Raw genomic sequence first — 55,784 nt, 5'->3', positions numbered from 1 at the left:
CACCGCTGTGGCGCTCACCGCCGCCTAGACATGCCCTACTAAAAGTGGCTTTCAGCCCACTGCGCCGTCTCGGGCCGCGCCATAAGCAGGTATAGGACGAGCCCGGCGCTTGCCAAGGTCACGATGCCTAGCAGCGCTGAGCCGCCGTTAAACATCTGAAAAGCCATGGCGCCCAGGATGAATTCCACCAGCACGATGGCTCCGCGGCCCCAGCGTTTGCCTTTGACGAAGGCCCACGAGCCGACGATGACAAAGCCGAACACGATAAAGATGAAGATGGCAGTGCCCAGGCCCACGAAGCTCGATGCGCCGGAATCGGACACCATGGAGCCGTTCTCAGCTCCAGCAACCTCACGGACGATGAGGAAGATGCCGAAAATGATAACCGCGATGGATTGGACCACGGCGATGCCGGCAGCCGCCATCACCGTACGCGGTGCACGGTTTCCGGCAGCTCGGTCAGGTGTCGTTGAGGGCTGGTTCTTCTTCTTATTCACGGGCGTTTAGTCTACTTCCCTGCCCCATGGTTTAGGCAGTCTCCACGCCAAAGCTTCACCCTCTGCCAATTCGGCCGCCGCGGTACTCGCACGTCCTGTACTCAGCTTCGGCTTTCCTCCTGCTGTGTTTTCGGGGGCAGCGAGGAGGATCTGGATTTGACGCGATCCAGGTCACCACACTCACCCCAATCTCCCCGTCGCCGCAGGTAGAGACGCTACTGACAGGTTTCTTACAGCCGCCCACCCATTAGAAAAGTGCAAATTGGAAGAATTTATTTAGTGACGTTGGACACTTTTCTCCCTTTACCCCTAGCGGACTTTGAGTAAACGTGTCATTATTCTCAGGTAGCAAAAACAACGAGCTGTTAAATCAGTTCTTAACCCGGAGAATCCTTCGAGTTAACAGAAAGTGAACCACGGCGGCGTCGACGCTGGCCCTAACTCGAGACAGGGCCCCACTGACCGCAGACCAGTCCACTTACACCCAGTAGCACTCAGTTCAGTTCACCACCGTGGACTGCCCTTGGTGCGCCTACTTCGCCCACTGCTGTCAAAAATTTGTTAGGAGATTTCAATCATGGATTGGCGCCACGAAGCCGTTTGCCGCGACGAGGACCCGGAGCTCTTCTTCCCTGTCGGTAACTCCGGCCCCGCACTCACCCAGATCGCTAAGGCCAAGCTGGTCTGCAACCGCTGCCCAGTTGCCTCTTCCTGCCTCAAGTGGGCCCTCGAGTCCGGCCAGGATGCCGGCGTGTGGGGCGGCCTTTCTGAGGAGGAGCGCCGCGCTATCAAGCGCCGCAACCGCAGCCGCGGCCGTGCCCGCGTATCTGCCTAAACAGACACACCCCCGATTAACACCCAGGCATACCCTGCCGCTACAGTTGAATAAGTTCATTTACCCTTAACAGAAGGAGTACGCGATGAGCAAGCGTGGCCGTAAGCGCAAGGATCGCCGCAAGAAGTCCGCTAACCGCGGCAAGCGTCCTAACGCATAACGTCAGCATTCAGGGCTCGTTCCTCACCCCACCACCGTGGGCGGGAACGAGTCCTTTGCTTATCCCCAGGTAATTTCAGTCCTCGTAATCTGCACGCTAATGCGCTGGCGCAGCGACTGCGGCGCGGCCTGTCCCCCACAGCACTTGCGTACGAGTGCCCGAACTACTTCCTCGCTCTCAAGGCGTTGCTGGCAGGCATCGCACTGCGCAAGATGCTCGCGGATTGCCATAGCTCGCGCGTAGCTCGTCGATTCATCGAACAGCTCCCTAAAGAGCGCTTCAACCTCCGGAGAGTTACACGCACCGCAATTGCGTCCTGTTGCGCGTTCCATTACTTCTCCTCCATCTCTGGGTGGTTGCGACCAATGCCTTTTTCTCGTGCTACGTCCTTCAACGCCTCGCGAAGCAGTTTTCTTCCGCGGTGGAGGCGGCTCATCACCGTTCCCAACGGTGTACCCATCACATCCGCGATTTCCTTATAGGCCAGGCCCACTACATCCGCGTAGTACACCACCATGCGGTAGTCCTCCGGTAGGTCATTCATGGCCTCGGAAATCTCCGAATCCGGCATCTGCTTGAGGGCCTCGACCTCCGCCGATTCCAAGCCCGTGGAGTCATGCCCGGCCGTGGTATACAGCTGAAAGTCGCTCAGCTCATCCGCTGAGGATTCCAGCGGACGGCGCTTGGCCTTCCGGTAGGAGTTGATGTAGGTATTCGTCATGATGCGATACAGCCAGGCCTTGAGATTCGTCCCCTGTTTGAAGGAATCAAAGTTGCTATAGGCCTTGAGGTAGGTCTCCTGGATGAGATCCTCTGCATCCTGGGGGTTGCGCGTTAGGCGCATCGCTCCGCCGTACAGTTGGTCCAGCAAGGGCAAGGCTTGCTCCTCAAACAATCGCTGTTTCTGAAGCGTCTCGCTCGTCGTTTCGGTGGCCATGCTCACCATCCTAGCGCTCCGGACTAGGGTGGATTCTATGGCCAAGAAGACCCCGCACGCCGCTACCCCCGCTCTCAAAATCCTCGAAGAGGCAGGAATCGACCACAGTGTCTCCACCTTCGACGGTGGCCGCGAGCACTTCGGCGACGCGGCCGCGGCGGCGCTCGACGTCGAGCCTGAGCGCATCTTCAAAACCCTCGTCATCGACCTGAGCGCCGGCAAAGGCCCCAAGCGCCAGCTCGCCGTGTGCGTCCTTCCGGTTACCTACCAGCTCAGCCTCAAGAAGGCCGCCGCTGCCTTCGGCGCTTCTAAGGCCACGATGGCCGCGCCTGCCGACGCCTCCAAATCCTCCGGCTACATCCCCGGCGGCATCTCCCCGCTGGGACACAAGCACATCCTCCCGACAGTGGTTGATGAAACGGCACTGCTTTTCGACACCATCTTTTTCTCCGGCGGCAAACGGGGACTCGACATCGAGATGAACCCGGAGGATCTCCCTCGTGTACTCGACCTTTCCTTCGCTGACGTGCTCGCCGCCTAAACCTCACGCGCTAGAACTGTGATGTCTAGTGGCTTTTTGGACGTTTACGGCGGTGGAATAGCCGTACTAGTCAAAAATCTTGACATCACGGGGACGTGCCACCTATAGTCAGAGTCAGAAAGCAAGGACATGGTCCCTTGCTATGACTAAAAAGGGTCTTCTGGACGTATGCGCCAGATGGCTCTTTTTTATTGACCAGGACGCTTATTAAATACCTTTGATACCTGGCTTCGGGACGACACCCACGTTGCAATTTGATGATCCATCGAATCAATCAATTCAAACGCTCTCCGCGATTCGACAATCACGTTCACATTCAGAAGACTGTCCATGTGAGCGACTTTATTACGCAAATCGTTACAGTGCGATACGTTCCAATACGTAATCGATCCGTCGGGGTCGGTCACGTTAGGGAACGCAGACTTAATAGCCTGATTCCATAAAACTTGTCGTCCTACATTCTCGGGTGCAGCATGATTAGCATTAGGGTGATGATTCGGTAGTAGCGTACGCCAAAGACCGAAAGTCGTATGGGAAAGCACATCATCATGAGTGATAGCACAACCGTGACGAGGATGAGATGAAGGACGGCAATCTACCGCTGCTTGTGCACGCTTAATCGCCCTTTCCCTCTGGGAGCCGACAATCGAACGCAAGGGGCGAGGAGGCGGATCAAGTAGCCAGCTTTGAGGACCATTATTACGGGCGTTCCAAGCAAGCAATTCCTTGTCAATTGCGTTTCTCAGAAAGATTTCTGTTAACGCCAAAACATCTTTAACAGCAGACGATAACTCTGCATGCCATCCATATAACGCCAGCGCGCGCTTACAGTTCCCGCCACACTCATCCAAAAACGGTTGCATGCGAGCATCCGACAATCGGTCGACAATATGCCTTCTGTCCATACCAGTATCCAACCACATGTCTGGCAGATTCCACCGGCGTTAGCCGGTCGCCGGGCGAGTTAGAACAAGGTGGTCGACGGTGGTTCGTCGATAAGCTCTGCGTAGTCGTTGCACACATTGCCCACCGCCGGGTCCGCGGGGCGTGCCTGAAAGCCCCGCACGGTGCTCGGCTCCAGAAGCGCCTCCCCCGCCAGCCAGGGCGCGATTTCCTCCGTGGTCAAAAACTTGGGCAGCCGGTGGTGCAGCCATGCCATCTCCTCCGTGGCAACCGTGGTCACCATCGTGGCCGACAGCCTATCCATGCCCGTGGCCCATAGCCCTGCTGCCCACAGCAGGCCATCAGGGCCGGTGACGTAATAAGGCTGCTTCTTGGATTTCTTGTCCTCCCCAGCCTTCCACTCGTAATAGCCGTCCAGCGGGATGACGCAGCGCTGTGCCTTGAAGGCATCGCGGAAGGAGGGTTTCTTCGCCACGGTCTCCGCGCGTGCATTGAATAGCGGCGGGCCGTCCAGATCTTTCTTCCAGTGCGGAATAAGCCCCCAACGCGCAGGTTCCACGCGAGCGGTATGCTCCTCAACTCGGACGATGGCGATGGTCTGGGTTGGGGCGATGTTATACCGCGCCGGTGGCAGACCTTCCGGTGCGTGGACCTCCGTGATGGACTCCCACGCGCCTACTTGTTCCAGTAGGGACTCGGTGAACAGAACAAATCTTCCGCACATGCCCTTTATTATGGACTACATGTCTGAATTCTGGAGCGCACCCCAACCGTCTGGGCCATTGTCCTGGGCGCAAAACCTCCCCGGGTCAAAATCGATGACCAACCGCGCCCTCATCCTTGCTGCGCTGGCTGACTCCCCGTCTATCGTCTATCACCCGCTGGTCTCCCGCGATACCAACCTGATGAAGGAGGCCTTGCAGGCCATGGGCGTGGGTATCTCCGAACAAGGCTCGCATCTTCATGTGACTCCCGGAAAGCTGCATGGAGCGAAGGTAGATTGCGGCCTAGCCGGCACAATTATGCGCTTTTTACCACCGGTGGCAGCGCTAGCGGATGGCCCCGTTGTCATCGACGGTGACCCTTATGCCCGCAATCGCCCCATGTCCACGATGACCGCGGCTCTGCGTGAGCTGGGCGTGGACATTGTGGGCGACAGCCTGCCGCTGACCATCACCCCCCACGGCGTTCCGGAGGGCGGCGAGGTCACCATCGATGCGTCCGCCTCCTCCCAGTTCGTCTCCGGTCTGCTCCTAGCCGGCGCACACTACCGCAATGGACTGATCGTGCGCCACGAAGGCGGCACAGTGCCCTCCCAGCCACACATCCTGATGACCGTCGGTATGCTGCGCGAAGCCGGTGTCCACGTCGAGGTGGGCGAGGACACCTGGGACGTGCGCCATGGTGAGATTGAAGGCCGCGAGTGGCGCATTGAACCGGATCTTTCCAACGCCACTCCGTTCCTTGCCGCTGCCGCCGTCTCTGGCGGCAGCGTGAGCATTCCGAACTGGCCGGAGGAAACCCACCAGCCGGGTGATGCCTTCCGAGGCATCCTGGAGCAGATGGGCGCGAAGGTCGAGTATGTCCCCCAGGCTCCCGGCGAAGAGTCTTACCTAAAGGTGACCGGCCCGCAGGAAGGCTTGCGCAGCCTGCGCGGCATCGATCTCGACATGGGCGATATCGGTGAGCTCACCCCCACTGTGGCTGCGCTCTGCGCGCTAGCTTCCACCCCGTCGACGCTGACTGGCATCGCACACCTGCGTGGCCACGAGACGGACCGCCTGGCGGCTCTCGCTGCGGAGATCAACGCCCTTGGTGGCAACGTCACCGAACTTGACGACGGCCTCCGCATCACCCCTGCCCCACTCCACGGCGGGGTATGGCATTCCTATGCGGATCACCGCATGGCGACAGCCGGAGCCATTATCGGGTTGGCCGTTGACGGCGTCCAGGTCGAGGATATTGACACCACGTCCAAGACTCTGCCTGGCTTTGCTGATATGTGGGAGGCCATGATCCGTGGCTAGGCGCGCAAGTAGCTACGACGAATCCGACGTCCGCATCCGGCCCGGAAAGGGGTCGCGACCGCGCACGAAGGACCGCCCGAAGCACAAGGATGCCAAGTTTGGCATGGTCATCACCAAAGACCGCGGGCGCTGGGGTGTCGCGCTTGATAACGACGGCCCCGTGGTTACCGCTATGCGCGCCCGCGAAATGGGCCGCACTCCGGTCGAGGTTGGTGATCGGGTCGGCGTCGTAGGCGATACCTCGGGTAAGAAAGACACCCTCGCACGCATCGTGAAGCTCGAGGAGCGCCGCTCCGTCCTCCGGCGCACCGCAGATGACACCGACCCTTATGAGCGCATCGTGGTAGCAAACGCCGACCGCCTACTCATCGTGAGCGCCGTGGCCGATCCGCCGCCGCGCTCCGGGTTCGTGGAGCGTGCTTTGATCGCTGCCTTTGCCGGAAATATCCAGCCGGTGCTGTGTCTGACGAAGACAGACCTCACTGATCCCACCCCGTTTGCACAGGAGTTTGCGGATCTGGATGTCACCGTGGTGGAGGCTGGCGTCGACGACGGGCTAGAGCAAGTCTGTGCGGCAATCGACGGCCACGTCACCGCCCTCATCGGCCACTCGGGCGTGGGAAAGTCCACCCTGGTGAACCGGCTTGTTCCGGATGCCAACCGGGAGACCGGCGAGGTTTCCGCCGTGGGCAAGGGCCGGCACACGTCGACGCAGTCGGTAGCGTTGCGTTTGCCCGCTGAAGGAAGCACACCACACGGCGGCTGGATCATTGACACCCCCGGCATCCGCTCCTTCGGCTTAGCCCACATTGACGCGGAAAACGTTATTGAGGTCTTCGACGATCTTGCCGAAGCCATCGAGGACTGCCCGCGTGGCTGCACGCATGCCGGGCCACCCGCGGACCCCGAATGCGGGCTCGACCTACGCATCGAAGAGGGCACGGCTTCTGCGCGCCGTCGCGATGCAGTGCGCACCCTGCTGGCGTCCCTGCGCACCAATGTTGACTGGGCTTAAGGCCTATAGGGCCTTAAGCCCGAAGCTTCCTATAGGAAGGGGCTTGCGCGTTCTTAAGGCACCGAGGCTTTAGATCGGGAGCATTGCCGTCAGCTGCGGCGGCAGGACGGTCTTCAGGTAGGGGCCTGCCGCGCGAAGAGCCATGAGGATCACGGCCAAGCCACCGGAAACCCCGAGGATGACAGCGCCGCCCGTGTCAATGTTGGAGGAGGTGTTGCCACCGCCTTCTTGTTCCTTATTGAGCTCTTCTTTCTTCGCACAGGCGTTGAGAGCTTTAACGTAGTCGGGTGCAATCTTGCGGAAGGTCTCCGCCACCGCAATGTTGTTCTTGGCGCGCTTGGCGGATTCCTCACCACCGAGTTCAGCATCTACCTCATAGCCAGCTAGGGCACGGTAGAGCTCTTCCGACTGATTCTCCACGTCACGTGCACGCTTTTCGGCGTCCTTGGGAAGAATCTTAAGGCCATCCTTCAGCAGGCTGCTATCGACATCGTTGTCCTTCGACTCCGCATTCTTAAGATCGCTCGCCTCCTCCTCGCTCAAGGTAATGGTGCACTTTTCATCCTTGATGGAAGTGGTCACGGCTCCGGCCGTGGGGGCAACGACACCGCTGGCTAGGACAGCAACAGACACGGTAGAGACGGCAACTACCCGGCGAAGACGAGAGGAAGACATGCTGAGGGGACCTTTCGATCAGGCTGACTATTACCCCTGCAGGCTATCAGCATTTAGCCCAGCTTGGGCAGGTAATCACCGAACTCCTTGTACGCGGCCAGACCGATGCTCACGATGCCGAAAAGGATGGCGATAATAACGCCTGCCGGCCCCTGCGAGGAACCCTCAAGAATTCGCAGCCACGGAGTCTTAGGCATCACGGCCATGTCGGGGTCCGGATTGCTGGGGTCCGGTTTGTTGTTAGCAGTTCCTTGAAGAGAGCTCCCCTGCGCGGTCTGGTTAGTCTGCACTGTCGGCGCTACTGCTTCCTCAGCTCCGGCAGCTGGCGCTGAGACGAGAGATGCGGTGCTCAGGGCCGCAGCGGTGACAAGGCTAGCAAAGCGAGTTGCCTTCATGGTGGTGCTCCTTTTCTGGCGACGACAATAAAGGCTCAGATTAGCACCATGCATGAGCCCACGGCGATGAAAGCCCAGAAAATGCTTAGAGAAGCTCCACGAGGATAGGCAATTCGGTCGGGTCATAGAAGGCCATGAAATTATCCAGGGCATCACCGACGGCGAGCTCAGCATCTTCGTCACCAAGGTCGGCGTTATCGATGGCGTCGATAGCCTTGGCAGTAGTGGCTTCGGACTCTTCGATGTCCACGTGGATGGCCTGAAGATTGTCCTTCGTGATGGTCGCGGGATCCAGCGCCACGACCGGTTCCCCCATGTCCGGCTTCGGGGTCACCACGGACTCGTCCACGTCGACGGAAATGACGACTCGGCGGTGCGGAAACTTCTCCTCATCACCGATAGCCAAGAGCCTCAGCGAAGCCATAGATGCTTCGAGGAAAGCGGAGTATTCGATCTCTTCCTCGTCACCCTCGGTGTAGAACTCGCGCAGCGCGGGGGTTAGCGCAAAACCCCAGCCGCTGCGGGCAGTAAGCTGGCCGGTTTCCTCGAGCTCAGCCAACATGGAAAAGGTTGCCGGCAGGAAGACGCGCACATCCTTCGACACTTAGAACTCACCTTCAATGTCGAAGACTGCCTGAACCTCTACGCTCGTGCGGTCGAAGACGGTGTAGAGCATGCCGACCATGCCGTTTTCCACCGCCGCACGTACGTTAACGATGGAGTCATCCACCATGACACAGTCATTAATCGGCAGATCAATGGCATCCGCTGCGGCTTGGAAAGCAGCGCGCTCCGGCTTCTCAGCGCCGACCTCACCAGAAAGCACAACGGCATCAACGATGCCGCGGTATTCCCACTCACGAATGTGCTCAGCGCCCGGGCCGCCCGGATCGTTGGAAAGGATTGCGGTGGCAACTCCGTTTGATTTCGCGGCGGCGAACAGATCCCGCCAGCGCTTGACGTCTTCTTCGGTGCCGTCAAGAACGCCTACAAAATCGACGATGAGTCCACGCATATTATCTACCCTTCGCATTGAACTGTGTTTATCGTCCGAAAGTATAGCGAACATACCGCCTGCCCGCTCTCACCGGCTTATGCACTGCAGTGCTCTAGCCGCATATAGGCCTACCGTGGCACAATGAACGTGCGTCCACCTTCCTTCACCGCGCCCGCCCCGAACCTAGCCTTCGTGCACTCCTCCGCCCCGCTTATCGCGGAAGAGGACGCGATCCCCATGTACACCCCCATCCCTGGCATGAGCCATTTGCAGCTGTATGTCGCCCCACAACGTATCCGCTACGAGCGTCAACCTACTGCGGGTGACCTCGCTACGCGGAAAGAGATCCACGGGCTTGTAGTCATAGTTCTAGAAGTTGCCGCCGCGCTGCGGCCTTTGAGTCATCTCAACAACCCACGTTTTGCACCGGAAATTGCAAACCATGTCCGTGCTTGGCGGAAGGCCCAGGCGTCTTCGGAGTGGCGCGGAGGGATGGCGCTGCGTAGCTTGCATGCGCGCTCGAATGGCGAGTTCTTCGGCTCGGTGCTGATGGGATCGACGCGACGCGCCTTTACCGGCGCCGCCGTTGGACGGCACCTGAGTTCCTTCCGGTTGCTTTCAGTCGGCATGCATCCCCACGGCAATGGGGAGCCGGAAGTTTAGAAAAGCGACCCCAGCTTGATCAAGATTGGCGTCCAGTCGATGCCCGCGAATGCAGCGGAAGCACTCACCAAAGCCAAACTGATACCGCCGAACATCGTGGCCCCCACTACCGGTGATTTCTTGGTGGATTCTTCCGCACTTTCCGGCGTGGCCACTGCGCCACACTCGGTGGGAACAATGTCCTGGGAGCTGAGTACCGTGTCCTTGGCGGATTCATCTCCCTGCGAGCTCAAGACAGAAGAGAGCTGGCAGTGTTCTTCGGGAGCAAGCTCCACAGCAGATGCAGCCGCGCCGCCACCCAGCAGGGTGGCAGATGCGAACACGGATAGACCTACTCGCACAGACAAGCGGCGCATACTCACTCAACCTCCGAAGAATAATAATTACTAATTTGCCAGTATATACCTAAGTGCCTCCAATAAAAAAGACGCCGCGGGGAGCACTTCCCACACGGCGCCTCGCTGCACCTCAGCGCTCAATAACGCTGTGATGTTGGCATTTACTAGGCTTCCGCCTCGTCCGCGGCGTTCGCCTCTTCCTGAGCCTTGAACTGTTTACGCAACATAAACAGCTGGCGCACAGTTTCTTCCTTCACAGCTTCGTTCATGGCGTTGAACATGTCGCCGCCCTCCTTCTGGTATTCCACCAGAGGATCACGTTGTGCCATTGCACGCAGTCCAATGCCCTCCTTGAGGTAGTCCATCTCATAGAGGTGCTCACGCCACTTCTGATCAATGATCGGCAAGATGATCATGCGTTCTGCATTGCGCATCTGGCTCTCGCCGCCGATGCCGCTGACGGACTCTTCAAGTTTGTCGTACTCGGAGTTGGCATCAGCCACCAGTGCATCGCGCAGCTGCTCGGCGGAGATTTCGCCGGCGGAGCCGTACTCGGTACCGTCGACAAGCTCCTCATGCGTCTTGGTCGGCCCATACAGGGACTCCAAGGCATTCCACAGCTCGTCGAGGTTCCAGTCCTCCACATAGCCGGTGGCCGTAGCACCCGCCACGTAGGCAGACACGGTGTCGTCGATCATCTCGCGGATGTTGTCCTTGATGTCGCTGGCCTCAAGGATGTCGTGGCGGGTAGCGTAAACCACCTTGCGCTGTTCGTTCAGCACCTCGTCGTACTTGAGCACGTTCTTACGCATCTCAAAGTTCTGGTTCTCGACCTGCGCCTGTGCGCCCTTAATAGAGTTGGACACCATCTTGGCCTCAATTGGCACGTCATCCGGCACATTGAGGCGGTTCATCATGTTCTCCATGGACTGGCCCACGAAGCGCACCATGAGCTCATCACGCATGGACAGGTAGAAGCGGGTCTCGCCCGGGTCACCCTGGCGTCCGGTACGGCCGCGCAGCTGGTTATCAATACGACGCGACTCGTGACGCTCGGTGCCCAGCACGTACAGTCCGCCGGCCTCGCGGACCTGGTCACCCAGCTTCTTGGAGTGTTCCTTTTCGCGATCGATTTCGGCGTCCCAGGCCTCCTGGTACTTCTCTTCATCTTCGAAGGGATCGAGGCCGCGATCGCGCAGCTTTTCATCCAGGATGACCTCGGGGTTACCGCCGAGCACGATATCGGTACCACGGCCAGCCATGTTGGTGGCTACGGTAACGGTGCCGGGGCGACCGGCACGGGCGACGATCTGGCCCTCTTCCTCGTGGTGCTTGGCGTTAAGCACCGAGTGCTTGATCCCGCGCTTGCTCAACAACTGGGAGAGGTATTCGGAGCGCTCCACCGAGGTTGTACCCACCAGCACCGGCTGGCCTTCGGCGACGTGTTCCTCAATGTCATCAACCACCGCGGCGAACTTCGCCTCTTGGGTCTTGTAGATACGGTCGGAGTGGTCGATACGTTGGTTCGGCTTGTTCGTCGGAATCGGAACCACATCCAGACCATAGATGGAGTGCAGCTCGGCTGCCTCGGTCTCTGCGGTACCGGTCATGCCGGAAATCTTCTCGTACAGGCGGAAGTAGTTCTGGAGCGTAACGGTGGCCAGAGTCTGGTTCTCGTTCTTAATCTCCACATCTTCCTTAGCCTCAATGGCCTGGTGCATGCCCTCGTTATAGCGACGGCCAGCAAGCACGCGACCGGTGAAGCTATCCACGATGAGAACCTCGCCGTTGCGGACGATGTAGTCCTTATCACGGGTGAAAAGCTCCTTGGCCTTCAGGGCGTTGTTGAGGTAGGACACCAGCTGGGAATGCTCTGGGGCGTAGAGGTTCTCAATGCCCAGCTGGTCCTCAACGAATTCCACGCCTTCCTCCAGCACACCGATGGTGCGCTTCTTGTGGTCCACCTCGTAGTGGATGCCTTCGCGCATCTTCGGCGCCAGCTGGGAGAAGACGCCGTAGAACTGGGAGGAGCCGTCAACCGGACCGGAAATGATGAGCGGGGTACGGGCCTCATCGATAAGGATGGAGTCAACCTCATCCACGATGCAGAAATTATGGCCGCGCTGGACCGTGTCATTGAGCGAGCGGACCATGTTGTCGCGGAGGTAGTCAAAGCCCAGCTCGTTGTTGGTGCCGTACGTAATATCGCACGCATATGCTTCCTTGCGATCCGCAGGGCGCATCTCAGAAAGGATGACGCCCACGGTAAGCCCCAGCCAGCGGTGGACACGGCCCATCATCTCGGCGTCACGCTTGGCCAGGTAATCGTTGACCGTCACGATGTGCACGCCCTTGCCCTCCAGCGCATTGAGGTAGGCCGGCAGCAAGGAGGTCAGGGTCTTGCCCTCACCGGTGCGCATCTCGGCGACGTTGCCGAAGTGCAGGGCTGCACCGCCCATGATCTGCACCTTGTAGTGCTTCTGGTCGAGCACTCGCCAGGCTGCCTCACGCACGGTGGCAAAGGCTTCGAGAAGAATGTCATTCATCTTCTCGCCGTCCGCCAGGCGCTTCTTAAACTCGTCGGTCTTAGCCTTTAGCTCATCATCCGACAGCGCCGCGAATTTATCTTCTAGGGCAATAACATCATCTGCAATTTTAGCCAGGCGCTTGACGGTGCGTCCCTCACCGGCACGGAGCAGCTTGGAAAGTCCAAACACGTCTAGATAATCCTTCTTGTCGCGACAAATAAGTTAACTCGTCGCCATTGTACTCACTAGCTTTTCTGTAATGATTCGCCACCCAACCCAAAGTGCGAATCCGGCCACTGCCCCGCGCCCCTCTTGCGGCCTCCTCCCCACGCAAAGCTCAGCAGACAGGGATTAATAGATGTTAATAGAGGCATAAGAAGGCTCCCTGCCCTGCTGCGCGCGTGCGCTGCGGGGCAGGGAGCCTGTGGGTTGGGGCGCTAGGCCCTTGAAGGCTTAGGCCTTAAGCATCAGCATCCGTCAGGGAGATGAGACCGTAGTCGAATGCGTGGCGGCGGTAGACCACGGAAGGCTTGTTGTTCTCTTCGTTGATGAAGAGGTAGAAGTCGTGACCAACCAGCTCCATCTCGCTGAGTGCATCATCAACAGACATCGGGGTAGCTGGGTGCTCCTTGAAGCGCACAACCTGGCCCGGGCGAACGTCCTCGACGGTCTCTGCGTAGGGGTCGATGTAGCGCTCTTCCTTGGCCGGCTTGGCTGCTTCAGCCTCTGCGACCAGCTCAGCAGCAATCTCACCAGTACCCTTCTGAGCGCGGTGGCCGGACTTCACGTTCTCGCGACGTACCTTGACCTTGCGCAGGGAGCGCTCCATCTTGCCCAGGGCGGTTTCGAGCGCCGCGTAGAAGGAATCTTCCTTGGCCTCGGCGCGTGCGATGTGGCCCTTACCGGTGGCGGTGATCTGCAGGCGCTCAGCCTCGGACTCGCGGCGCGGGTTCGGCTCGTGCTGCAGCTCCACGTGGAAGAACGTCAGGGTCGGATCAAGACGCTCGATCTTGGCCAGCTTTTCAGTGACGCGATCCTGGAAGTGCTCCGGAACCTCCACGTTGCGGCCGGTGATGGTGACCTGAGCGTTGGTCTGCTGGGACATTAAATGCCTCCCTATTCTCGTGGGGACTGAATGACTGCACATTCTGCGGACGCTCACAGCCCTGTGATGAGGGGCTTGATGCCCGCTTCCCTGTGACACCCCTCATGCTACCACTGGTCATAACCAACCCGGTCAGTGGCCCCCTCTGCGCATGCTTGGCGACGCCCCTCCCTACGCATCTGCCAGCACAATCGCACCGGCCACGTCACCCCCGATGGCCCACACGCGAGCGGCGCTGGCGCGAAGAGTTGCTCCGGTCGTGATGACGTCGTCGACAAGCAGCACACTGCGTCCCACCAGCTCGCGGGCACAAGGCCGCAAGAGCACTGCCCTGCGCATATTGTCGGCGCGTTCCACCGCGCCGAGCTGCGACTGGTCCGCACTACCTTCGGCCGTGCTCAAGGCATTGACCACGTCCCAGCCCGGAAGCCGGGCGGACGCCGCCTGGCACAGCGCAGCGACGGGATCACCACCGCGCTGGCGGGCCGACGACGCGCGTGTGGGCGCCGGCACGAGCAGCGCGGTCTCCGGAATATCGCCGCGTGCGCGCAGGTACTCGATTCCGGCAGCCAACACCGCACCGAGGTGAGCTCGCACCGCCTGGTGCCCGCGCTCCTTCATTGCGATGATGACCCCACGGCGAGTATCGGAATAGGGGCCAAGGGCCCAGGCCGGAAAACCTAGAGGCTGCGGACGTTCCACGCGGCGTGGCACCTGTCGAAGGTGTTCCTGGCAGGCCGTGCACAGCACCCCGCCTGCAGTGGTCTCACCGCCACACCCCGCGCACGGGCGCGGCAGGAACAGCTCCAGAAATGCGGCGGCGGCCTCCCCTATCCCCCGGTTTTTCGGCATGCGCCCCACTCTAGCGCGACTCTAGCGCGCGATGATGGGTGAGGAGCGCACGCCCTGCAGACCTTCGACCTCACGCCAATAGGAGCGCTCGGACCCGCCCGCAGGAAGCTGCAACAGGGCGTGCGCATCGGTGACGTAGTGCGTCGACGGTGAGGACGCCACCGCCACCACGGGCGCGGTGATGTTTCCGGTAGGCAGTGTTGTTGCCGAAGAACCATCCTGCTCGATGCGCCACACCGGAGAATTCGAAGCGGAGGTACCCACGAGCAGGGAGCCGTCCGTCTGCCACTCCACCGACAGCGCCGAACCGGTCAGCTCCGGGCCCACCTGGTGGACGTTGACAATGCGGCGCTCTCCCGACGTCGCGCGGGCAACCACACCGGTGTACACGCTGCCGTCGATAATCATGGCTATACGCGCTCCCGTGAGTGACAGACGGATGACCGAAATCTCTCCCTCCACGTTCTCCAACGCAGAGGTGTCAACCTCGGCGGTGCTCAGCTCTCCGGTGGCCGGAGAACGCGTCACGCGGACCACGTGTTTGCCGTCGACGACGGTCCACGCCACCTGGCCGCCCACCTCAAAAGTGGGGCGGGCCAAAGTCTCGCCCTTGATCGAATTCTCGAGCTCGTGGCCCAGCTCGCCCATCGTTAGCTGCGACTCCTTCTCGGAGCGCTTGCGCACGGCGGCCACCATCCCCTCATCGGAGATATCGGCGGACTGAATGTCATGAATCTGCCCGGCCATGCCCGGCACCTCGGCGCTGCCTTCACCCTTAACCTCAAGCAGCGAACCATCGTTGACTGCATAAAGCTTGGGCACCGATTGGGCGGCTACCTCGGGGTTAAACTCCGCGAAATCATCAATGGTCATCTCCTCCATGCCATCCACAAGCGGGCTGCCATCGATGGTGGCGCGGACGGAGTTCGTGATCTCGGCGTTGTTGAGGGTCCACACCAGCTGGGCGGCGAACTTAAGGCGCTCCTCCTGAGTCATCGAAGCCATGCCGCTGAACTCATAGACTCCATCATTGATTCCCAAAAAGGTGGCGTCCTTGGGGATCAGGCTGGAAGTTGCCGGCGCGATATCGGAGGATGGTCCCTGCAGCAACAGCGTGACCAGCTCCGAGGCAATCGAATCCTTTCCCGAATAAAGCCAGCGACGATCCGCCACAAGCAGGCGTTGAGTCGTATCGAAAAAGTACAGCGACTGCGGGCGATAGCGATTGCGCAATTCGGTGCGCTCAATCACGGCACCGGTAGGCAGATCCGTAATGCGCCATTGCCCATTGAATTGGCGCAGCCGAACGGTCGCCTCAAGACGCGAGTTATCGGGGACATAGGCCCCGCCGTTGGCCAGACGGCCGATGATATTGCCGCGCACCGAATACTCCAGGGCACCGTCCTCCATGTTCGAGGTCACCAGATCGATGGAGTCCACCACGAGAACGGTGTCAGTAGGGTCCCAAGAATTGGCTATCTCAGAGGAAAGGAAGGTGCGTGCGGCAGCGTAGTTTCCGGTGGGAATCGCCACGGCCGAATAGAAGTCACGGACAAGCAAGTCAGGTTCGCTATCGGCGCGCGGCTCGACGACGGCATCGTCGGCCCGGTCATGCGGTTCGAAGGTACTAATCACCTGCGGATCGGTGTTATGTGGCAACGTCGAACAACCAACGAGAGCGGTGAGTGCGACGCAACTGAGTACTGCGAGCGGGCGGCGGGCTGGAATCATCGCTGAGCCTCCTCCTCGAAGTCGGACACGCTGTCTTGGTTAAAAGGCGGCTCCACGGCGCGGGCCTCACGCTCGGAGGGCCACACAATCCCGTTGTCCGTTTCTGCTTTAACCGCAGGAGCCTCCGGATCAGCGCTCAGCTCAAGAGCGGATTGTTCCTCTGCTTCTATGGGCTTCGGTGCCCCCGGCTCTTCCAGAGCAATGGGCTCGGACTCCACCTGCTGCCCCGGGGTGCGTGGAAGGATCAATCGGAAGCGCGAGCCTATACCGTAGTAGCCGATGGCGTCGAGCGTGCCCCCATGGAGCACGGCATCCTCGCGAGCGATGGCAAGGCCCAAGCCGGTTCCACCAGAATGGCGCTTGCGCGAAGAATCCGCGCGCCAGAAGCGGTTGAACACCAGCTCTTCTTGGCCTTCCTTGAGCCCCACACCGGAGTCGGTGACGGCGATGCCGACGGCGTCCTCAGTCGCGCCGACGTCCACGATGATGGGATTGCCCTCAGAGTGGTCGATGGCGTTCGCGAGCAGGTTGCGCAGGATGCGCTCGACGCGACGCGAATCGCATTCCACGGCGACGGGTTCCTCCGGCACATGAACGACGACCTCCACTCCGAGCTCCGAGGCGAGGTGCTCCACTTGGCTCAGCGCGGAGTCCACGCAGGAGCGAATGTCGATGGAGGCCGTGGAGAGGTCAGCCACGCCGGCATCGTGGCGAGAGATCTCCAACAGGTCCGCGAGCAAGTCCTCGAAGCGATCCAGCTCCTTGATGAGCAGCTCCGCCGAGCGCTTGGTGTAAGGGTTGAATTCATCCGCATCTTCCGCGATGACATCCGCCGCCATGCGCACCGTTGTCAATGGCGTGCGCAGCTCGTGGGACACGTCAGAAGTGAACTGCCGCTGGAGATCGCCATACTCCTCCAGTTGGGTGATCTGCTTAGACAGCTTATCTGCCATGTCGTTAAAGGAGGAGGCGAGGCGGCCCATTTCATCGTCTGAGTTGACCACCATGCGCTCACGCAGGTGGCCGGCAGCAAAGCGCTGCGCAATGCGGGAGGCGGAGCGAATCGGGACGATCACCTGCTGGGTGGCCAGCCAGGCGATGCCAACGAGGAGGACAACCACCACCACTCCGGCAGCCGAGAGCAAACCACGCATGAGCGCCATCGTGGATTCCTCAGATTCCATTGACAATACGAGGTAGACCTGGGTATTCGGGATGTCGCTTTCAATGGGCGTGCCCACCATCAGCGCGTTGTAGGTTGCTCCCGATTGCTGGTCCACCGTGGCGTATTGCTGCACGACTTGGCCCCGGCCAACGAGCTCGCGCATCCCGTCGGGGATGCGGTAGCCCTCCGGGGACGTCGTGGCCGTGCCGTCGGAATTCTCCACGACGATGACCGGTTCATACACGGCCTGGGCGTCGGGTTGTTGCGCCGATAATTGGCCCAAGGCGGCGCGTGCAGAATTGATGCGCACCTGCGTTGAGTTTGCCGTACCGGTGGCATCGATCTGCTGTTCCACGGCCACGCGGGCGCGATCGAGCTCCTGTAGCGCCGTGTCCTCCTTCTGGCTCACCAGCTGCTGCGTCAGCACCGACACCAGCGCGTAGGCCAGGATGATCATGACCACCGTGGAGGCCACCAACATCATGCCCAGGACACGTGTCTGCAGGGAGGTGCGCCAGCGCTCGACGACGCCATCCCGGACTCGCCTTAACCAACCAAAAATAGCGGCAGTCCTTTACTCGGCGGTTTTCCCGGTCTTATACCCCACGCCGCGCACGGTGAGGACGATGTGTGGATCCTCGGGGTCGTGCTCAATCTTCGCGCGCAGGCGCTGGACGTGCACGTTGACAAGGCGCGTATCGGACGCGTGGCGGTAACCCCAGACAGATTCAAGCAGCGCCTCGCGAGTATGCACCTGGCCGGGCTTGCGCGCCATCTCCAGAAGAAGGTCGAACTCCAGCGGAGTCAGCGAGATCTCCTCGCCGCCCTTGCGGGTAACGGTGTGCTCGGGGACGTCGATAAGCAGGTCCCCCACCTCAATAATTTCTCCCGTGCCTCCATCGATTCGACGCAGGCGCGCGCGGATACGAGCGATGAGCTCCTTCGGTTTGAAGGGCTTGGTGATGTAATCATCCGCCCCCGATTCGAGGCCGAGAACCACATCAACGGTGTCTGTCTTCGCCGTCAGCATGACGATGGGCACCGAGGACTCAGTACGAATGGCGCGGCAAATATCCACGCCATTCATGCCCGGAAGCATGAGATCCAACAGGATCAGATCCGGGTCATGCTCGCGGAAGGCCGGGATCGCCTCATTTCCATCGTTAACGGCAATAGGCTCCAGTCCTTCTGCCTCGAGCACGATGGTGAGCATTTCGGCGATTGCCGGGTCATCATCCACGACCAAGATTTTCGGTGCCACTTTATTGTTCTCCTACAAGCTCCTTGACAGCTTGGATAATCATATCGGCATCCGCGGTGGCGATCCACCGCCCTGCCCACTGCTGATCTGCTAGGCGACGGTAGGCGGCCGCCGTGCGTGACTGCAACGCGGCATCGCGCTCATAGCGGTCGCGATTGCGCCCTTCATCCTCTGCTGCACGGGCCACGGCACGCTGACCGGCAAGGGCGACGTCGGTATCCAAAAAGATCTGCAGCTGCGGCACCGGCAGGCCGAAGCGTTCAAACTCGAGCTCATAGATCCAATCGACGATGAGCTCACCGCCGACCCGCGCGGCGGAATACGCGGCGTTGGACGCCACATATCGATCCAAGATGAGCAGGCTATCCGTGGACTCAGCGGCGGCAAGGAGCTGTTCCTTGGCACCGCGCCGATCCAACGCGAAAAGTGTAGCCATTCCATAGGCCGAATCGGTCAGATCTCCCATACGCCCATACAGGGCTTCCTGCGCGAGCTGCGCATGGATGGACTCTTCGTAGCGGGGAAAGCTCAAGACTTCGACATCGCAGGCTAGTTCTTCCCGCAGGCGCTGGGTAATGGTGTTTTTACCCGCGCCATCGATTCCTTCAATACTGATCAGCATGCTGTTATGTCTAGCGTGTACCTAGCGCTGCCGTTAGGACAGGGCCTCAATAAAGGGCTCGAGGTCGTAGTCTTCCTCCACCTCTTCGAGCAACTCCAGGGCATGCTCGTTGAGGTTTTCACTGCCGGATCCGGCGAGATCCCGGATGAAGGGATAGTCTTCGACGACTTCTCCGGCGCTGAACGGGGCGCCTGCCCAGATCGCGGCTATCGTGGCCGCCGCCAAGGCGTTACGCTGCTCCTCTTCAGTCTGTTCTTCGCCCGAGACCGCAAGCGCGCAGGCATCATCTACCGCGGCAACGATTTCTTCATCCTCGAGGTCTGCCAGTTCATCCAGGAAGTCGACGTTGACCTCGTCGGCGAAGATGTCCTCATCCCATGAGCTCATTGCTTTCTCCTTCATCCTTAAGTGAATTAGGGGTCTGTGTTTTTATCCGCGTTCCTGTATCCACGGTGGGCCGGTGCAGCTTCGCGGGCGGGCGCTCCGCGCAGCCGGTATCTAATCCAATTTCTACCATTCTTTAGATGCCCTCATGCAAGGCTTCGGTCAAGAGCGCGGTTTTATTACGGTCACATCGCTCCGTGCCGTCTTCCGACTGCCCCTCCTCCTGCCCTCCTCCATATGTTGCATTTCACCCACTGCCCTATACCACGCCTGAACGGGGAATTTTGCCCAGGCCATTTACTATCTCCAGATTCGTGTTATCGTTGTTACCGACTTGTGACATTTACGCAGGCTTTTGTGCAGGAAGGAGAGCGCCCCGCATGACGAGCAGTTCACGCCGCATCTTGGTCTTTGTCGCGGCCGGCCTCCTCTGTGCCGTCGCCGTAGGCGTCGCAGTGTGGCGCATCAGCGCGCCCGAATCCGTCGTGTCTAAGCCCTCCGCTGCCACCGCTGTGTCGAGCACCGCATCTTCCGCTCCCTCGACAACGCATTCCTATACGACCACGGCTACCCCGACGTCCACGCAGTCGAAGCAATCGAAAACTAATGTCGCCGCGCCGGCAGAGGATCCCTACCTGGCGCCGAATGCCGTGGTGAACCGCACGGAGCCGGTTGGCCCCACGGCCGTCTACCGCCCAGACAATGTTTCCTCACTGCAGAACCAGCAGCCGCAGGCAACTCCGAACAATCCGTACCCGCAGGCGCCGGTCAGCATGGCCCCTGCCGTGCCGCCAACGGACGGCTCTACTCCGGCCTCCGAAACACCGATTCCGGGTACTCCTCAGCAAAGCTCCGAGCCCACTCAGCCGTCGGCCACGCCGGAATCTCAGACCGCCGTGCCGCAAGAGGGCCCAGTGGAGGACCAGGACGGCAGCCAGCCCGCTGAGCAGCCGCAACCCAAGGAACCTACGCCCTCGCAGAACACTGGAGTTCCTGAACCGCTTGGCTCCTTCATCCCGCACCCCGCCGGGTTCACTCAGAACGCGCCCGCGCCTGATGCGGAGCCGAAAGCGCAACAGGGCGAGCCTATCGATGTCGCTCCACAGGGCGGCGAGGTACAAGGCGCCGATGTAGTGGAAGCAGTGGAGCGCGAATCCGCGGCTTACCGCACCAACGAGGCCGCCCCGACTCCCGCCGCGCCGACGGATGATGCTCCCGCGGCGGCAGAGCCTTCCGCAGCGACCCCCACCGCTGCTCATTTAGCCGACAACGGCGAAACTACCGCCGCATCAGCATTGACGCAGTCCGCCTAATACCCGCGCCGTTAACTAAACGGCCGCCGACTAAACGCGGGCGATAAACACCTCGGCGTCTTCGCCACCGGTGGAACGAACGATGGCGGCCGGGTCGCTAGCGGGAATCCACGCCGCGTGACCCGCGCCAAGGCTGACGTTTTCTGCCTCGGCATTGCTCAATGCCACCGAGCCGGAGGTGCACAACACAATCATGGGGCCATCGCTGTCGACCTCGACGCTCTCCTCACCAGAAAGCTCGACGCGATCCAGCAGGAACTCCTCAATCGGCACTGGGTAGGACCATGCCTCTGCACCCTTTATGCCTCCTGTCTCGGCTGCGTCTTTCAGGTCCACGCGCGGATCTTCTGCCGCCTGGTAGGTGAGGACTTTAACCAGCTCGGGGACGTCAACAAACTTCGGGGTCAGGCCACCGCGCAGCACGTTATCGGAGTTAGCCATGATCTCTACACCCAGGCCAGAGACATAGGCATGCAGCTGCCCAGCGTCAAGGTAAATCGCCTCCCCCGGCTGCAGGACGATGTGATTGAGCAGCAACGCGCCCAACACGCCGATATCCCCCGGATATTGCTCGTTGAGCTTGGCCACGGTTGCCATCACGGTGGCCATCCACGGCTCGCCCGCCTGGTTGCCGCGCAGGCGCTCGCCCGCCGCTACCACCGCGCTGATCAGCTCCTTGCGCTTGGCACCCGGGATCGTAATCCACGTGGTAAACAGCGCGCGGAGGCTGTCGCCTTCAGCGGCAGGATCGGTGTCGAGCATGCCCTCGTAGTGAGCCAGTTCTTCGCAGTCCAAGGCCGCAAAGAGGCTGCGGGTCTGCGCTAGCGGACGGAAACCCGCCATGGCGTAGAACTCCGTGAGCGCCACGATGAGCTCTGGCTTGTGGTTGTCATCCTTGTAGTTGCGGTTTGACGCCGTGAGGTCGATTCCCGCCGCGTTCTCGCGGGCGAAACCTTCCTCGGCCTGCCGCTTCGAAGGGTGCGCCTGCAGCGACAGCGGCTCTGCAGCCGCCAGAATCTTCAGCAAGAAGGGAAGGCCGGCGCCATACTTGTCAGCCACCCGCTGCCCCAGCTGGCCTTGCGGATCCGCCGCGATGATCTCATCCAGCTTTTCTCCCTCAATCGTTGAGGGATCCGCCGGGTGCGCACCAAACCACAGCTCAGCAACCGGGCTTTGAGCCTCGGGCTCGCCGAGCAGCGTCGGAATCAGCGTGCGCGAGCCCCACGAGTAATTGCGGGCAGCACTGGTGAGCAACTTCATTGACTTCCTCTATTTCACGTCGTAGGCGGTCGCGGCATAACTGCGCGTAATCAACTGCAGCGCGCGGGCCAATTCCCCACAGGAGGTATCGGCGCTCGCCGCTGCGAACGAGTGGGGAAGGTTCGCCTCTTCCTGTCCCCATAAAACAATTTTCAAGGGTACCAAAGGCTCTTCCGATTCAAACGGGTCATAGAAGATGTCCGTCGGATTTGTCTGCAGAATCGGCCCTAAGCCTTCCGCGTCGACGACGGTCCCGCCTAGCCCATGGACTGCCCACAGCGTGCCCGCCATGCGGGCAACGAGAGCGTCGAGGTGCACCCGCGTGCGCTCCTCCGAGAACGCATAGGGATCGGGTCCACAGCTGTGGATGATTCGTCCGCCTTCCACAAATTCACGCAACGCGCGCCCGGGGTTCGTCGTGGAATCGCGCTGCGGTGACAGCGCTTCCAGCTCACGGTCCACGGCATCGGCAACGTCCTCCAACCGGCGGGAGACCAACACCGGGTCTTCGCTTAACACCGCGCTCACCGCATGCACGGCCGTGATGGCGCGCACCGGTGAAATCCCTTCGGCCGTGGGAAGGGTGTCGATGACGACGGTGTCCTCAGGAGCATCCTCGATTTCATTCAGCAGAATCGTCGTCGCCCCTCGGCGCGCGGCGTCGTGCAGCGCGCGCTCTGCCCATGGGCTATCCCCCGCCACCACCACGACGTCGAGGGCACCGGTAAAGAGCGGCAGCGATTCGCTGACCATGATGGGAACCTCAGCGGGCTCGGCTAGGCCCACGGCGACGTGGGCAGCGGCGCGGGAAACCTGGTCAGCGGCAAGGACGACGATGCTGCGCGGGCGCAGCCCACCCAGCACGCGAGCCAGCTCCGGTACGGCGGCGGCCACCACGCGAGCTTGCGCGCCTTCGTGGGCGATGTCAAAGAAGCTCACGGATTCGGGGTCATAGGAAGTCATAGGCCCGAGCATAGCTAGGATGAGTGGCCATGAGCATTCATCCGGTAGTCCTTGTCGGCGGCGGCCCTGGCGCGTGGGATCTCATCACCGTGCGCGGCATGCGGGCGCTGCAGGAAGCCGAGGTCATCGTGGCTGATCACCTCGGCCCCACTGCCCAGCTGGATAAGCTGTGTGATGTTGACGCCAAGGAGCTTATCGACGTCTCCAAGATCCCCTACCGCGCCCAAGTGGCCCAGGAGCGCATCAACGAGGTCCTCATCGAGCACGCCCTGGCAGGCCGCCGCGTGGTGCGTCTGAAGGGCGGCGATCCTTATGTATTTGGTCGCGGCTTCGAAGAGCTCACCGCACTTACCGCCGCGGGTCTCCCGGTGGAGGTCATCCCCGGAGTGACCTCGGCGGTGGCCGTCCCCGCGCTGGCAGGAACGCCGGTGACTCACCGTGGCGTCGTCCATGCCTTCACGGTGGTCTCCGGGCACCTGCCGCCAGGCCACCCCAAGTCCTTGGTGGATTGGGCAGCACTCGCGCGGTCTGGGGCCACGCTTTCGGTCATCATGGGCGTGAAGAACGCGGCGGCCATTGCCACCGCGCTGATCGACGCCTCCCTCTCACCCCACACCCCCGTGCACATCATCCAGGAGGGCTCCCTCGATGGTGAGCGGGCCTTCCACTGCGAGCTCGCCGAACTAGGACCCACAATGGAGGAAAACTCGGTGGCTCCACCAGCGGTCATTGTTATCGGCAAGGTCGCCGGACTCTAGTCAACGCCAATACGGCACGTTCCTAGGATCGCGGCGAGCTCACTCCGACGGGTTCTGATTCCTCCGCAGGAGTGCCGGCAGGAAAGCCATCGCGTCCGGTCGGCTCCGTGGTTTCGACAACGCGGTTGCCGCCCCGCTGGGGCGCGGTGTTGGAACCGCTGCGCTCGTTTTCCTTGCCGCCAGCGCGGCGCGCACGGCGGGCATTTCCCCACACGGTCACCGCCACGCCCAGAACGAACGCGATGGACTGCACGATGAGGGTCTGCGGGTGCTGCAGGGCCCACCCCAGAGCTTTGGGGATGTTGAGCACCACGATGGCCGTTCCGACGAATCCACCGAGGAGCGTGGGATTGATGCGGGAAATGAGCCACGCCGCAACCGGCGCAGTGATCGCCCCGCCGATAAGCAGGGCCACGACCGCGGCAGCGTTGGCCACGATTTCTTCCCAGAGGCCAACGATGAAGCCTGCCGTCGCGCCAAAGGTAACAAGGAATTCTGCGGTGTTGACGGTGCCGACAATGCGCCGCGGTTGTTCGCGGCCGACCGCCAACAGTGTCGAGGTGGAAATCGGGCCCCATCCGCCGCCACCCGAGGCGTCGACGAAGCCTCCCACCACGCCGAGGCCGGCGAGGAAAGGAGTCGAATGCGGCCGGGATTCTCGCGGTGCGGCGCTGCGCGTTCGCGAAAAGCGCCAGACCAGGTTGATGCCCAAGGCGATGAGGATGGCGGAGGTTACGGGCGCGGCTGCTTCCAGTGAGAGGTTGGACAGAACCGTCGCCCCGATGAAGGCAGACAGGCCTCCCGGCACACCGAGCTTGAGCACGGTGGGCCAGTGCACGTTGCCGAAGCGCCAGTGGCTGATTCCGGAGACCAGGGTGGTGCCGAGCTCCGAGGTGTGCACTACCGCAGAGGCTGTTGCCGGCCCCAGACCAGCCAGCAGCAGGATGGTCGTGGAAGTTACGCCAAAGCCCATGCCGATGCCGCCGTCGACAAGCTGCGCGGCAGCACCCGCCAGCGCGATGAGGATGAGGCTACGCATGGGCCACCTCCGCATAGCGATGGGACACAATGCCGGCGAGGGCCTCCCCTAGCGGAGGGAGCACACGCCTGGGCTGCTCACTGGTATGCCTAGAATCCCCTTCGAGGCGATCCAAGAGCAAGCCGGGACTCACGAAGAGCGGCACTACGACCTCCTGGCTCCCCTCCGGCCCCACGGGCCGGCGCTCGCCGCGCGTAGCAAAAGAGACCTCCGCCGCGCAGCCGGTGAGCTCGCCCACGCGCCTTGCTAGGTCAGCTACCGCAGCATTAGCACGCTCATCGGAGGAACCGACGGAGTACACCACGACGGTATCCGTTCCTTCCGGCACCTGCTGCGCGAGCAGCCTGGCCATGTCCTCACCAGTGCCGAGGCCACGTGCTTGGTGGAGGGTGACTCCGGAAGCCGCGGAGGCCTGGGCCAGTGCGGCGGGAACGTCGACGCGCTGGTGGTAGCCCTCTGTAAAAAGCAAGGGCACAACAACCGCCTCGCGCACGCCTTGTTCAGCAAGGTTGCGCGCGGCCTCTTCGAGGGGAGGATCGTTGAACTCGAGGTGCGCGGCGGTGGCTGGCGCACCGGCAAGCTCGCCGGCAGCGCGGGTCAGGGCCGCCACGCTCGCTGCGGCCGCGGGATGGCGCGAGCCGTGCGAGAGGGTCAGCAGTGCGGTGGTGGAATTCGGGGCTGTCATGGCTGGGCGGTGTCCTTTTTCCTAGGCGGTGGCGGTGGAGTGGCCGCGGCGAGCGAGGGAGCGCTGCAAAGCCTCCGTTGAGGACACCGCCGGCGCGGGCGCTACCGGGGCATCGTCTTGGCCGTGGAAGCGTACGGAAAAGATGCGGAGGCACTCTTCGCACTTCCATGCGAAGTCATCTTCTTCATCGGGGAACAGGTTGGTCCCAGCGCAATAGGGGCAGTAGGCGGGATGGTTGCGGTTGGGGTTGGGCTTGCGGCGGAAATTCATTGCAAGTCCTCCTCGTCCGCGCGCAGCACCCAGTGGCGGAACTGCTCGCCGTCTTCGCGCTGCTCCTTATATTTATTGACCAAGCGGATGACGTAGTCGGGCACTTCATCGGCCACCACCTTGTGCCCGCGCAGCTTGCGCCCCCAGTCCGGGGATAGGCCGAGGGCACCGCCGAGGTGGACCTGGAATCCTTCGACGCGATTGCCATCAGCATCGGTCACGATCTGTCCTTTAAGCCCGATGTCAGATACCTGCGAGCGCGCGCAGGCATTGGGGCAGCCGTTGAGGGCGATGGACAGCGGCACATCGAGGTCGCCAAGGGTATCTTCCAGGATGTCGACAAGCTCGATGGCGCGGGCCTTGGTGGTCACGTGGGCGAGCTTACAAAATTCCAGGCCGGTGCAGGAGATGACGCCGCGGCGGAACTCCGAGGGCTGGGAGTACAAGCCCGTCTCATCCAAAGCGCGGGACAGGGCGGGGATATCCTCTTCCGCGACGTCGAGGAAGAGAAGCTCCTTCATCGGGGTGGTACGGATGCGGTTGATTCCGAATTTCTCGGCCACGTCGGCGATGGCGATGAGCTGCTCGCCGGTGGCATGCCCCACAGTGGGCTTGACACCCACGTAGAACTTGCCGTCCCGCTGGCGGTGCACGCCGAGGTGGTCGCGGTTACCGGGGGCGATGGGGAGCGGGAGGCCGTCGAGAAGCGGCGCGTCCAGATACTCCTCTTCTAGGACCCTGCGGAACTTCTCAATGCCCCACTGCGCCACCAAGAATTTCAGGCGCGCGCGGTTGCGGTTTCGGCGGAAGCCATAGTCGCGGAAGATGCGCGCAACACCGGCCCACACCTCAGGGACGCGCTCAAGCGGGATCCACGCGCCAAGGGATTGCGAGAGCATCGGGTTGGTGGACAGGCCTCCGCCCACGAAGCAATCGAAGCCCGGCCCGTACTCGGGGTGCTCGGTGCCAACAAAAGCGATGTCCTGGATTTCGTGCGTCACGTCCTGCCGGGAGTTACCAGAAATGGCGGTCTTAAACTTGCGCGGGAGGTTGTGAAACTCCTCGCGCGGGAGATAGTTGTTCTTAATCTCCTCGATGGCCGGGGTGGCGTCGATAATCTCGTCGGCCGCCACACCCGCTACCGGTGAGCCAAGGATGACGCGGGGCACGTCGCCGCAGCCCAGCAAGGTATCCAAGCCGACGGAGCGCAGTTTCTCCCAAATAGCGGGGACATCTTCAATCTGAATCCAGTGCAGCTGAATGTTCTGGCGGTCCGTAAAGTCCGCGGTGGAACGGGCATAATCGCGGCTAATCTCGCCTACCGCGCGCAGCTTGGCGGGATCCGCGCGGCCCCCGTCGAAGCGCACGCGCATCATGAAGTATTCATCCTGCAGCTCGGCGTTGGTGAGCTTGGAGGTCATCTCACCGCCCAGGTTCTGGTTGCGCTGGGTATACAGGCCCAACCACTTAAAACGCGGGGCAAGATCCTCGGCGGGGATGGAGGAGAAGCCCTGCTTCGAGTAGACATCGATGACGCGCTGGCGCACGGCTAAAGCGTCGTCGGCCTGCTTGATCTCCTCGTCAGCGTTAAGCGGGGCGGTGCCGTCGATCTTCCACTGGCCTTCCGGTTTTTTCGTGCGTGGCTTTCGCTGTGTGGCGGTGGTCATAATCTGCTGCCTTTCGTCGGTTACTGAAAACCTACCGGTCTAGCCAAAACAGACAAAGCAGTCTTTTTTATTTTCGCCCGAATATGCAAAGCACGCTGGGTTTATGCCACAATGTTCTCCGAATGTAATTAGGCCCAGTTGCCCTACAGCAGACAAGCCGGTTCAATGAAACCCACGCTTGTTTAGACCTAAGCTTTCGTTAGTTACTACAACATTCCGAAAGGCCATCATGACCCAGCAGCCCCTGAAAGTAGCCGTCATCGGCGCCGGCCCAGCCGGCATCTACGCCTCCGACATCCTGGTGAAGAAGACCGGCGGCAACGTTCAGATCGATCTCATCGAGCAGATGCCAGCCCCCTTCGGGCTCATCCGCTACGGAGTGGCTCCGGACCACCCGCGCATTAAGGGAATCATTAACTCCCTGCACCGAGTGCTCGACACCGAACAGATCCGCCTTCTGTCCAACATCACTGTGGGCCGCGATGTCACCGTCTCCGAGCTTGAGGAGTACTACGACGCCGTCGTCTTCGCCACCGGCGCCGTTGGTGACCGGGGCATGCAGATCCCGGGCTCCGATCTCGAGGGCGTCCACGGCGCCGGCGAGTTCGTCGGCTTCTACGACGGAAACCCGCGCTTCGAGCGCTCCTGGGACCTGTCCGCCACCGACGTCGCCGTGATCGGCGTGGGCAACGTGGGCCTCGACGTGGCCCGCATCCTGGCCAAGACCGGCGATGAGCTTAAGGAAGCCACCGAGATCCCCGATAACGTCTACGAGTCCCTGGCCAAGAATCAGGCCACCACCGTGCGCGTCTTCGGCCGCCGCGGTCCGGCACAGGCTAAGTTCACGCCGCTGGAGCTCAAGGAGCTCGACCACTCCCCCACCATCAACGTGGTGGTGGACCCGGAGGACATCGACTACGACGAGGCCTCCCTCAAGGCCCGCGAAGAGGCCAAGTCCTGCGATCTGGTGTGCCAGACTCTAGAAGGCTACGCCATCCGTGAGCCCAAGGATGCCCCGCACACCCTGCAGATTCACCTCTTCGAGCAGCCTGTCGAGTTCATCGGTGAGAACGGCAAGGTCACGGCGGTGAAGACCGAGCGCACCGCCCTCAACGGCGATGGCTCCGTCACCGGCACCGGCAAGTTCACCGAGTGGCCGGCACAAGCCGTCTACCTGGCCGTGGGGTACCGCTCCGATGCCATCGAGGGCGTTCCCTTCAACAAGCAGAAGAACGTCATCAACAACGACGGCGGCCACGTTGTCGACCTCGACGGTGACGTCGTGCCGGGCCTCTACACCACCGGCTGGATCAAGCGCGGCCCGGTGGGGCTCATCGGCAACACCAAGTCCGATGCCACGGAGACCATCGGCATGCTGCTTGCCGACGCCGATGCGGGCAACCTCTCCCACTCCCGCGAGGAGGACATCGTGGAACTCTTCAAGTCCAAGGGCTTGGAGCACCTGACCTGGGAGGGCTGGAAGAAGCTCGACGCCGCCGAGCGCGCACTGGGTGAGGCCGAGGGCCGCGAGCGTAAGAAGTTCGTCGAGTGGGAAGAGATGGTCACCCACTCGCGTGACTAAGGCGCACGCGCCGAGCACCTAACCGTGCATGTCTAAGACAAACACAGCGGGCGCGGGGAGGAAGCACACACGCTTCTCCCTGCGCCCGCTGTGCGTTTCGGGAGGCCCGTGCAGCCAATCATTACGATGGTGGCGCACGCGTCCTTAGAATGGAGCCCACCCTCATCCAAGGCAGATAAGATTTGACTTTCGAGATTGCATATAACCAGCCCACAGCGTTTTTCTGGCAAGACCTTGAATCCACCATCGCCACAGTCAAGAGCAACTTTGATCCGCTTTTTCTCAACTTCGTTGAAATTGACAAACCCACTAAGCCACTATCAAATCTCGATCGAGTCTGGATCTTCCAAGAACAAAACGGAGTAACCGCGGTGAGCTATTCGCTCGACGAGTCAGATCGCCTTTTCCAGCTCCTCATTCACGTCCATGAAGAACTCGAACATCCGCCCCTAGGGATGGCGATTACGAAGACCGAGGTTTCCCAGCAATGGGTACTCATTACTTACTCGAATCAGCTAGATGCGATGACGCGTTCCTACTCCCAACATTGGCTCGGGAAAAAGACCACCGAAGATTCAATGGCTCCCGACTTTCCAGTAAAAGCTCAAGATATGAACGAACAGCGCCTTCTCGAATTCCTTGAAGAAAACGGCCTCGACGTTGCCATGTCTTCAGCTTCACCAAGAAATGCCCGATATTTCCTCGTCACAAACCGAGAACCGACTCTAGAGGAGTGGGAGGAATACTATTCCCGCATGGGAAAACTGAGTTACTCTACAACCAACAATGGCACCAGCGACGGAGCAACAATGAGCACAGAACGAGTAATCATCCACCTCCCAACCACTCCAGCCGCGCCAGATGAGATCTACAACCTCGTGATCTCCGCTAGCCAGGCAGAAAACCACTTCTCGCAACAAGCTCTGCAGCTCTACCAATACCTCACCAAAGTATTAGCGCCACACAACATAGCTGTGGAGCTCACCGGATCAAATTGCCTTGCCATCAGCGATTTCGACGACCACATCGCCCAGTTACTCCTATCCGTCAGCCCCGTGCTTTCCTACTTCGCAACGCTCACCGTCCTCGAGAACGAGCAGTTGGTGTGGACATTTGGTGATGAAAACTCAAACTTCACCACCGAGACGATGGAGTACCAAGCGCCTTGGGCTAGTCTCCGCAGCATTCCTTACTGGATTGATTACATCACTACAAATGCTTGGTCACTAGCGAACCTCAATGTGGGAACCGATCCGCGGGATTTCCTGATCATCAGTGACAACACCAAAATTGAGCATTACATCCAGTGTTACTTCAGCCCAGACAGCAACAACTACCGCGTAGAAATGCGCCTCGGCGATGCTCTGCACCACTACTGGTGCGATAAGAACGACGCCGCAAGTGTCATCCAAGAACTCTCCACCTGGATGTCTGCCCCAACCACTCCACCGCTGGGTGGAACAAACTAGATATTTCATAGCTCACCACTCAAGGTTGCGCGTGCGGTGAAAGCAGTTTGAGTAAATTGAGCTGACCCGTGGCCACTCCTAGGCGGTGCAGTGCTACTTGGTGCCCAGCAGTTCCTGGATGCTGACGACCGCCTTCGTCGCCTTGCTCACGTCGCTGCCCTCGACAGAGGAGGGCGGCGGGTACAGGAAAATGCCCTGCGTGAGCGCCAAGGACGCCACATCGTCCTGCCAGCCCGGCCAGCGCAGCCCCTCAAAGACCACATCGAGGCCACCACCCAGCGCAGCAAGAAGGAAAGCCGAGTAGCCGCCACCAAGCCTGTCCCATGTGAGGGTGTCCGGCCCGAAATAGCAGACCTCGCCGGGCGCAACACCCAGCGCACCGCCGTCGATGGCGAATAGGCCGCCGAGGACATCGTGCCCGACAATCAGCTCGCCGGGCGGCGCCGACATGTCGCCTCCCAACCCGTTGGCTTCGGCAATGCTCGGCAAGTGTTCGCTGCCGCCGCCGTACAAACGTATCCAGCCGTGGTCGACGACAATGCCGCCGGTGTGCAAAGCGACAGCTCCCATCGTCGACGCGGCGGTAACCTGCAGCTCCCACAGCGAGCGCCGCCCTCGCTCTGAGTCAATGGGCAGCACGACTGCATCAGATTCGGCCAGCGGCTTCTGCAGGTGGGGCCAGGCCGGTTCGTCGACGGCAATGAGACTTTCGATGTCACGCACGGAGGCTCCTTCGCTTGTCATGTTCATGCCTTCAGCTGGAGGGGCGGCGGCGGTTTTCTAGGCGCGGATGATGCCGAGGACCTCGTCGACGATGGCCTGCACCTCGTCGGCAGTCTTGGCCTCAACGTTGAGGCGCAGCAGCGGCTCAGTGTTGGAGGCGCGGACGTTGAACCACGCGTCGGTGCCCTTCAGCTCTACGGTCACGCCATCGAGTTCGTCGACGGACTCAATCTTGTCCGCCAACTCATCGAGCACGCGCTGCGTCGTAGCCTTCTGGTCCTCCACAGTGGAGTTGATTTCACCCGAGGCCTCGTAGCGCGAGTACTGCGCCATGAGCTCGCTCAGCGGCTTGTCCTGCTCACCCAGAGCAGCCAGCACGTGCATGGCAGCGAGCATGCCGGAGTCCGCATTCCAGAACTCCTGGAAGTAGTAGTGCGCGGAGTGCTCGCCACCAAAGACCGCCTTCTCCTTGGCCATCTGGGCCTTGATGAAGGAGTGACCCACGCGGGTACGCACGGCCTTGCCGCCCTTCTCCGCGATGAGCTCCGGAACGGTCTTGGACGTAATCAGGTTATGGATGACGGTGGCACCAGGGAACTTATCCAGGTAGCGCTCCGCGACCAACGCACAGATGGCGGACGGGGACACCGGCTGGCCCTTCTCATCCACCACGAAGCAGCGATCCGCATCGCCGTCGAAAGCAAGGCCGATATCCGCCTTCTGTTCGACGGTGAACTTCTGCAGGTCCACCAAGTTCTTCGGATCCAGCGGGTTAGCCTCGTGGTTGGGGAAGGTGCCGTCGAGCTCAAAGTAGAGATCCCGAACGTCGAAAGGCAGGCCCTCAAAGACCGCCGGGACGGTGTGGCCACCCATGCCATTCGCGGCGTCGACAGCCACGACCAATGGGCGGGAGTTCTCCAGCGGCACCAGGCCGCGAAGGAATGCCGCGTAGTCCGGAAGAACCTCACGCTCAGTGACGGTGCCCGGCTCACCGTCGAAGGCCGGGGTGCCGTCGATCAGCATGTCCTTGATCTGCTCCAGCCCCGTCTCCTGCCCCACCGGAACAGCGCCCGCGCGGCAGAGCTTGATGCCGTTGTACTTAGCCGGGTTGTGGGAGGCGGTGAACATAGCGCCCGCGCAATTGAGGTGGCCGGCGGCAAAGTACAGCTCATCGGTGGACGTGAGGCCGAGCTGGATAACATCAAGGCCCTGCGCGGCAGCGCCCTCAGCAAAGGCGGCTGCCAGCTGCGGGGAGGACGGACGCATGTCGTGGCCTACTGCCACGGTGGTCTCCCCTTCCCCGCGGAGGATGGCGGCGTAGGCCGCGCCAGTATCGCGCACGAGGGTTTCGTCGATGTCCTCACCCACGACGCCACGGACGTCATAGGCCTTGATCACTGCATTGAGCTGTTCACGAGTTCGCATAACCCACAAGCATACCCCCGTCAGTCGCGGTAATCCGCGTGCGACGAACTAGTCGGCGTCCGGAACCACCGTCAGGTGAGCTCGGCGGCGCTGGCGGGCATCGTGGACGCGGCGGGTTCGGAACACAGGGTGGTTCGAATTCCGCGGATCCGCGCCGTCGAAAGTAGCGGAATAGTCAATGGGATCGGCGCCGGAACCAGCAGTGGAATCATCCACCAAGCCAGTGGTCACGCGCCCGGCCTCACGGACGGCCTCGGCGAGAGCTGTAAGGTCATCATCCTCATCAAGCTCGATGCGGTCAACGCGCACCATTTCCCATCCTTGCGGGGCGGTAATTCGTGCGCTGTGTTTTTCGCACAGATCCCAGGCATGGGGATCGGTTTCTTCGGAGAGCGGGCCCACGACGGCGGTTTGCTGCGCATAGGCGTAGGTCAACGTCGCCACGGCGGGACGGCCGCAGCCGGGGCGGGAGCAATGGCGAGAGCTATTCACGGGCCCAAGTCTAAACCCTAACTTGAGATTTAGATAGTTCAGCGCGGCGCGTCTCGCCGCGAGCCCGCCTCGAAGCGGCTTAGACTAAGCCGCATGACCACGCCCCGCCCGCATATTCGCCCGGCCCGCCACCGCCATGGCCGTGGTGCCCGCGGGCCGCTGTTGCCGCAGAATACGCCGCGCTACCGCAGCAGCGCCGAGCGCTTCGACATGGCCGTACTCGAGGCCTACTCCCCCATTCACAATGCCTTTGCCGAGCAGCTCACCGGGCTCGATCTCGCCGTTGATACCGTGCCCCGCATGCGCCTCTCAGCTGATATGACTGTGTTGCCGGATGAAATCATCGCGGATGGCCCCGTTCCGCTCGGGCGCATTGTCCCGGCGGGCGTGGATTCCGATGGGCAGCCCACGCGCGCCCGGCTAGTCATTTTCCGCATGCCCGTGGAGGAGCGCGTGCACTCCGCGCAGGAGCGTGAAGAGCTACTGTCCACGGTGCTAACCGCTCTGGTGGCCAATTACCTCAACGTCGATCCCGGTGATATCGATCCGCGTTTTACTTGGTAAAGGCTAGGGGTGCGGAGCGACCCTGCCCTAAAACCACTACTCCCCCTCACCGCCGAGACCCGAGCCGAATGACATAGGACTGTGCAGTGAGGGGGAGTACTGGTGCTGGTTAGTAGCTGCTTTGAGCTCTAACCAATCTCACGCTTGAGGCGGCGACGCTCACGGTCCGAAAGCCCGCCCCAGATACCGAAGCGCTCGTCATGCTCCAAGGCATACTCGAGGCATTCATCACGCACCGCGCAGGCCTGGCAGATGCGCTTGGCCTCGCGGGTAGACCCTCCCTTCTCCGGGAAGAATGCTTCTGGATCCGTCTGGGCGCACAGCGCCTGGTCTTGCCACTCCTGCTCGACGGCACCAAAGAGTTCATCGAGCGACATCTCTGCAGCAGCACCGCCACGGAGAATAGCGCTGTTATTCGTTGTATTGTCCACGCCGCTTCCTTTCTCCGAGGTCGTTTCTCTCTTGATTCGATGGCACCGACCCTACACCGAAAAGATTTTTCGGTGCCGTGCCCGCCGTGCCGTTGATTACACTGATGTCATTTCACACCGAATCACTAAATATCGTCAACCTGTCGCGGGAGATTTTTCGGCGGCTCCAGCGAAAACGCTGTACAGCATCCTCAACTTTCACATCCGTCACAGATTACCTATCTAGGGGGCAATCATCGGGGGTACTACATGTAGTGGCCACCCCCAACCCTGTGAACAATTCTAAGGTTGCTTCGGCGTGTCGCCACCCAGTTGGGCAAAACACATGGATCTCATTCGCACCATGAAAACCATGCGTCACGCCCAAAAGATACGGAAAGCACCGAGAAGGTTCCGTCCTCCTCGGTGCTTTTCCTCCTTTTACGGCGCAGCGCTTAGGCGTCGGAGCTGAAACGCACGCCAGCGTCCGGAATGCTCACACCCGGGAAGACGCGCATGCCGCCCTGCAGTTCGCAGCGCGCGCCAATGGTGGCGCCTTCACCAATAACGCAGCCATCAATATGCGCGTTGGCACCGATGTGCGCACCCGAAGCAATGATCGAGTTGTTAATGATGGCACCCGGCTCAATGGTCACGCCGTCGAAGACCACCGTGCCGTCCAAACGCGAACCCGCCCCAATGACAGACCCGCGGCCCACAGCCGTACCCGACAGCAACAGCACGCCACCGGCAATACCCGCGGACTCATCCACCACGGACTCGCCCGTGCGGCCCACCAGCAACGGTGAATGCGCAATGCCGCGCACCAGATCGGAAGAACCGCGGACGAAATCATCCGGGCGGCCCATGTCGCGCCAATAGGAGTTGTCCACGTGCCCAACCACTAGGCGGCCGGACTCCAGCAGCTGCGGGAAGGTCTCGCGCTCCACGGAAACCACACGGCCCTCCGGGATGGTCGCAATAACATCCTTCTTAAACACGTAGCAGCCAGCGTTAATCTGGTTCGTCGGCGGATCCTCGGTCTTCTCCAAGAAAGCGGTCACCCGCCCGTTGGAATCCGTCGGGACGCAGCCAAACGCGCGGGGATCAGCAACGTTGAGCAGGTGCATCGTCACGTCGGCATCCTTCGAGTGGTGAGTATCGAGGATGCCGTTGAGGTCCATACCGGACAAAACGTCACCGTTGAACACCATGACCGTATCCTGGCGCAGCTTGTCGTAGACATTGCGGATACCGCCGCCCGTACCCAGCGCGGTTTCCTCCACGACGTACTCGATCTCCAGACCCAGATCTGAGCCGTCCCCGAAGTACTCCTCAAAAACCTCCGCCTTATACGAGGTGGAGAGCACCACGTGCTCAATCCCCGCGTCCTTGATGCGGGCGAGGAGGTGCTGAAGGAATGGGTAGTTGGCCGTGGACAGCATCGGCTTCGGTGTGCCAATCGTCAGCGGGCGCAGGCGAGTGCCGCGACCTCCCACCAGAATGACGGCATCGGCCGTCGATCCCCACTGGGGTGCTGATTCAGTCATATCGTTCCTTAATCTCTTTTCAGATAAGCCACCGTTAGTGTATAGGCGCACCTAGCTCAGGAGCCGTCGCGGCACGCGCTTAATACCAGCCCACGTACTCGCAGCCCCAGCCACAAGGCCACGCGCAGGGGCGCTTGGTACCAGTGCGGGTGCCTGTCCGCCTGGAAGCGATAGGCCGAATCATGGTGCGCGCGCAGCATTGCGCCGCGGTGCGCCTGCGTCGAATGGCCTTTGGCGTGGGTAATCACCGCCGTGGGGCAGAAGATATTGCGCCAGCCGGCGCGGACGAAGCGGTCACCTAAGTCCACATCCTCCAAATACATGAAGTAGCGCTCATCAAAGCCGCCAATCTGTTCAAAAGACTCCCAGCGCACCAGCAGACAGGAGCCGGATAGCCAGCCGGCGGGGCGCTCGCTGTCCATGTCGGCGTCATCGCGGTAGGCGCGCGACCACGGGTTGGAGGGCCAGATCGTTCCGAACAGCGCATGGCCAATTCCCGTGAGCAACGTGGGCACTGCGCGCGCCGAAGGATAGTTACTGCCATCCGGCTCCACGATGCGCGGCCCCACCGCCGCGGCATCCGGGTGGCGGCGCGCGCACGCAATCAGCTCATCCAGGGAGCCTTCGCTAAAGGTCACGTCCGGGTTGGCGATGAGGAAAAATTCGTCATCGACCCCACGCGCACGCACAAAGCGCGCGCCGGCGTTCATCCCCGCGCCGTAGCCGATGTTGCCGCCGGTATCGAGGAATTCCACGTCCACGTGTTCCCGCGCGGCGGCTTCTGGCACCCCGTCGGTCGAGCCGTTGTCGGCAAGGATGGTGAGGGTAGGGCGGGACGTCGCCAAGCGCAGCGATGCCAAGAAGTCGCTGAGGTAACGGCCGGGAGAAAAGGTCACGGTGACCACGGCCAGGGGTTTCTGTAAATTCTTCACGATGAATCTGAGCGTACCCAACGCCAACGCGCGCACGCGCCCGCGACACTGCTTCACGTTTTTGCAGCGAGCTCACCTAAACTAGTCCCGTGACTTCCCCGAACTCCCCGCGCGCCGCCCGCCATATCCAGGCCGCGCCCTCGCAGTCCGCGCCCACCGCCCAACGAGGATCGACGCCGGTGAAAGCCATCGTCGCTTTCTTGTCCGCCGTCGTCCTCGTGGTCTCCGGCGTGGGTTACTTCACCGTGGGCAAGCTGGGAAATGACATCTCCTCTGCGTCGAACCTGGCGCTGGGCAACCAGGGCGGTTTCAAGGACAGCAGTCTCGATGGCGCGGTCGACATCTTGCTCGTAGGCAAGGACTCCCGCACCGATGCCAAGGGGAATCCGCTTTCAGAACAGGAGCTGGCAGATCTGCATGCCGGCGTGGACGAAGGAGAGGAAAACACGGACACCATCATGGTGATCCGTATTCCGAACGACGGCTCGCGCGCGACTGCGGTGTCCATCCCGCGCGATACCTATGTCCACGACAGCGAGTTCGGAAACACCAAGATCAACGCTGTCTTCGCACTCCACAAGTCCGCCAAGATGGAGGAGCTCCAGCAGGAGAACGCTGAAGCTGAGGCAGCAGGTAAAAAGCCTCCTCACACGGAGAAGGAGATGGAGAAGGAGAGCACGGAGGCCGGCCGTGCTGGTCTCATCTCGATGGTGCGCACGCTCACGGATGTCAGCGTTGATCACTACGCTGAGGTGGGGCTCTTGGGCTTCGTGCTGCTTACCGACGCCGTCGGGGGCGTCGACGTCTGCCTCAACAATGATGTGGATGATCCGATGTCCGGGGCGAAGTTCCCGAAGGGGCGCCAGACCCTCAAGGGCTCCGAGGGCTTGTCCTTCGTGCGCCAGCGCTACGACCTGCCGCGCGGCGACCTCGACCGCATCGTGCGCCAGCAGGCCTACATGGCCTCGCTGACCTCGAAGGTTTTGGATTCGGGAACGCTGACGTCCCCGGGCAAGCTCAACAAGATCGCCGATGCCGTGGAGCGCTCCGTTGTCATCGATGATGGCTGGGACATCATGGGATTCGTCACCCAGCTGGCCGGACTGGCCGGCGGCAACGTGACGTTTACGACGATCCCGGTGACCTCCATTACCGGCGTGGGTGACTATGGCGAATCGGTGGTGACCATCGATACCGCGGAGGTCCACCGCTTCATGGATGATCTGGCCAAGTCCCAAGAGAAGGCTGAGGAAGAAAAGAAGTCTGAGGATGCCCCAACCGACCAGGAAGGCGAAGACGGCGAAAAGCCCGTGGCCGAGGACCTCAACCTCCACGTCCTGAACGCCGGCACCGTCGACGGCATGGCCGGCGGAATCGGCGCGTGGTTGAAGAACGTGGGCTACACCGTTGAGCGCACCGCCAATGCGCAGTCGGGCCTGTATACCGAGTCCCAGATTGTGGCCGCGGATGCCAACGATGAGCGCGCCCAGGCCTTGGCTGAGCAGCTCGGTGGCCTGCCGGTCACGGCCAACGAGGAGCTCGAGCCGGATACCTTCATCGTGGTGGCTACCGATGACTACTCCGGTCCGAAGGACGACTCCGCGCAAGAAGAGGAGGCTACCGCCGAGACGAGCGAAGGCGGCGACACCCAGCAGGTGGGTACTCCGGGCGATGACTTCGGTACCGCCGAGGTGGCACCGGAAATCGACGCCGGCGGCGACGGCCCGCGCTGCGTGAATTAAGAGCGTCGTGGCGGGCTGAGCGCCCGCCACCTACGATGGGCGGACATGGAACTCCTTCAGCATCTCTTGTCCGCCGATGCCTCCGCTCCCCGCCTCAGCGTCTACAACGAAGCTGACGGCACCCGCATGGACTTCTCGGCGCAGACGCTGGAGAACTGGACCTCCAAGATTGCCAACATGCTATTGGAAGAGCTCGACCTTGAGCCCGGCACCGATGCCCGCATCCTCATCGACCTTCCGGTGTCGTGGCAGTCTGCCGTCATTGCGCTTGGGGCACTAGCCGCGGGCATCCCCTTTGACATTACGGATGGTGCGGCTGCCCCAGAGCCGCACGCCGATGATCTCGCCGTAGTTTTCACCTCCCCGGAGGCCTACCTCGAGGCCACCGCCGGCTCGGCTTCTACCCCACTGGTCGACACGGTGCTGGTCACGCAGGATCCTTTTGGCCGCGGCGTGGTTGAAAGCGGCGGCGAGTTGCCTCTCGGCACCATCGACTTCGGCCCCACGGTGCGCTTTTATGGCGATCACTTCTATGGTTCCACCACTCCGCTTCCGGAGCTTTTCCCCACGGATTTGGGCGCTGAGCGCGTGTTGTCTCCTGGGTGGAGCGACACCGCTTCCTTCCAACGTGCTGTGTTAGAGCCACTGGCTGCGGGTGGCTCGGCCGTCATCGTGTCCGGATTGTGCTCGGCGGACCGCTTGGAGGAAATCGCGGCCAACGAGAAGGTCACTGTCCGCACTTGAAGCCTGTCGTGAGATAGTAGACCGATGTTCAGCTGGCTCTACGTCTTCATCGGCCTACTCATCCTTGTGGGCACAATCTGCCAGGGCACCATCGGATTCGGCCTGGGCACCATCGCCACCCCAATCTTGGCGCTGATTAAGCCGGAGCTTGTTCCCACGCTTATCCTCCTGCTGGCCTTCGTCATTTCAACCACGACAATGCTCAAGTCACGCTCAGCGGTGTCGTGGGACATCGTGGCGATTTCCTCCATCGCGCGAATACCCGGCTCCCTGCTCGGCGCGTGGGCCATTGCCTCCCTCTCCCACCGCGGGCTCTCCCTTTTCATCGGCTGCGCCGTCATCTTTGCCATGACCTTGTCCAGCCTCGGCTGGTCGCCGAAGCGAACCACCACCAACATCGCGGTGGCGGGCGTTGCCTCGGGGTTCCTGGGCACGTCGACCTCCATCGGTGGTCCACCCATGGCGTTAGTCATGAAGGGTTACGACCCCGCCCGCATACGCGGCACCCTGTCGGGCACGTTCATCATTGGCTGCGCCATCTCGCTGGCGATCTTGGCCTTAAGCGGGCAAATCACCAGCCTGCAGCTCACCACGGCCGCGGCCTACCTTCCGGTAGCCATCGTCGGCCTCATCGCCGCCGGATACCTCAACCGATTCATCAACGCCACGGTGCTCAACCGCATCGTCATCATCGTGGCCATCAGCGCGGCTGTGGCGCTCATTGTTGAGGGGCTGGTTGCTGCCTAGCGTCCGCGGCCTACTGCCAGGACCACGCTCCACACTGCCCGTTCTGCCAAAGTTCTCGCCTCCGACCCAAGATCTGTCAATAACTTTGTCAACTAGGGCAGTCGGGCGGCTGCGGGACGTCGGGCGGCTCAGGCGGGTCCGGTGGCAGATACCCCAAGTGCTCGCTGTACTCCCAGGGCTTTGGCTTGGGTGGCAACACTCCCTCATGCCAGAAGCCGATGAATTTGAAGTAGCGCTTCTCAAAGTCCGGATTCCTGGCATTGGCTATCTGGTCGATGACATAGTCCAGATGATGTGCCACGCAATGACCTGTGTAGCGCAACGTGAGCCACCCAATCAGCGCACCCTCGTTGTTCTTCCAATGGTCTCGCAGCCATGCCTCTCGCTGGGAATGGAATTTCATCCCGTTGATTTCTACCGCAACCTTGAGCTCTGGGAGCACGATGTCCCAAGTGTAGTGGCCGATAACAACGTTGCACTCAACTTTGATTCCGCGCCTTTTCAGCCCCTTGGCCACCTTGACCTCCGCACCGGAATCCGTGAACAGGGCGGCTTGCTCCAGCATCCGTTGGCTTGCAACAGGGATGACATTGAGTGCTTCGCGGTGGCTGTCCAAGCGAGCACGCCCCACCTTCGAAGAATAGATAGATTCGAAGACGCGAATCCCCAAATCAGGACTAACGGACTTCATAGCGACAAGAGGATTAAGAATCCGGATCCCCGACAAAGTGACAAAACTAGTGACGCTCACCCGCGAGTGCACATAAAAGGTCGATGTCGGCATCCTCTCTGCACTAGCAAGCCTCAGTGGAAAAGTGACAGGCTCGCCAAGGAGGACCTGGGCTGCCGTTGTGCCTGTCGCCTTAAGGTATGGACGGTGCTCCTGCAACAGCTTCAAAAGCTCTAAAGGCTCGGGCCTGCCCCAGACGTAGATTCCCTTGGCGATTCTCGCAATCTCCCCACGGCTCACGCGAGTTGCAAGCGCGCCTTTAGATAGGCCGCGCACAACGCCATGGTTCATGTCATTCCCCCCCGGAAAGTTTGGCCTCCACGCTAACATGGCGCCCCGCCACATGCCGAGCAACTGCCCGTTCTGCCAAAGTTATAGCCTCTGATTCAAGATCTGGCCTGATCTTTGGCAACAACGACAGTTATGCCCACTGCAAACTAAGCAGACCCTAGCGAAGCGACCCCTCAATAAAACTGCGGAACCGCCGAGCAATCTGCGCAATTTCCTGCCCCGCGAAGTGGCCCGGGGACCACGCCGCCACCAGCGGCACACCGCCCAGAGCGCGCTCGCCATCAACGACATCAAAACCCACCAGCCGCGCCGGCTGCAGCTCCGTCATTAATGCTACGGCTCGCCCGGCACGCGCCAAGGCGCATAACGTCGCCGTATCATCGCACTCCACGTGCGAGCCCAGGGCATAGCCAGCCGTGCCCACGAAGGAATCCACCACCCCGCGGGACACGCTGCGCCGCGAGGGCAACGCCACATTTTCCTGCAGCAAGCGCTCGACCTCCACGCTTGTCGAACCCGCACACTCGAGCGCCAGCGGGTGCGTTGGCGGCACCCAGGCGCGCACCGGAATCGTGCCCAGCGGCAAGGAAGCCACGTCATTGCCCGGCGGGATGGTAGCAATCACCACGTCGGCGGTTCCTTCCAGCGCATCAAAGACGTCGTAGTGCGAGACCGGAGTCGTGGTAAGCAGAGGAATCGACGAGCCGGCGGCCTCTATAAACGGAGCGAGAAGCGTCGACATCGTCGTCGGCGTGGCCGCCACGCGCAGCGCCGGAATTCTGCCAGCCCGAAGCGCCTCCACCGCCTGCCCGGCGCGCGCGGATGCAGCGAGGAGGCGGCGGCAGGTGGGAATGAGGGCATGCGCTGCGTCGCTCAGCACAAGCGCAGATCCAGCCCGCACGAAGAGCTCAAGGTCCAGCTCCTTTTCAAAGCGCCGGAGTTGGCGGCTCAGCGCCGGCTGGGTAATTCCGAGGCGTGAGGCGGCAGCGGTCACCGTCCCGACCTCAGCCACCGCGAGGAAATATTTGGCTTTCACCATGTCCATTCCCCTACTTTTACCAGACCCCATGCCCTATATGCATGGCTTTAGAGCTTTAGCAGCATTAGACAACATGACATCACCAAAGAATAATGAGACCACTACCACAACGAAGTCAAGGAGGTTCTCCATGTCACATGTCGGCGCCGCCATTGCCGCATCCCTTGCAGCACACGATGTGCCCCGCGCATTCCTCGTACCCGGCGAAAGCTTCCTTCCCGTGTTGGACGGACTCTACGATTCCCCCGTCGAAGCCATCGTCTGCCGCCACGAAGGCGGCGCCACCTACATGGCCGAAGCCCACGGCAAAGCCACCGGCCAGCCCGGCGTAGCCATGGTCACCCGCGGGCCCGGCGCGGCCAACGCCTACGTCGGCATCCACACCGCTTGGCAGGACGCTACCCCGCTCGTCCTCTTCGTCGGCCTCATCCCCACCTCGGACCGCGACCGCGAATCCTTCCAGGAATTCGACCCCAAAGCCTGGTTCGGAACCCAGGCCAAGCAGGTCTTCGTCCTCGATGATCCGGAGCGCGCCTCTCGCGTCGTGGCCGAAGCATTCTTCCAAGCCCAGCAGGGCCGCCCCGGCCCCGTCATCGTGGGGTTGCCGGAGGATGTTCTCCACCAGGAGTTCACCGACACCATCCACCCGCCCATCCCGGTTGCAGAAGGCGCGCTTTCCGACGATCACCTGGACCTCCTCTCCCGCGAACTGAGCCGCGCAGAACGTCCACTCATTTTTGCCGGCGGTCCGCGCTGGACCCCAGAGACCGCGGAGAAGATCACTCGCTTCGCCGAAGAGCACCGTATCCCAATCATTCAAGACTTCCGCGCGGCCGACCGCGTGCCTTTCGACTCCCCCGCCAACGCCGGCTGGCTCGGCTACGGCCGTGACCCCCGCGCGGCGCAACTTTTGGAAGCCGCCTCCCTCGTCATCGAAGTTGGTGCCGTTCTCGGTGATGTTCCTACCGACGGCTATACCTTGCGCCAGTCACCGCAGGCACGCAACATCGCCATCAACCCCGATACCAGCCTGCGCGGCCACTCGGTGGCGCTGCTAGAACACATCGTGGCAAGCCCTGTGGCCTTCGCTAACACGCTGGACCGCCTAACCGTCGAGGGCACGGAACAGCGCGGCGAGTGGTTTGATTCCGCGCACGCGAACCACCTCGGCTTCGCCACCCTTCCCGAGCCGGCGGACTACCGCCCGGGCAAAGAGGGCACCGCCCACATGGAGGCCATCCTCGCAGCGCTCCACGAGCAGTTGCCCAAGGACTCGATCTACACCTTTGGCGCCGGCAACCACTGCATCTGGGCCCAACAGTTCTTGCGCTCGACGGTCTACCCCTCCCAGTTCAGCGTGCGCAACGGCTCGATGGGCTACTCCATCCCGGCCGCTGTGTCCACCAAGCTGCAGTTCCCGGAGCGCACCGTGGTCACCATTGCTGGCGATGGCGAATACCTCATGAACGGCCAGGAGCTGGCCACCGCGCTGCAATACGGCGCGCCTTTCCTCATCATCGTGATGTCCAATGGCGAGTTCGGAACCATCCGCGACCACCAGAAGAAGCACTTCCCCGACCGCGTATCCGGCACGCAGCTGGTGAACCCGGATTTCGCGGCGGTAGCCCGCGGCTTCGGTGCCCACGGCGAGCTCGTCACCGATGACGCACAAGCACCGGAGGCCGTGGCCCGCGCTTTGCACGCCATCGCCAACGACGGGGTACCGGCACTGATCAACGTCATCACCGACCAAGAGCATTCCCTGCCTATTCCGCCCACCAACTAAAGGAGGCTCATCATGAGCTCTACCCACACTCCCCCAACGACCACGCCACCCACCACTGAGCTGAAGGAGGGCGAACACATTGTGGGCGATGGGGTCGTCGCCAAGCAGCGCCCCGCCGCCTCCACCGCATCGTGGATCATTACGCTCTTCGGTACCGCCGTGGGTGCCGGCATCCTCTTCCTGCCGCTCAACGCCGGTGGTTTCGGGTTCTGGCCGCTGGTCTTCGCCACGATCTTCATCTTCCCGCTGGTGTTTTTCTCCCACCGCACCTACGCGCGCATCGTCGCGGGCGCCCCCAAAGAGGACCACGGCAAGGACATCCTCGAGCTGGTCTCGCAGTACCTGGGCAAGGGCCAAGGAATCGTCTTCGCGGTGCTGTATTGGATCACGGTCTTTTCCACGGTCCTGATTTACGGTGTCTCCATCACTAACGCGGTGGATAGCTTCATCGTCAACCAGCTGGGCGGGCCTTCGCTCGACCGGTGGCTACTGGCCATGCTCTGCGTCGGCGTCATGACCGGTGCCTTCGCCATCGGCCGCAAGCCCATGATTTGGCTGGCCCAGGTGCTGGTGTACCCGCTGATTATTGCGCTGGCCGTCACCTCCATTTACCTCATCCCGCGTTGGGACTTGGAGAGCTTCCTTCACTTTGATGACGGCTCGGATGGCTACGGCGGCATTTTCAAGGGTATTTTCCTCATCCTGCCGGTGCTGGTCTTCTCCTTCTCCCACATGGCAGCGCTGTCGCAATTCGCCCTCGACATGCAGCCGCAGTACGGCGAGAAGACCGAAAAGCGCGTCTCCCGCACGGAGTTCTACACCTCCATCCTGCTCGTGGTCTTCACCATGTTCTTCGTGTGGTCCTGTGTCCTCGCGCTCGGCGCCGACGGCATGAATGAGGCCCTCGAGCAAAACATCCCGGTGCTCTCCTACTTCGCCAACGTCACCGGCACGCCGTTCATGGCCTACATGGCGCCCATCGTGGTCATCTGCGCCATCGTCTCCTCTTACTTCGGCCACATGCTCGGCACAGAAGAAGGCACGGAGTACCTGCTGAAGAACGCCGCGCCGAAGCTGGCGGAGAAGGTCTCGCACCGCACGCTGCTCAACATCATTTATGTCATCGCCTTCGTGTGCACCACGCTCGTGGCGATCTTCAACCCCTCCATTATTTCCATGATTTCCGTGGTCTCCGGTGTCTTCGTGGCGTTCATCGTTTACCTGGTTCCGGTGTACATGTTCAAGAAGTTGGACGTGTACAAGCACTTCCGCAATGACCCGTGGAACTACTTCGTCTTCGGCATGGGCCTGCTGATTATGGCCGTGACCATCTGGGACATGATTTAGAAAGGACGTGATTATGCTTCGCAATGATCTCTCGAGCTTCCCCGAGTACAAGGTGGGCAAGGACTTCCCCAACGCGCTCAAGCTCTCATCCAATGAGGTCCCCTTCCCGCCAGCTGAGGACATCATCGCCGCGGTTGCCGACGCCGCCCGCACCACCAACCGCTACCAACAGCCCGGCAGCCTGGAGCTCACCAATGCACTGTGCAACTACTTGGGCGTGCCAGCGGATAATATCTTCGTCTCCGCGGGCTCCACGCCCATCCTGCAGGCCACCATCTTGGCGTCCTGCCATACAGGCGATGAGGTCATCGTGCCCTGGCGCAGCTTTGAGGCCTATCCCCTCTACGTGCGCATGGCCGGCGCGGAGCCGGTTCTGGTCCCACTCACGGAGGATTACCGCGTCGATCTGGAAGCAGTACTCGAGGCGCTAACGGAGAAGACCAAGCTCATCATCCTGTGCAACCCCAATAACCCGACGGGCACCGTGATTACCCGCGGTGAATTCCGCGCCTTCATGGACCGGGTGCCCAAGGATGTCGTCGTGCTGTTGGATGAAGCCTATTGGGAATACAACGACGCCCCCGATACCCCGGATTCAGTGGAGGAATACCAGCGCTACCCCAACCTGCTCGGCGTGCGCACCTTCTCCAAGGCGTGGGGATTGGCCGGCATGCGCGTGGGCTACGCGGTGGCAGGCGAAGAGATCATCAACGCGTTGCGGCTGCTCTCCCTGCCGCTGACGGTGACAGCCATGGCGGAAACCGCCGCCGTGGAGGTGCTCAAGCGCCACGACGAGCTTGCCGACGCCGTCGAGATCACCAAAGCACAGCGCGACCGCGTCTGCGCGGAGCTGGGTGCTGAGAAGTCCTACGGCAACTTCGTCTGGCTGCCGCGCGCGGATGCCGCGGAGGTGGAAACGAAGATGCTCGATGAAGGCGTGGTCATCCGCCGCTACCTCGACGAAGGCGTGCGCGTGTCCATCACCGATGAGGCCGAGACCACCCAGTTCTTGGAGGCCTGGAGGCGCGCGGGCATTGAGCCTTGGAGGAGCTAGCTATTCTTCTCGTCGGGGAGATCTGACAGGAGGGCTTCAAGGCCTAAGCGGAACGGCTCGTCGGCGTAGGGATTCCTCTGATCCTGACTCTCTGTCATGGAGGCGTCCGGTGAAAAAGCACCGCGCGCATCGGCCAGTGCCGGTGCGCGCGCCTCACTATCCACCGGAAGGTCAAAGATGTCTTCGGGGGCGTGGACGTCGTAAGCACTGCCATAAATGAAAGATTCCAACGCCACGATGCGTGGCATGATGGCCGAGCTTGGAAGACCAGTCAGCTTCAAAACTCGGGCTAGCACCTCGTACATTTCAACCGTACGAGGTGCTCCAGAAATAGGTGTCAACGCAATAATCCGCACGAGCGGAACATGCCGTGCACAGACATCGCGGTAGGACGTTGCCCAACGTATGAGTGCATCGCGGGGTGAGAGTGTCGGGGTGGCCTCCAATGCGGCATACAAGGAACTGCATTCCACTTGCTCCATGACTGCATCTTCGATCAGCGCGAGCAAGTCATCTTTCCCCGAAAGGTGGTTGTACAACGCGCTGGTTCCCACGTTTAGACGGCGGGCAATGCGCGCCATTGTGAGTTTTTCATATCCTTCTTCCCCCACAATGGTGAGCGCAGCCTTAGCGATTTTTTCGCGCGTAACCAGCGCTTTATGGGGACGACCTTTAGACCGATGTGAATTCCCAGCTTCAAAACCTTGTCTCACGTTACGTTCCTTCTGTACAGTGATACGAGACACAAAATGAATGATGTTCATTTTGCCACACCTGCCCCTTCATCGTCCCATAGGAACGGAGACACCTTCATGACTTCACTCGTCAATCCAGACAATCCCGTTATCGAGCGCGATGTCGTCGTTATCGGCGCTGGCCCCGCTGGCCTCATGGCCGCACATACCCTAAAGAAGAAGGGCCTGAGCGTAGCCGTCCTCGAAGCTCGCGAGCGCGTCGGCGGCCGTACCTGGAACGGCAAGGTCAAGGATGCACAGGGAGTCGAGCACTTCGTAGAGCTCGGAGGCCAGTGGATCTCCCCCGACCAGACCCGCCTCATCGAGCTCGTTGATGAACTCGGCCTCGAAACTTTCTCCCGCTACCGCGAGGGCAAGTCGATCTACGTCTCCCCTGATGGCACCCGCCACGAGTACGAAGGCACTGTATTCCCAGCCGATGAGAAGACCATTGCTGAGATGGACCGTCTCATCAAGATCATGGATGAACTCGCAGCGGAAATGGACCCCGCAAACCCTTGGTCCCACCCGCGCGCCAAAGAGCTAGACTCCGTCTCTTTCCGCTCTTGGCTTGAGGAGCTTTCCGACGACACTGAGGCCATCGACAACGTTTCGATTTATGTGGCGTCCGGCATGCTGACCAAGCCCTCCTACACGTTCTCCACTCTTCAAGCAGTGCTCATGGCTTGCTCCGCAGGCTCCTTCAGCAACCTTGTCGATGAGGACTTCATCCTGGATAAGCGCGTCGTCGGCGGTATGCAGTCCGTTTCCTTAACTCTTGCCAAGGGCTTGGGCGACGATGTCCACCTCGGCACTCCTGTGCGCGAGCTTCACTGGGCGGAGCCGGATGCATCTACCGCGGACGAACTCAACAACATCAAGGCAGATGTTCGCAATGGTGTCGCCGGCAATGGCGAAGCCGGAAATGTTACCGCCATTTCGGAGAAGGTCACTGTAAAGGCCCGTTTCGCTGTCCTTGCTGTTCCGCCAAACCTGTACAACCGCATCTCCTTCGTCCCGCCGATGCCGCGCGACCAGCAGATTGCGCACCAGCACATCTCCATGGGACTGGTTATCAAGGTCCATGCCATCTACGACACCCCGTTCTGGCGCGAAGAAGGACTCTCCGGCACCGGCTTTGGTGGCGGTCGCCTCGTTCAGGAGGTTTACGACAACACCAATTACGGCAAGAATTTTGCCGAATCGACCGCAGATAAGGAAGACACCTACGGCACCCTCGTGGGCTTTGTCTCCGACGTTTATGCAGAGGAGATGTGGCACCTGCCGGCTGAAGAGCGCAAAGAACGCATTCTCGACGCCATGGCAGATTACCTTGGCCCAAAGACCAAAGAGCCCATCGCTTTCTACTTGTCTGACATGGCAGCCGAAGAGTGGACGCGTGGTGCCTACGCTACCTCCTATGATCTCGGTGGACTCTCGCGCTGGGGGCACCTCCAGAATCAGCCGACCGGCCCCATCTACTACGCATGCTCCGACATCGCTGCGGAAGGTTACCAGCACGTCGACGGCGCAGTACGCCAGGGCGAGACCGCCGCACTGGCTATCGCAGAGCAAGCAGCGAAGGCTTAAACATGGCTCCCGCAAGTTTCCCTCGCCGCAGCACTAGTGGTTGCATCCTCGTGGGCTACGTCGCTACCGATTTCGGCAAAGACGCGTTGCGCTTAGGAATTGCTCTCGCAAAAGAGCGCAACGTGCACCTCGAACTCGTTATGGTAGCCCCCGCGCATAGCTCCTTCTCGGGCGTTTACCCGCACGACCGTGGCTATGACTCCATTGTGGAGGAACAAATCGCTGGATGGCTGGAGGAGGCTCTCGCGGAGGTTCCTGAAGAAATCACTGCAACCGCACGCATCGTGACGGGAGATTCCGAAGCTGCCGCGCTCTGCGAAACTGCGGAGACCCTTGGTGCTGACTTGCTCGTCGTTGGCGCCCGGAAGGGCGGCCTCTTCGGACGTTTCCAGATGGGTTCCGCGGTCAATGCGCTCTTGCACTCTGCCCCCGTTCCTGTCGCGCTTGCACCACGCGGATACTCCTACCCAGGCCCTATCACTCGAGTCACAACCTTCTTCGGTCCTCGTCGTGGCACCTCCGACGTCATTGCGATCGGCCTTGATCGTGCGCGTCGCCGTGAGATTCCCTTGCGGCTCGTTTCGCTCGTCCTAAGCGGTGAGTCTGACATGCATGGGCTCGGAACCGACGTGCCCAGTGCGCTCAATGCTTATGCCAACCGAAAACTGGCTGACTCCGCTCAACACATGCTTGACGCCGGGCACGCCACCACCGAGGTGGCGTCTGGCAAGGATGTCAGCACTGCGTTGGAAAAGCTGAACTGGCAAGACGGGGAAATCGCCGTTGTCGGTTCCTCCCGCATGGCCGTTCCTGGACGCCTCTTCTTAGGCTCAACAGCGTCTCGAATGCTCCGCTTGATCCCAGTCCCCATGGTTGTTGTGCCCGCCGGCTATATGCAGGCCGGCAAAGAAAACAATCTTCTATCGAAAGGTGGTGACAACACATGACCACCACGACCCCTTCGACGCCAACCACCCACTCGGTAAATGAGACAGCGTCGAACAAAGGCCTAGCTACGGGCCGCGTCGGATTGCTTGGCGCAGTAGTCATTGGCGTCAGTTGCATCGCCCCTACCTATACGCTGACCTCCGGTATTGGCCCAACGATTTCAGCTGTGGGTCAATACGTCCCGGCAGTGCTGTTGCTGGGCTTTATCCCCATGCTGCTTGTAGCGTTTGCCTACCGCGAGCTCAACAACGCAGTCCCTGATTCAGGTACTTCCTTCACGTGGGCTACAAAGGCCTTCGGCCCGTGGGCCGGCTGGATGGGAGGATGGGGGCTTATCACCGCCACGATTCTGGTGCTATCAAACCTGGCGGCGGTGGCCGTCGACTTCTTCTACCTACTTCTTGGTCAGCTCTTCAACAACCCGGCTATTAGTGATCTGACCCGGAACCTGTGGGTCAATATCCCGACTACCTTCGTCTTTATCGCTATCGCGGGCTACATCTCTTACCGCGGCCTCGACTCAACACAAAAGCTGCAGTATGTACTCGTAGCGATTCAGATTGCTGCCATTGTGCTTTTCGACGTCGTCGCAATCCACAACGCCTATAACAACGGCGGATTCGACTTCACACCGATTTCGCTCGAATGGTTCAACCCGGTTGGCATCGGAAGCTTTTCCCTCATTGCTGCGGGCATCTCACTGTCCATCTTCATGTTCTGGGGATGGGACGTAACCCTCACGATGAACGAGGAAACGAAAAACCCCGAAAAGACGCCGGGTCGTGCAGCTACGATCACCGTGCTCATCATCATCGCGCTGTATATCCTCACCGCGCTGGCAGTCATCACTTGGGCCGGCACAGGTGACACAGGCCTGGGCGCTGGTAATCCAGAGAATCAGGAATCGATTTTCGCGGCGCTTTCAGAGCCTGTCTTGGGCAAGGCCTCGATCCTGATTTATATCGCGGTTCTGTCCTCTTCCTTCGCCTCCCTGCAGTCCACGATGGTGGGCCCCGCCCGCACCTTGCTGGCTATGGGCTATTACCGCGCTTTGCCGCCGGTGTTCGCAAAGATCAGCCCCCGCTTCCGTACACCGTCGACGGCCACCATTGTTTCCGCTGCAGCAGCAGCCGTGTTCTACGCGGTAACCCGCCTTATTTCGGAAAACGCGCTATGGGACACCATCGCTACGATGGGCCTCATGGTCTGTTTCTACTATGGAATTACGGCCGTGGCCTGCATCTGGTACTTCCGAACCGAACTGTTTAGCTCGATGCATAACATCGTGTTCAAGTTCCTCTTCCCCACTGTGGGCGGCGGATTCTTGCTCATGATGTTCTTCATCACTGCATTCGATTCCATGGATCCGTCCTACGGATCCGGGTCTGAAATCGGTGGTATCGGCATGGTCTTCATATTGAGCGTCGCTGTCTTAGGGCTCGGCGTATTCATCATGCTGTTCACTCGCTTTGCCCACCCAGGATTCTTCAAGGGCGAAACCCTCACGCGAATTTCCTCGCGCGACGACGACCAGCAACCGCTGGTCTAACTACACACGAGAAAAGGAGTAATCAATGTCCAACACCTATCGCGTACAGAACCCCGTAACCAATGAGGTAGTCGAAACCTTCGATACCGCTACCGACGCTGAGATCGAAGCAGCACTGGCAAAATCTGCCGCGGCTTATAAAGAGTGGTCTGCACGCCCCATCTCTGAGCGCGCAGAAATCATGACCCGCGTCAGCGAGCTCTTCGAGGAGCGCAAGGAAGAACTAGCCCAGATCGCCGGCGAGGAGATGGGCAAGTTCCACTCCGAAGGCATCGAGGAAGCTGAGTTCTCTTCCGCCATTATCAAGTACTACGCCGATAACGGCGCAGACTTCACCAAGGACCAAGAGATCCCAACTGCCTCCAACGGCACTGCAGTCATCCGCCGCCTGCCTATCGGCCCACTGCTCGGCATCATGCCGTGGAATTTCCCCTACTATCAGATCGCCCGTTTCGTGGCGCCCAACCTGATGCTGGGCAACACCATCATTCTCAAGGATGCGGAAATCTGTCCGCGCTCGGCCCTCGCCGTTCAGAAGATCATGGATGACGCTGGCGTTCCTGAAGGCGTGTACAACAACGTCTTTGCTTCCCACGACCAGATTTCCACCATCATCGCGGACTCTCGCATCCAAGGTGTATCTCTTACCGGTTCTGAGCGCGCAGGCTCCATCATCGGCGCGCAGGCCGGCGAAAACCTCAAGAAGGCTGTTCTCGAGCTCGGCGGCTCTGACCCGTATGTCCTGCTCGATACTGACGACGTCAAGGCAGCTGCGGAGCTGGCATGGGGCACGCGTATGTACAACACCGGCCAGGCCTGCAACTCGAACAAGCGCATGATTGTCATGGAAGACATCTACGACGAGTTCGTCGCTGAGCTCGAGCGCCTCGCCAACGCTGCAGTAAAGTCCACTCCGGACAACCAACCCGAAGGCGCATACTCTGCACTGTCCTCCCGTGAGGCAGCTGAAAAGCTGCGTGACCAGCTGGACCGTGCCGTTTCTGCCGGTGCTAACTTGCGTGCTGGTGGCGAGCTCTCTGCGGAAGGCGCTTACGTCTCCCCTGCTGTCATCACCGATATCCCGGTTGGCTCCGATATCTACTACGAGGAGTTCTTCGGCCCAGTCGCGACCGTTTACAAAGTAAGCAGCGACGAAGAAGCCCTCGATTTGGCTAATAACACCCAGTACGGCCTCGGCGGCACCGTGTTCTCCCAGGACCCCGAACGCGCCGCCGCTGTCTCCCGCCGTCTCGAGTGCGGCATGGCTAACGTGAACACCCCCGCTGGCGAAGGCGAAGAAATGCCATTCGGTGGCGTGAAGCGCTCCGGCTTTGGCCGCGAGCTCGGCCCGCTTGGCATGGATGAGTTCGTTAACAAGCAGCTCTACTACGTGGAGAAGTAGCCCGAAATAGATCACTAAAAGGGTGTTGGATTATCGACGGATAATCCAACACCCTTTTGGTTTTCGTACGCCCCAATTGAAGTAAAACCTGTTTCATCAAACTCAATACGAGTCCACCCGTAAACGGAATGAACGCATCCATCGAGGTTGGATTAATTCCTATAACAAATTACAATCCAACAATCCTTCCCGCGAGCCAATATTGCCGCAAATATCGCCAGTAAAACATTGCAAAAGCTTTCACTTCCATGAGATAGCCTGCATGTATACAAATATTTACGCACGATAGATGGACTAACTCGCAACCAATTCACCCTCACAAAGGGGTAGGCAGCCGTTAGCTTTATTCGATTCAAAATGGCTATACCACCATTAGCCAATACCTCTAACAGCAGTTCAAAAACAACGGACTCCACTGCCAATATTAAAAAGCATAATGGCACCTTAGAGAAATTAACCTTCCCCGCAATTAAGGCGAAAACAGTCTCTCAAATCACACTCGACAAGTACTATGGTCTGCAACACCACAGCCGAAAGGAAGGATTGTAAATGTCAACCAAAAAGCAAGATAAAGTCTCTGTGGGTTATCTCTGGGACACGCTCTACGGATGGCACGACACAGGCACGGGTGGCAATGCGCCGGCGAACCCAGCCCTTGGCCTACAACCCGTGAACCGCCACTTCTCTTCGCCGGAACCAAAGCGACGCCTAAACGAATTAGTGCAGGCCTCGCAGCTCCGCAAACACCTCACCAATCTTTCGGCAAAGCCGGCGACGAAGGAGCAACTCGAAAGAATTCACTCCAAAGAACACATCGAGTCGATGCTCCAACAGTCTCAACTACCGAAAGGTGGCGATTGTGGAGATGGAGGATCACCGTTCGGACAAGGAGGCGCAGACATTGCGAAGCTCTCAGCTGGCGGCGCAATTGAAATGACTCGAGCTGTACTAGACGGAGAGGTTGACCGTGGGTATGCCTTGATTAATCCTCCGGGACACCATGCTGAGAGGAACCGTGGCTTAGGCTTCTGCCTTTTCAATAACGCGTCGGCTGCAGCGTCTTTTGCTCTCGAGGAACGCGGTCTAGAAAGAGTCGCAATCGTAGATTGGGATGTTCACCATGGCAACGGAACCCAAGACATCTGGTGGGAAGACAACCGTGTTCTCACAGTATCCATCCACCAAGATAGAAATTTCCCGGTCGACAGTGGTTTCGTCGAAGAACGAGGCTCCGGAAAAGGCAAGGATTTCAACCTGAATATCCCCCTTCCTCCAGGAAGTGGCGACCTAGTGTATGAAACCGCGCTTAATGAGATCGTCATTCCAGCGCTCGAGGAATTCAAGCCAGAATTAATCATCCTTAGTACAGGCTACGATGCCGCGATGATGGACCCTCTAGGCCGCATGATGGTAACAACCTCGGGTTACTACAACATGACTCAGGCTCTTGCAGCTGCTGCAGACAGCCTTTCTGAAGGAAATCTAGTCGTGGTCCAAGAAGGCGGCTATTGCCAGTACTACGTTCCTTTCTGCGGTCTTGCAGTGTTTGAAAGCCTGACCGGTGAAGAGTCCGGTTTCAAGGATGAATACGCCGAAATCGTGGAAGGACAGATTCGAAAGACGTTCACAGATGAACAAATCGAGTATCTAAGAAAGGCATATACCGCTCACTTCAAAGAAGACAGCCCCGCGCTTGAAAGTCTCTCCCCTGCTACAAGTGATGGTGCCGTATGAGCGAAAAGATTCGTACCCTCAAGACGCACAACATTGTCTTTCTAGTAATTGCAGCAGCTGCACCTTTAACGGTGGTTTCCGCCGGAGTAACGGCAGCATACGCCACATCTGGAATGCCAGGAGTTCCTCTCGGCTACCTGCTTTGCGGAGCACTCGTGGCATTCTTTTCAGTCGGCTTCTGCGCTATGGCCAAGGAGATACCCAATACTGCTGCATTCTTTTCCTACGTCTCCGCCGGCCTCGGGAAAAGTCACGGTTTAGCAGCTTCTTCACTGGCTATCGTTTCTTACACTGCTATGCAGATCGCACTTTACTGTCTTCTCGGATACACAGCATCTAGCTTATTTGAATCGATAGTAGGCACCTATATCCACTGGGCGGTGTGGGCACTCATAGCTTTAAGCCTAGTGGCATTTCTAGGCATTAAATCTGCCGATGCCACTTCGAGAATTCTAGGAGTTCTTCTCTTCTTGGAGTCTTGTGCCATCGTGTTCTTCTGTGTTCTCGCAATCCGCAACCCTGCAGATGGGCTCTCGATTGGCACCTTATCTCCGTCCGCGCTCATTGGAACTGGCACAGGAACTCTCCTCGCGTTCACTATCGCCGGGTTCATGGGAATTGAAAGCAGTGCTATGTACTCTGAGGAGGCAATCAATCCGGAGAAAACCATCCCAAACGCGACGCTTATATCAATTCTGATTATTTCCGGCTTTTATGGATTCTCTTCATGGTCAATTGCCCAAAGCACTGGAGAGTCTCAGGTAGTTGATTCTGCGCAAGAATCTGGTTCGGATCTGTTCTTCAACTTTATTGCCAGCCAGGGATACGAGTCCATCGTTCCGCTAATTCAGCTTCTCTTGGTCACCTCCCTCTTCGCAGCCGTTACAGCCTTCCACAATTCTATTTCCCGCTACCTCATGGCGCTGGGGCGAGAACAGGTTATTTGGAAGAACCTCGGCACGACTAGCGAAAATGGTGCCCCTGTTGCGGCATCGCTTTTCCAATCTTGCTTCGGTTTGTTTGCCATCGCCACGGCACTGCTTGCTCAAAAGCTCTCAGGATATGACGAAAGCTTTCCATCAGCAATCGTGTTCTCTTGGATGAGTAACGCTGGTGGTTTCGGACTCGTCTTCTTGCTTCTAACCACTTCGGTCTCGGTTTACTTCTATTTTAGGAAGCACAAAGGGCTTTACCCAGTGTTCGTCACAAAAGTGGCGCCAACTATCGCCATCATTGGGTTCGGCACAATGTTCGTGCTGATCTTGGCCAACTTCGAGAACCTCATTGGCGATGCCGAGCTGTGGTATTTGGTTTTCGTGATTCCAACCATCATCCTCTTGTGTGGAGTAGCTGGCTTTGTTCGCGGCGAGCTGCTCAAGCGCTCCCATCCTCACATCTATAGCAACATCGGTTCTGGACATCCCCCAGGCGAAAGCCGCGTGCAGAGTAGGGCAACCGCTGAGCCGAAAAACTCTCAACTAGTCACATCAGCACAAGATTGATCCAAAGCACGAAAACGTGAACACGGTATTGAACGCTTATGGGAAACCTCGGGGACGTACGCCCCGATTGTGCAGAGCTAACGAAATCTACCGGTAACGACAAGAGCGGCGG

At 60.2% G+C, this 55,784-nt stretch carries 57 protein-coding genes (1 of these 57 running past the window's edge); 24 read left to right on the top strand and 33 right to left on the bottom strand.

The features are described 5' to 3' along the window. Positions 1–28, top strand: the 3' end of a protein-coding gene (locus HMPREF2912_RS10875; protein WP_070684147.1) for an Rv3212 family protein. It extends 1,274 nt beyond the left edge of the window; 28 of the gene's 1,302 nt are visible here — the last part of the coding sequence; its start codon lies beyond the left edge, outside the window; it ends in the stop codon at positions 26–28. Positions 29–38: 10 nt separating this feature from the next. Here the strand turns inward: HMPREF2912_RS10875 and HMPREF2912_RS10870 are convergent, their stop codons facing one another. Next, positions 39–497 (bottom strand): hypothetical protein, encoded by a 459-nt coding sequence (locus HMPREF2912_RS10870; protein ID WP_070597307.1) that lies wholly within the window; start codon positions 495–497, stop codon positions 39–41. Between the two features lie 577 nt (positions 498–1,074). Between HMPREF2912_RS10870 and HMPREF2912_RS10865 the strand changes: the two genes are divergently transcribed. Both HMPREF2912_RS10865 and HMPREF2912_RS13425 read left to right on the top strand, forming a co-directional pair. Continuing rightward, positions 1,075–1,332, top strand: a complete 258-nt coding sequence (locus tag HMPREF2912_RS10865) for a WhiB family transcriptional regulator (protein ID WP_010189168.1) — start codon at positions 1,075–1,077, stop codon at positions 1,330–1,332. Between the two features lie 85 nt (positions 1,333–1,417). Further along, a complete protein-coding gene (locus tag HMPREF2912_RS13425) occupies positions 1,418–1,492 on the top strand; it encodes a 50S ribosomal protein bL37 (RefSeq protein ID WP_100227335.1) in 75 nt (24 codons plus the stop codon). A 59-nt stretch (positions 1,493–1,551) separates the two neighbouring features. Here HMPREF2912_RS13425 and rsrA read toward each other — a convergent pair whose 3' ends face one another. Together rsrA and HMPREF2912_RS10855 are read right to left on the bottom strand one after the other, a co-directional pair. Then, a complete protein-coding gene (gene rsrA, locus HMPREF2912_RS10860; protein ID WP_070520186.1) occupies positions 1,552–1,824 on the bottom strand; it encodes a mycothiol system anti-sigma-R factor in 273 nt (90 codons plus the stop codon). Further along, the gene (locus tag HMPREF2912_RS10855) at positions 1,824–2,429 is read right to left on the bottom strand and encodes a sigma-70 family RNA polymerase sigma factor (RefSeq protein ID WP_070684145.1); all 606 of its coding nucleotides are present in this window, start codon (positions 2,427–2,429) and stop codon (positions 1,824–1,826) included. The genes rsrA and HMPREF2912_RS10855 overlap by 1 nt, the downstream gene beginning before the upstream one ends. A gap of 37 nt (positions 2,430–2,466) precedes the next feature. On the opposite strand from HMPREF2912_RS10855, the gene ybaK reads away from it, so the two are divergent. Further along, on the top strand, positions 2,467–2,970 hold the full coding sequence (gene ybaK / locus HMPREF2912_RS10850) for a Cys-tRNA(Pro) deacylase (protein ID WP_070520181.1): 504 nt from the start codon (positions 2,467–2,469) through the stop codon (positions 2,968–2,970). A 188-nt stretch (positions 2,971–3,158) separates the two neighbouring features. Here ybaK and HMPREF2912_RS12760 read toward each other — a convergent pair whose 3' ends face one another. Continuing rightward, entirely contained in the window at positions 3,159–3,893 is a 735-nt protein-coding gene (locus HMPREF2912_RS12760; protein ID WP_198531004.1) for a hypothetical protein, read from the bottom strand. A gap of 41 nt (positions 3,894–3,934) precedes the next feature. Beyond that, entirely contained in the window at positions 3,935–4,597 is a 663-nt protein-coding gene (locus tag HMPREF2912_RS10845; RefSeq protein WP_070684143.1) for an SOS response-associated peptidase, read from the bottom strand. Between HMPREF2912_RS10845 and aroA the strand changes: the two genes are divergently transcribed. Continuing rightward, positions 4,596–5,900 carry a 3-phosphoshikimate 1-carboxyvinyltransferase gene (gene aroA / locus HMPREF2912_RS10840; protein ID WP_070684141.1) on the top strand — a complete coding sequence of 435 codons (1,305 nt, stop codon included), beginning with the start codon at positions 4,596–4,598 and terminating at the stop codon, positions 5,898–5,900. The two genes, HMPREF2912_RS10845 and aroA, sit on opposite strands and share 2 nt — an antisense overlap. Then, positions 5,893–6,915 carry a ribosome small subunit-dependent GTPase A gene (gene rsgA / locus HMPREF2912_RS10835; protein ID WP_070522591.1) on the top strand — a complete coding sequence of 341 codons (1,023 nt, stop codon included), beginning with the start codon at positions 5,893–5,895 and terminating at the stop codon, positions 6,913–6,915. Before aroA ends, rsgA begins: the two co-directional genes overlap by 8 nt. A gap of 69 nt (positions 6,916–6,984) precedes the next feature. Here rsgA and HMPREF2912_RS10830 read toward each other — a convergent pair whose 3' ends face one another. From HMPREF2912_RS10830 to HMPREF2912_RS10815, 4 genes are all read right to left on the bottom strand, one after another. Next, on the bottom strand, positions 6,985–7,590 hold the full coding sequence (locus tag HMPREF2912_RS10830; RefSeq protein WP_070530833.1) for a hypothetical protein: 606 nt from the start codon (positions 7,588–7,590) through the stop codon (positions 6,985–6,987). A gap of 53 nt (positions 7,591–7,643) precedes the next feature. After that, positions 7,644–7,985: a hypothetical protein gene (locus HMPREF2912_RS10825; RefSeq protein WP_070597299.1), complete on the bottom strand. Its 342-nt coding sequence runs from the start codon at positions 7,983–7,985 to the stop codon at positions 7,644–7,646. Between the two features lie 85 nt (positions 7,986–8,070). Continuing rightward, positions 8,071–8,577, bottom strand: a complete 507-nt coding sequence (locus HMPREF2912_RS10820; protein WP_186312152.1) for a DUF6912 family protein — start codon at positions 8,575–8,577, stop codon at positions 8,071–8,073. A 12-nt stretch (positions 8,578–8,589) separates the two neighbouring features. After that, positions 8,590–9,000 (bottom strand): HAD-IA family hydrolase, encoded by a 411-nt coding sequence (locus HMPREF2912_RS10815; protein WP_070522579.1) that lies wholly within the window; start codon positions 8,998–9,000, stop codon positions 8,590–8,592. A 123-nt stretch (positions 9,001–9,123) separates the two neighbouring features. On the opposite strand from HMPREF2912_RS10815, the gene HMPREF2912_RS10810 reads away from it, so the two are divergent. Next, a complete protein-coding gene (locus tag HMPREF2912_RS10810) occupies positions 9,124–9,645 on the top strand; it encodes a hypothetical protein (protein ID WP_227486282.1) in 522 nt (173 codons plus the stop codon). Here the strand turns inward: HMPREF2912_RS10810 and HMPREF2912_RS10805 are convergent. From HMPREF2912_RS10805 to HMPREF2912_RS10765, 9 genes are all read right to left on the bottom strand, one after another. Further along, positions 9,642–9,968 (bottom strand): hypothetical protein, encoded by a 327-nt coding sequence (locus HMPREF2912_RS10805; protein WP_246816531.1) that lies wholly within the window; start codon positions 9,966–9,968, stop codon positions 9,642–9,644. The genes HMPREF2912_RS10810 and HMPREF2912_RS10805 overlap by 4 nt on opposite strands. Positions 9,969–10,147: 179 nt before the next feature. Beyond that, a complete protein-coding gene (gene secA / locus HMPREF2912_RS10800) occupies positions 10,148–12,700 on the bottom strand; it encodes a preprotein translocase subunit SecA (protein WP_070684137.1) in 2,553 nt (850 codons plus the stop codon). A 271-nt stretch (positions 12,701–12,971) separates the two neighbouring features. Beyond that, complete coding sequence (gene hpf / locus HMPREF2912_RS10795) at positions 12,972–13,616, bottom strand: ribosome hibernation-promoting factor, HPF/YfiA family (RefSeq protein ID WP_070522571.1); 645 nt, start codon at positions 13,614–13,616, stop codon at positions 12,972–12,974. Positions 13,617–13,787: 171 nt separating this feature from the next. Beyond that, entirely contained in the window at positions 13,788–14,468 is a 681-nt protein-coding gene (locus HMPREF2912_RS13275) for a ComF family protein (RefSeq protein ID WP_070684135.1), read from the bottom strand. Between the two features lie 21 nt (positions 14,469–14,489). Further along, positions 14,490–16,199: an MtrAB system accessory lipoprotein LpqB gene (lpqB, locus tag HMPREF2912_RS10785; RefSeq protein WP_070522565.1), complete on the bottom strand. Its 1,710-nt coding sequence runs from the start codon at positions 16,197–16,199 to the stop codon at positions 14,490–14,492. Beyond that, positions 16,196–17,869 carry an MtrAB system histidine kinase MtrB gene (gene mtrB, locus HMPREF2912_RS10780; RefSeq protein ID WP_255365779.1) on the bottom strand — a complete coding sequence of 558 codons (1,674 nt, stop codon included), beginning with the start codon at positions 17,867–17,869 and terminating at the stop codon, positions 16,196–16,198. Before mtrB ends, lpqB begins: the two co-directional genes overlap by 4 nt. 69 nt (positions 17,870–17,938) lie before the next feature. Continuing rightward, on the bottom strand, positions 17,939–18,625 hold the full coding sequence (gene mtrA, locus HMPREF2912_RS10775) for an MtrAB system response regulator MtrA (RefSeq protein WP_070684131.1): 687 nt from the start codon (positions 18,623–18,625) through the stop codon (positions 17,939–17,941). Between the two features lies 1 nt (position 18,626). Continuing rightward, positions 18,627–19,247, bottom strand: coding sequence for a dTMP kinase (locus HMPREF2912_RS10770; RefSeq protein ID WP_070684129.1), 621 nt, complete (start codon positions 19,245–19,247; stop codon positions 18,627–18,629). Positions 19,248–19,280: 33 nt separating this feature from the next. Beyond that, positions 19,281–19,634 (bottom strand): DUF4259 domain-containing protein, encoded by a 354-nt coding sequence (locus tag HMPREF2912_RS10765; protein ID WP_070522555.1) that lies wholly within the window; start codon positions 19,632–19,634, stop codon positions 19,281–19,283. Between the two features lie 377 nt (positions 19,635–20,011). On the opposite strand from HMPREF2912_RS10765, the gene HMPREF2912_RS10760 reads away from it, so the two are divergent. Next, a complete protein-coding gene (locus HMPREF2912_RS10760; protein WP_070597294.1) occupies positions 20,012–20,944 on the top strand; it encodes a DNA-directed RNA polymerase II in 933 nt (310 codons plus the stop codon). A 30-nt stretch (positions 20,945–20,974) separates the two neighbouring features. Here the strand turns inward: HMPREF2912_RS10760 and manA are convergent, their stop codons facing one another. Together manA and HMPREF2912_RS10750 are read right to left on the bottom strand one after the other, a co-directional pair. After that, complete coding sequence (gene manA / locus HMPREF2912_RS10755; protein ID WP_070522550.1) at positions 20,975–22,204, bottom strand: mannose-6-phosphate isomerase, class I; 1,230 nt, start codon at positions 22,202–22,204, stop codon at positions 20,975–20,977. Between the two features lie 9 nt (positions 22,205–22,213). Then, positions 22,214–23,167 (bottom strand): exopolyphosphatase, encoded by a 954-nt coding sequence (locus HMPREF2912_RS10750; RefSeq protein ID WP_227485841.1) that lies wholly within the window; start codon positions 23,165–23,167, stop codon positions 22,214–22,216. 29 nt (positions 23,168–23,196) lie between these two features. Between HMPREF2912_RS10750 and cobA the strand changes: the two genes are divergently transcribed. Then, positions 23,197–23,925 carry a uroporphyrinogen-III C-methyltransferase gene (gene cobA, locus HMPREF2912_RS10745; RefSeq protein ID WP_070597292.1) on the top strand — a complete coding sequence of 243 codons (729 nt, stop codon included), beginning with the start codon at positions 23,197–23,199 and terminating at the stop codon, positions 23,923–23,925. A gap of 22 nt (positions 23,926–23,947) precedes the next feature. Here cobA and HMPREF2912_RS10740 read toward each other — a convergent pair whose 3' ends face one another. Genes HMPREF2912_RS10740 through HMPREF2912_RS10725 form a run of 4 tightly spaced genes read right to left on the bottom strand, consistent with a single transcriptional unit; the run spans position 23,948 to position 27,586 of the window. After that, positions 23,948–24,964, bottom strand: a complete 1,017-nt coding sequence (locus HMPREF2912_RS10740) for a sulfite exporter TauE/SafE family protein (RefSeq protein ID WP_070597290.1) — start codon at positions 24,962–24,964, stop codon at positions 23,948–23,950. Continuing rightward, entirely contained in the window at positions 24,957–25,649 is a 693-nt protein-coding gene (locus HMPREF2912_RS10735) for a sirohydrochlorin chelatase (protein WP_070597287.1), read from the bottom strand. Before HMPREF2912_RS10735 ends, HMPREF2912_RS10740 begins: the two co-directional genes overlap by 8 nt. Before the next feature lie 21 nt (positions 25,650–25,670). Then, a complete protein-coding gene (locus HMPREF2912_RS10730; RefSeq protein WP_070597285.1) occupies positions 25,671–25,919 on the bottom strand; it encodes a hypothetical protein in 249 nt (82 codons plus the stop codon). Beyond that, positions 25,916–27,586 carry a nitrite/sulfite reductase gene (locus HMPREF2912_RS10725; RefSeq protein ID WP_070597284.1) on the bottom strand — a complete coding sequence of 557 codons (1,671 nt, stop codon included), beginning with the start codon at positions 27,584–27,586 and terminating at the stop codon, positions 25,916–25,918. Before HMPREF2912_RS10725 ends, HMPREF2912_RS10730 begins: the two co-directional genes overlap by 4 nt. 229 nt (positions 27,587–27,815) lie before the next feature. Between HMPREF2912_RS10725 and HMPREF2912_RS10720 the strand changes: the two genes are divergently transcribed. Next, complete coding sequence (locus HMPREF2912_RS10720) at positions 27,816–29,168, top strand: FAD-dependent oxidoreductase (RefSeq protein WP_070684127.1); 1,353 nt, start codon at positions 27,816–27,818, stop codon at positions 29,166–29,168. 182 nt (positions 29,169–29,350) lie between these two features. Then, positions 29,351–30,637: a hypothetical protein gene (locus HMPREF2912_RS10715; RefSeq protein ID WP_070597280.1), complete on the top strand. Its 1,287-nt coding sequence runs from the start codon at positions 29,351–29,353 to the stop codon at positions 30,635–30,637. A 93-nt stretch (positions 30,638–30,730) separates the two neighbouring features. On the opposite strand, the gene HMPREF2912_RS10710 is transcribed toward HMPREF2912_RS10715, so the two are convergent. Genes HMPREF2912_RS10710 through HMPREF2912_RS10700 form a run of 3 tightly spaced genes read right to left on the bottom strand, consistent with a single transcriptional unit; the run spans position 30,731 to position 33,277 of the window. After that, a complete protein-coding gene (locus tag HMPREF2912_RS10710) occupies positions 30,731–31,381 on the bottom strand; it encodes a DUF2625 family protein (protein ID WP_168166652.1) in 651 nt (216 codons plus the stop codon). A 36-nt stretch (positions 31,382–31,417) separates the two neighbouring features. Then, positions 31,418–32,785, bottom strand: coding sequence for a phosphomannomutase/phosphoglucomutase (locus HMPREF2912_RS10705; protein ID WP_070597276.1), 1,368 nt, complete (start codon positions 32,783–32,785; stop codon positions 31,418–31,420). A 48-nt stretch (positions 32,786–32,833) separates the two neighbouring features. After that, the gene (locus HMPREF2912_RS10700; protein ID WP_083299235.1) at positions 32,834–33,277 is read right to left on the bottom strand and encodes a DUF3499 domain-containing protein; all 444 of its coding nucleotides are present in this window, start codon (positions 33,275–33,277) and stop codon (positions 32,834–32,836) included. 93 nt (positions 33,278–33,370) lie between these two features. Here HMPREF2912_RS10700 and HMPREF2912_RS10695 point away from each other — a divergent pair, with 93 nt between their 5' ends. After that, a complete protein-coding gene (locus HMPREF2912_RS10695) occupies positions 33,371–33,841 on the top strand; it encodes a metallopeptidase family protein (protein WP_070684125.1) in 471 nt (156 codons plus the stop codon). Positions 33,842–33,969: 128 nt separating this feature from the next. Here the strand turns inward: HMPREF2912_RS10695 and HMPREF2912_RS10690 are convergent, their stop codons facing one another. The 3 genes from HMPREF2912_RS10690 to HMPREF2912_RS10680 all read right to left on the bottom strand — a co-directional run bounded on the left by HMPREF2912_RS10690 (position 33,970) and on the right by HMPREF2912_RS10680 (position 36,733). Beyond that, positions 33,970–34,218, bottom strand: coding sequence for a WhiB family transcriptional regulator (locus HMPREF2912_RS10690; RefSeq protein ID WP_005528147.1), 249 nt, complete (start codon positions 34,216–34,218; stop codon positions 33,970–33,972). A 488-nt stretch (positions 34,219–34,706) separates the two neighbouring features. Next, positions 34,707–35,801 (bottom strand): mannose-1-phosphate guanylyltransferase, encoded by a 1,095-nt coding sequence (locus HMPREF2912_RS10685; RefSeq protein WP_070522520.1) that lies wholly within the window; start codon positions 35,799–35,801, stop codon positions 34,707–34,709. A 56-nt stretch (positions 35,802–35,857) separates the two neighbouring features. Further along, positions 35,858–36,733, bottom strand: coding sequence for a glycosyltransferase family 2 protein (locus HMPREF2912_RS10680; RefSeq protein ID WP_070684213.1), 876 nt, complete (start codon positions 36,731–36,733; stop codon positions 35,858–35,860). A gap of 89 nt (positions 36,734–36,822) precedes the next feature. Between HMPREF2912_RS10680 and HMPREF2912_RS10675 the strand changes: the two genes are divergently transcribed. Genes HMPREF2912_RS10675 through HMPREF2912_RS10665 form a run of 3 tightly spaced genes read left to right on the top strand, consistent with a single transcriptional unit; the run spans position 36,823 to position 39,966 of the window. After that, positions 36,823–38,475, top strand: a complete 1,653-nt coding sequence (locus tag HMPREF2912_RS10675; RefSeq protein WP_210396394.1) for an LCP family protein — start codon at positions 36,823–36,825, stop codon at positions 38,473–38,475. Positions 38,476–38,520: 45 nt separating this feature from the next. Then, positions 38,521–39,219 carry a TIGR03089 family protein gene (locus tag HMPREF2912_RS10670; RefSeq protein ID WP_070624416.1) on the top strand — a complete coding sequence of 233 codons (699 nt, stop codon included), beginning with the start codon at positions 38,521–38,523 and terminating at the stop codon, positions 39,217–39,219. Between the two features lie 24 nt (positions 39,220–39,243). Then, positions 39,244–39,966 (top strand): sulfite exporter TauE/SafE family protein, encoded by a 723-nt coding sequence (locus tag HMPREF2912_RS10665; protein WP_070624415.1) that lies wholly within the window; start codon positions 39,244–39,246, stop codon positions 39,964–39,966. 88 nt (positions 39,967–40,054) lie between these two features. On the opposite strand, the gene HMPREF2912_RS10660 is transcribed toward HMPREF2912_RS10665, so the two are convergent. Beyond that, a complete protein-coding gene (locus tag HMPREF2912_RS10660; protein ID WP_070624414.1) occupies positions 40,055–40,987 on the bottom strand; it encodes a type IV toxin-antitoxin system AbiEi family antitoxin domain-containing protein in 933 nt (310 codons plus the stop codon). A 157-nt stretch (positions 40,988–41,144) separates the two neighbouring features. Beyond that, positions 41,145–42,026: a LysR family transcriptional regulator gene (locus tag HMPREF2912_RS10655; protein ID WP_246816529.1), complete on the bottom strand. Its 882-nt coding sequence runs from the start codon at positions 42,024–42,026 to the stop codon at positions 41,145–41,147. 130 nt (positions 42,027–42,156) lie between these two features. On the opposite strand from HMPREF2912_RS10655, the gene HMPREF2912_RS10650 reads away from it, so the two are divergent. The 3 genes from HMPREF2912_RS10650 to HMPREF2912_RS10640 are packed head-to-tail and all read left to right on the top strand — an operon-like array spanning position 42,157 to position 46,213. After that, positions 42,157–43,812: a thiamine pyrophosphate-dependent enzyme gene (locus HMPREF2912_RS10650; protein WP_070684118.1), complete on the top strand. Its 1,656-nt coding sequence runs from the start codon at positions 42,157–42,159 to the stop codon at positions 43,810–43,812. Positions 43,813–43,824: 12 nt separating this feature from the next. Continuing rightward, positions 43,825–45,159, top strand: a complete 1,335-nt coding sequence (locus tag HMPREF2912_RS10645; RefSeq protein WP_070684116.1) for an aromatic amino acid transport family protein — start codon at positions 43,825–43,827, stop codon at positions 45,157–45,159. A gap of 13 nt (positions 45,160–45,172) precedes the next feature. Further along, complete coding sequence (locus HMPREF2912_RS10640; protein WP_070684114.1) at positions 45,173–46,213, top strand: histidinol-phosphate transaminase; 1,041 nt, start codon at positions 45,173–45,175, stop codon at positions 46,211–46,213. Here the strand turns inward: HMPREF2912_RS10640 and HMPREF2912_RS10635 are convergent. Next, complete coding sequence (locus tag HMPREF2912_RS10635; RefSeq protein ID WP_083312498.1) at positions 46,210–46,977, bottom strand: TetR/AcrR family transcriptional regulator; 768 nt, start codon at positions 46,975–46,977, stop codon at positions 46,210–46,212. The two genes, HMPREF2912_RS10640 and HMPREF2912_RS10635, sit on opposite strands and share 4 nt — an antisense overlap. Positions 46,978–47,025: 48 nt before the next feature. Between HMPREF2912_RS10635 and HMPREF2912_RS10630 the strand changes: the two genes are divergently transcribed. The 6 genes from HMPREF2912_RS10630 (at position 47,026) to HMPREF2912_RS10605 (ending at position 55,672) form a co-directional block, all read left to right on the top strand. Further along, a complete protein-coding gene (locus tag HMPREF2912_RS10630) occupies positions 47,026–48,537 on the top strand; it encodes a flavin monoamine oxidase family protein (protein WP_070684112.1) in 1,512 nt (503 codons plus the stop codon). A 2-nt stretch (positions 48,538–48,539) separates the two neighbouring features. After that, positions 48,540–49,484 (top strand): universal stress protein, encoded by a 945-nt coding sequence (locus tag HMPREF2912_RS10625; RefSeq protein ID WP_070684110.1) that lies wholly within the window; start codon positions 48,540–48,542, stop codon positions 49,482–49,484. Continuing rightward, the gene (locus HMPREF2912_RS10620; protein ID WP_070684108.1) at positions 49,481–51,034 is read left to right on the top strand and encodes an APC family permease; all 1,554 of its coding nucleotides are present in this window, start codon (positions 49,481–49,483) and stop codon (positions 51,032–51,034) included. The genes HMPREF2912_RS10625 and HMPREF2912_RS10620 overlap by 4 nt, the downstream gene beginning before the upstream one ends. A gap of 25 nt (positions 51,035–51,059) precedes the next feature. Next, positions 51,060–52,436 (top strand): NAD-dependent succinate-semialdehyde dehydrogenase, encoded by a 1,377-nt coding sequence (locus HMPREF2912_RS10615; protein ID WP_070530901.1) that lies wholly within the window; start codon positions 51,060–51,062, stop codon positions 52,434–52,436. A gap of 549 nt (positions 52,437–52,985) precedes the next feature. Then, on the top strand, positions 52,986–54,170 hold the full coding sequence (locus HMPREF2912_RS10610; RefSeq protein WP_070523333.1) for a class II histone deacetylase: 1,185 nt from the start codon (positions 52,986–52,988) through the stop codon (positions 54,168–54,170). Next, a complete protein-coding gene (locus tag HMPREF2912_RS10605) occupies positions 54,167–55,672 on the top strand; it encodes an APC family permease (protein ID WP_070530906.1) in 1,506 nt (501 codons plus the stop codon). The genes HMPREF2912_RS10610 and HMPREF2912_RS10605 overlap by 4 nt, the downstream gene beginning before the upstream one ends. The last annotated feature ends 112 nt before the right edge of the window (positions 55,673–55,784 follow it).

The sequence above is a fragment of the Corynebacterium sp. HMSC056E09 genome (assembly GCF_001813425.1).
Lineage (GTDB): Bacteria > Actinomycetota > Actinomycetes > Mycobacteriales > Mycobacteriaceae > Corynebacterium > Corynebacterium hesseae.
This window is presented reverse-complemented; position numbering and strand designations above follow the sequence as displayed.

Bases quoted from the DNA above. Each gene is read 5' to 3' on its own strand.
- rsrA (WP_070520186.1), bottom strand. From the start codon at position 1,824: ATGGAACGCGCAACAGGACGCAATTGCGGTGCGTGTAACTCTCCGGAG.
- HMPREF2912_RS10845 (WP_070684143.1), bottom strand. From the start codon at position 4,597: ATGTGCGGAAGATTTGTTCTGTTCACCGAGTCCCTACTGGAACAAGTA.
- HMPREF2912_RS10695 (WP_070684125.1), top strand. From the start codon at position 33,371: ATGACCACGCCCCGCCCGCATATTCGCCCGGCCCGCCACCGCCATGGC.
- HMPREF2912_RS10625 (WP_070684110.1), top strand. From the start codon at position 48,540: ATGGCTCCCGCAAGTTTCCCTCGCCGCAGCACTAGTGGTTGCATCCTC.
- HMPREF2912_RS10810 (WP_227486282.1), top strand. From the start codon at position 9,124: ATGAACGTGCGTCCACCTTCCTTCACCGCGCCCGCCCCGAACCTAGCC.
- HMPREF2912_RS10720 (WP_070684127.1), top strand. From the start codon at position 27,816: ATGACCCAGCAGCCCCTGAAAGTAGCCGTCATCGGCGCCGGCCCAGCC.
- HMPREF2912_RS10645 (WP_070684116.1), top strand. From the start codon at position 43,825: ATGAGCTCTACCCACACTCCCCCAACGACCACGCCACCCACCACTGAG.
- HMPREF2912_RS10770 (WP_070684129.1), bottom strand. From the start codon at position 19,247: ATGCTGATCAGTATTGAAGGAATCGATGGCGCGGGTAAAAACACCATT.
- HMPREF2912_RS10705 (WP_070597276.1), bottom strand. From the start codon at position 32,785: ATGCGAACTCGTGAACAGCTCAATGCAGTGATCAAGGCCTATGACGTC.
- HMPREF2912_RS10710 (WP_168166652.1), bottom strand. From the start codon at position 31,381: ATGACAAGCGAAGGAGCCTCCGTGCGTGACATCGAAAGTCTCATTGCC.
- lpqB (WP_070522565.1), bottom strand. From the start codon at position 16,199: ATGATTCCAGCCCGCCGCCCGCTCGCAGTACTCAGTTGCGTCGCACTC.
- HMPREF2912_RS10855 (WP_070684145.1), bottom strand. From the start codon at position 2,429: ATGGCCACCGAAACGACGAGCGAGACGCTTCAGAAACAGCGATTGTTT.
- HMPREF2912_RS10735 (WP_070597287.1), bottom strand. From the start codon at position 25,649: ATGACAGCCCCGAATTCCACCACCGCACTGCTGACCCTCTCGCACGGC.
- HMPREF2912_RS10630 (WP_070684112.1), top strand. From the start codon at position 47,026: ATGACTTCACTCGTCAATCCAGACAATCCCGTTATCGAGCGCGATGTC.
- HMPREF2912_RS10740 (WP_070597290.1), bottom strand. From the start codon at position 24,964: ATGCGTAGCCTCATCCTCATCGCGCTGGCGGGTGCTGCCGCGCAGCTT.
- HMPREF2912_RS10660 (WP_070624414.1), bottom strand. From the start codon at position 40,987: ATGAACCATGGCGTTGTGCGCGGCCTATCTAAAGGCGCGCTTGCAACT.
- HMPREF2912_RS10765 (WP_070522555.1), bottom strand. From the start codon at position 19,634: ATGAGCTCATGGGATGAGGACATCTTCGCCGACGAGGTCAACGTCGAC.
- aroA (WP_070684141.1), top strand. From the start codon at position 4,596: ATGCCCTTTATTATGGACTACATGTCTGAATTCTGGAGCGCACCCCAA.
- HMPREF2912_RS10615 (WP_070530901.1), top strand. From the start codon at position 51,060: ATGTCCAACACCTATCGCGTACAGAACCCCGTAACCAATGAGGTAGTC.
- HMPREF2912_RS10830 (WP_070530833.1), bottom strand. From the start codon at position 7,590: ATGTCTTCCTCTCGTCTTCGCCGGGTAGTTGCCGTCTCTACCGTGTCT.
- HMPREF2912_RS10725 (WP_070597284.1), bottom strand. From the start codon at position 27,586: ATGACCACCGCCACACAGCGAAAGCCACGCACGAAAAAACCGGAAGGC.
- cobA (WP_070597292.1), top strand. From the start codon at position 23,197: ATGAGCATTCATCCGGTAGTCCTTGTCGGCGGCGGCCCTGGCGCGTGG.
- HMPREF2912_RS10825 (WP_070597299.1), bottom strand. From the start codon at position 7,985: ATGAAGGCAACTCGCTTTGCTAGCCTTGTCACCGCTGCGGCCCTGAGC.
- HMPREF2912_RS10640 (WP_070684114.1), top strand. From the start codon at position 45,173: ATGCTTCGCAATGATCTCTCGAGCTTCCCCGAGTACAAGGTGGGCAAG.
- HMPREF2912_RS12760 (WP_198531004.1), bottom strand. From the start codon at position 3,893: ATGTGGTTGGATACTGGTATGGACAGAAGGCATATTGTCGACCGATTG.
- HMPREF2912_RS10670 (WP_070624416.1), top strand. From the start codon at position 38,521: ATGGAACTCCTTCAGCATCTCTTGTCCGCCGATGCCTCCGCTCCCCGC.
- HMPREF2912_RS10760 (WP_070597294.1), top strand. From the start codon at position 20,012: ATGACGAGCAGTTCACGCCGCATCTTGGTCTTTGTCGCGGCCGGCCTC.
- HMPREF2912_RS10650 (WP_070684118.1), top strand. From the start codon at position 42,157: ATGTCACATGTCGGCGCCGCCATTGCCGCATCCCTTGCAGCACACGAT.
- HMPREF2912_RS10750 (WP_227485841.1), bottom strand. From the start codon at position 23,167: ATGACTTCCTATGACCCCGAATCCGTGAGCTTCTTTGACATCGCCCAC.
- HMPREF2912_RS10690 (WP_005528147.1), bottom strand. From the start codon at position 34,218: ATGTCGCTCGATGAACTCTTTGGTGCCGTCGAGCAGGAGTGGCAAGAC.
- HMPREF2912_RS10685 (WP_070522520.1), bottom strand. From the start codon at position 35,801: ATGACTGAATCAGCACCCCAGTGGGGATCGACGGCCGATGCCGTCATT.
- HMPREF2912_RS10865 (WP_010189168.1), top strand. From the start codon at position 1,075: ATGGATTGGCGCCACGAAGCCGTTTGCCGCGACGAGGACCCGGAGCTC.
- HMPREF2912_RS10665 (WP_070624415.1), top strand. From the start codon at position 39,244: ATGTTCAGCTGGCTCTACGTCTTCATCGGCCTACTCATCCTTGTGGGC.
- HMPREF2912_RS10655 (WP_246816529.1), bottom strand. From the start codon at position 42,026: ATGGTGAAAGCCAAATATTTCCTCGCGGTGGCTGAGGTCGGGACGGTG.
- manA (WP_070522550.1), bottom strand. From the start codon at position 22,204: ATGAAGTTGCTCACCAGTGCTGCCCGCAATTACTCGTGGGGCTCGCGC.
- HMPREF2912_RS10620 (WP_070684108.1), top strand. From the start codon at position 49,481: ATGACCACCACGACCCCTTCGACGCCAACCACCCACTCGGTAAATGAG.
- HMPREF2912_RS10635 (WP_083312498.1), bottom strand. From the start codon at position 46,977: ATGAACATCATTCATTTTGTGTCTCGTATCACTGTACAGAAGGAACGT.
- HMPREF2912_RS10605 (WP_070530906.1), top strand. From the start codon at position 54,167: ATGAGCGAAAAGATTCGTACCCTCAAGACGCACAACATTGTCTTTCTA.
- ybaK (WP_070520181.1), top strand. From the start codon at position 2,467: ATGGCCAAGAAGACCCCGCACGCCGCTACCCCCGCTCTCAAAATCCTC.
- HMPREF2912_RS13275 (WP_070684135.1), bottom strand. From the start codon at position 14,468: ATGCCGAAAAACCGGGGGATAGGGGAGGCCGCCGCCGCATTTCTGGAG.
- HMPREF2912_RS10730 (WP_070597285.1), bottom strand. From the start codon at position 25,919: ATGAATTTCCGCCGCAAGCCCAACCCCAACCGCAACCATCCCGCCTAC.
- HMPREF2912_RS10815 (WP_070522579.1), bottom strand. From the start codon at position 9,000: ATGCGTGGACTCATCGTCGATTTTGTAGGCGTTCTTGACGGCACCGAA.
- hpf (WP_070522571.1), bottom strand. From the start codon at position 13,616: ATGTCCCAGCAGACCAACGCTCAGGTCACCATCACCGGCCGCAACGTG.
- HMPREF2912_RS10610 (WP_070523333.1), top strand. From the start codon at position 52,986: ATGTCAACCAAAAAGCAAGATAAAGTCTCTGTGGGTTATCTCTGGGAC.